The sequence below is a fragment of the Microbacterium hibisci genome, from assembly GCF_015278255.1.
GTDB classification, from domain to species: Bacteria; Actinomycetota; Actinomycetes; order Actinomycetales; family Microbacteriaceae; genus Microbacterium; species Microbacterium hibisci.
Window position 1 is genome coordinate 1 of sequence record NZ_JADIJC010000007.1, and the last position, 56,742, is coordinate 56,742.

The 56,742-nt window shown below is 72.4% G+C and carries 48 protein-coding genes and 3 pseudogenes (1 of these 51 only partly in view); 34 read left to right on the forward strand and 17 right to left on the reverse strand.

Going from position 1 to position 56,742, the window contains the following annotated elements:
• Positions 1–339 (forward strand): annotated as a pseudogene (locus tag IM770_RS13380) (cation-transporting ATPase); the annotation flags it as partial.
• 68 nt (positions 340–407) lie between these two features.
• Here the strand turns inward: IM770_RS13380 and IM770_RS13385 are convergent.
• Complete coding sequence (locus IM770_RS13385) at positions 408–1,409, reverse strand: hydroxyacid dehydrogenase (protein ID WP_239066226.1); 1,002 nt, start codon at positions 1,407–1,409, stop codon at positions 408–410.
• On the reverse strand, positions 1,406–3,391 hold the full coding sequence (locus IM770_RS13390) for a DUF2264 domain-containing protein (protein WP_203581807.1): 1,986 nt from the start codon (positions 3,389–3,391) through the stop codon (positions 1,406–1,408). The genes IM770_RS13385 and IM770_RS13390 overlap by 4 nt, the downstream gene beginning before the upstream one ends.
• Before the next feature lie 108 nt (positions 3,392–3,499).
• On the opposite strand from IM770_RS13390, the gene IM770_RS13395 reads away from it, so the two are divergent.
• The 8 genes from IM770_RS13395 (at position 3,500) to IM770_RS13430 (ending at position 12,190) form a co-directional block, all read left to right on the forward strand.
• Positions 3,500–4,576 (forward strand): LacI family DNA-binding transcriptional regulator, encoded by a 1,077-nt coding sequence (locus IM770_RS13395; RefSeq protein WP_203581660.1) that lies wholly within the window; start codon positions 3,500–3,502, stop codon positions 4,574–4,576.
• Positions 4,577–4,693: 117 nt separating this feature from the next.
• Positions 4,694–6,022 carry an ABC transporter substrate-binding protein gene (locus IM770_RS13400; RefSeq protein ID WP_203581661.1) on the forward strand — a complete coding sequence of 443 codons (1,329 nt, stop codon included), beginning with the start codon at positions 4,694–4,696 and terminating at the stop codon, positions 6,020–6,022.
• A gap of 61 nt (positions 6,023–6,083) precedes the next feature.
• Positions 6,084–7,046 carry a carbohydrate ABC transporter permease gene (locus IM770_RS13405; protein ID WP_203581662.1) on the forward strand — a complete coding sequence of 321 codons (963 nt, stop codon included), beginning with the start codon at positions 6,084–6,086 and terminating at the stop codon, positions 7,044–7,046.
• Entirely contained in the window at positions 7,043–7,942 is a 900-nt protein-coding gene (locus IM770_RS13410) for a carbohydrate ABC transporter permease (RefSeq protein ID WP_203581663.1), read from the forward strand. Before IM770_RS13405 ends, IM770_RS13410 begins: the two co-directional genes overlap by 4 nt.
• 4 nt (positions 7,943–7,946) lie before the next feature.
• Entirely contained in the window at positions 7,947–8,576 is a 630-nt protein-coding gene (locus IM770_RS13415; RefSeq protein ID WP_203581664.1) for a hypothetical protein, read from the forward strand.
• Positions 8,551–9,162 (forward strand): LacI family DNA-binding transcriptional regulator, encoded by a 612-nt coding sequence (locus IM770_RS13420; protein ID WP_203581665.1) that lies wholly within the window; start codon positions 8,551–8,553, stop codon positions 9,160–9,162. The genes IM770_RS13415 and IM770_RS13420 overlap by 26 nt, the downstream gene beginning before the upstream one ends.
• 83 nt (positions 9,163–9,245) lie before the next feature.
• Positions 9,246–11,990 (forward strand): exo-rhamnogalacturonan lyase family protein, encoded by a 2,745-nt coding sequence (locus IM770_RS13425; protein WP_239066227.1) that lies wholly within the window; start codon positions 9,246–9,248, stop codon positions 11,988–11,990.
• An 11-nt stretch (positions 11,991–12,001) separates the two neighbouring features.
• Complete coding sequence (locus IM770_RS13430) at positions 12,002–12,190, forward strand: twin-arginine translocase TatA/TatE family subunit (RefSeq protein WP_203581666.1); 189 nt, start codon at positions 12,002–12,004, stop codon at positions 12,188–12,190.
• A 136-nt stretch (positions 12,191–12,326) separates the two neighbouring features.
• Here the strand turns inward: IM770_RS13430 and IM770_RS13435 are convergent, their stop codons facing one another.
• Together IM770_RS13435 and IM770_RS13440 are read right to left on the reverse strand one after the other, a co-directional pair.
• Positions 12,327–13,454 carry a Gfo/Idh/MocA family protein gene (locus tag IM770_RS13435; RefSeq protein WP_203581667.1) on the reverse strand — a complete coding sequence of 376 codons (1,128 nt, stop codon included), beginning with the start codon at positions 13,452–13,454 and terminating at the stop codon, positions 12,327–12,329.
• The gene (locus IM770_RS13440) at positions 13,454–14,275 is read right to left on the reverse strand and encodes a sugar phosphate isomerase/epimerase family protein (RefSeq protein WP_203581668.1); all 822 of its coding nucleotides are present in this window, start codon (positions 14,273–14,275) and stop codon (positions 13,454–13,456) included. Before IM770_RS13440 ends, IM770_RS13435 begins: the two co-directional genes overlap by 1 nt.
• Positions 14,276–14,400: 125 nt before the next feature.
• On the opposite strand from IM770_RS13440, the gene IM770_RS13445 reads away from it, so the two are divergent.
• Positions 14,401–15,024 (forward strand): TetR/AcrR family transcriptional regulator, encoded by a 624-nt coding sequence (locus IM770_RS13445; protein ID WP_203581669.1) that lies wholly within the window; start codon positions 14,401–14,403, stop codon positions 15,022–15,024.
• Positions 15,025–15,093: 69 nt separating this feature from the next.
• Here IM770_RS13445 and IM770_RS13450 read toward each other — a convergent pair whose 3' ends face one another.
• From IM770_RS13450 to IM770_RS13465, 4 genes are all read right to left on the reverse strand, one after another.
• The gene (locus tag IM770_RS13450) at positions 15,094–15,417 is read right to left on the reverse strand and encodes a hypothetical protein (RefSeq protein ID WP_203581670.1); all 324 of its coding nucleotides are present in this window, start codon (positions 15,415–15,417) and stop codon (positions 15,094–15,096) included.
• Between the two features lie 60 nt (positions 15,418–15,477).
• On the reverse strand, positions 15,478–16,230 hold the full coding sequence (locus IM770_RS13455; protein ID WP_203581671.1) for a YidC/Oxa1 family membrane protein insertase: 753 nt from the start codon (positions 16,228–16,230) through the stop codon (positions 15,478–15,480).
• Between the two features lie 87 nt (positions 16,231–16,317).
• The gene (locus IM770_RS13460; RefSeq protein ID WP_203581672.1) at positions 16,318–16,680 is read right to left on the reverse strand and encodes a DUF6412 domain-containing protein; all 363 of its coding nucleotides are present in this window, start codon (positions 16,678–16,680) and stop codon (positions 16,318–16,320) included.
• A gap of 85 nt (positions 16,681–16,765) precedes the next feature.
• Positions 16,766–17,443 carry a hypothetical protein gene (locus IM770_RS13465; protein WP_203581673.1) on the reverse strand — a complete coding sequence of 226 codons (678 nt, stop codon included), beginning with the start codon at positions 17,441–17,443 and terminating at the stop codon, positions 16,766–16,768.
• Positions 17,444–17,598: 155 nt separating this feature from the next.
• On the opposite strand from IM770_RS13465, the gene IM770_RS13470 reads away from it, so the two are divergent.
• Positions 17,599–19,740, forward strand: coding sequence for a RecQ family ATP-dependent DNA helicase (locus IM770_RS13470; protein ID WP_203581674.1), 2,142 nt, complete (start codon positions 17,599–17,601; stop codon positions 19,738–19,740).
• A 28-nt stretch (positions 19,741–19,768) separates the two neighbouring features.
• Here the strand turns inward: IM770_RS13470 and IM770_RS13475 are convergent, their stop codons facing one another.
• Complete coding sequence (locus tag IM770_RS13475; RefSeq protein ID WP_203581675.1) at positions 19,769–20,386, reverse strand: hypothetical protein; 618 nt, start codon at positions 20,384–20,386, stop codon at positions 19,769–19,771.
• Between the two features lie 219 nt (positions 20,387–20,605).
• Here IM770_RS13475 and IM770_RS13480 point away from each other — a divergent pair, with 219 nt between their 5' ends.
• The 13 genes and pseudogenes from IM770_RS13480 to IM770_RS13540 all read left to right on the forward strand — a co-directional run bounded on the left by IM770_RS13480 (position 20,606) and on the right by IM770_RS13540 (position 35,236).
• Positions 20,606–21,466 (forward strand): sulfurtransferase, encoded by an 861-nt coding sequence (locus IM770_RS13480; RefSeq protein WP_203581676.1) that lies wholly within the window; start codon positions 20,606–20,608, stop codon positions 21,464–21,466.
• On the forward strand, positions 21,463–22,884 hold the full coding sequence (locus IM770_RS13485; protein WP_203581677.1) for an NtaA/DmoA family FMN-dependent monooxygenase: 1,422 nt from the start codon (positions 21,463–21,465) through the stop codon (positions 22,882–22,884). The genes IM770_RS13480 and IM770_RS13485 overlap by 4 nt, the downstream gene beginning before the upstream one ends.
• 165 nt (positions 22,885–23,049) lie before the next feature.
• Positions 23,050–24,690, forward strand: coding sequence for a TIGR04028 family ABC transporter substrate-binding protein (locus IM770_RS13490; protein WP_203581678.1), 1,641 nt, complete (start codon positions 23,050–23,052; stop codon positions 24,688–24,690).
• 19 nt (positions 24,691–24,709) lie between these two features.
• The gene (locus tag IM770_RS13495) at positions 24,710–25,687 is read left to right on the forward strand and encodes an ABC transporter permease (protein WP_203581679.1); all 978 of its coding nucleotides are present in this window, start codon (positions 24,710–24,712) and stop codon (positions 25,685–25,687) included.
• A complete protein-coding gene (locus tag IM770_RS13500) occupies positions 25,684–26,685 on the forward strand; it encodes an ABC transporter permease (RefSeq protein WP_239066228.1) in 1,002 nt (333 codons plus the stop codon). The genes IM770_RS13495 and IM770_RS13500 overlap by 4 nt, the downstream gene beginning before the upstream one ends.
• A complete protein-coding gene (locus IM770_RS13505; protein ID WP_203581680.1) occupies positions 26,682–28,319 on the forward strand; it encodes a dipeptide ABC transporter ATP-binding protein in 1,638 nt (545 codons plus the stop codon). The genes IM770_RS13500 and IM770_RS13505 overlap by 4 nt, the downstream gene beginning before the upstream one ends.
• Positions 28,316–29,398, forward strand: coding sequence for a putative FMN-dependent luciferase-like monooxygenase (locus IM770_RS13510; RefSeq protein ID WP_203581681.1), 1,083 nt, complete (start codon positions 28,316–28,318; stop codon positions 29,396–29,398). Before IM770_RS13505 ends, IM770_RS13510 begins: the two co-directional genes overlap by 4 nt.
• The gene (locus tag IM770_RS13515) at positions 29,395–30,003 is read left to right on the forward strand and encodes a CMD domain protein (protein ID WP_203581682.1); all 609 of its coding nucleotides are present in this window, start codon (positions 29,395–29,397) and stop codon (positions 30,001–30,003) included. The genes IM770_RS13510 and IM770_RS13515 overlap by 4 nt, the downstream gene beginning before the upstream one ends.
• Positions 30,000–30,629 (forward strand): alkylhydroperoxidase domain protein, encoded by a 630-nt coding sequence (locus tag IM770_RS13520; RefSeq protein ID WP_203581683.1) that lies wholly within the window; start codon positions 30,000–30,002, stop codon positions 30,627–30,629. The genes IM770_RS13515 and IM770_RS13520 overlap by 4 nt, the downstream gene beginning before the upstream one ends.
• On the forward strand, positions 30,626–31,201 hold the full coding sequence (gene msuE, locus IM770_RS13525; protein ID WP_203581684.1) for an FMN reductase: 576 nt from the start codon (positions 30,626–30,628) through the stop codon (positions 31,199–31,201). The genes IM770_RS13520 and msuE overlap by 4 nt, the downstream gene beginning before the upstream one ends.
• A 210-nt stretch (positions 31,202–31,411) precedes the next feature.
• A pseudogene (locus IM770_RS13530) lies at positions 31,412–32,428 on the forward strand (pyridoxal-phosphate dependent enzyme); the annotation flags it as partial.
• A gap of 41 nt (positions 32,429–32,469) precedes the next feature.
• Positions 32,470–33,630, forward strand: a complete 1,161-nt coding sequence (locus IM770_RS13535) for a cystathionine gamma-synthase (RefSeq protein ID WP_203581685.1) — start codon at positions 32,470–32,472, stop codon at positions 33,628–33,630.
• A 46-nt stretch (positions 33,631–33,676) separates the two neighbouring features.
• Positions 33,677–35,236, forward strand: a complete 1,560-nt coding sequence (locus IM770_RS13540; RefSeq protein WP_203581686.1) for an SLC13 family permease — start codon at positions 33,677–33,679, stop codon at positions 35,234–35,236.
• A gap of 146 nt (positions 35,237–35,382) precedes the next feature.
• Here the strand turns inward: IM770_RS13540 and IM770_RS13545 are convergent, their stop codons facing one another.
• Positions 35,383–36,423, reverse strand: a complete 1,041-nt coding sequence (locus IM770_RS13545) for an SDR family NAD(P)-dependent oxidoreductase (protein ID WP_203581687.1) — start codon at positions 36,421–36,423, stop codon at positions 35,383–35,385.
• A 127-nt stretch (positions 36,424–36,550) separates the two neighbouring features.
• Here IM770_RS13545 and IM770_RS13550 point away from each other — a divergent pair, with 127 nt between their 5' ends.
• Positions 36,551–37,126 carry a TetR family transcriptional regulator gene (locus IM770_RS13550; protein ID WP_203581688.1) on the forward strand — a complete coding sequence of 192 codons (576 nt, stop codon included), beginning with the start codon at positions 36,551–36,553 and terminating at the stop codon, positions 37,124–37,126.
• Between the two features lie 20 nt (positions 37,127–37,146).
• A complete protein-coding gene (locus IM770_RS13555) occupies positions 37,147–37,473 on the forward strand; it encodes a DUF7882 family protein (protein ID WP_203581689.1) in 327 nt (108 codons plus the stop codon).
• A 133-nt stretch (positions 37,474–37,606) separates the two neighbouring features.
• Here IM770_RS13555 and IM770_RS13560 read toward each other — a convergent pair.
• From IM770_RS13560 to IM770_RS13570, 3 genes and pseudogenes are all read right to left on the reverse strand, one after another.
• Positions 37,607–37,909, reverse strand: a pseudogene (locus IM770_RS13560) (DUF7882 family protein); the annotation flags it as partial.
• A gap of 37 nt (positions 37,910–37,946) precedes the next feature.
• Positions 37,947–39,362 (reverse strand): aspartate aminotransferase family protein, encoded by a 1,416-nt coding sequence (locus IM770_RS13565; RefSeq protein ID WP_203581690.1) that lies wholly within the window; start codon positions 39,360–39,362, stop codon positions 37,947–37,949.
• A gap of 151 nt (positions 39,363–39,513) precedes the next feature.
• Positions 39,514–40,512, reverse strand: a complete 999-nt coding sequence (locus IM770_RS13570; protein WP_307785464.1) for a LacI family DNA-binding transcriptional regulator — start codon at positions 40,510–40,512, stop codon at positions 39,514–39,516.
• Between the two features lie 74 nt (positions 40,513–40,586).
• Here IM770_RS13570 and IM770_RS13575 point away from each other — a divergent pair, with 74 nt between their 5' ends.
• The 3 genes from IM770_RS13575 to IM770_RS13585 are packed head-to-tail and all read left to right on the forward strand — an operon-like array spanning position 40,587 to position 43,620.
• Entirely contained in the window at positions 40,587–41,828 is a 1,242-nt protein-coding gene (locus IM770_RS13575; RefSeq protein WP_203581692.1) for a Gfo/Idh/MocA family protein, read from the forward strand.
• Positions 41,825–42,517 (forward strand): ThuA domain-containing protein, encoded by a 693-nt coding sequence (locus IM770_RS13580; RefSeq protein ID WP_203581693.1) that lies wholly within the window; start codon positions 41,825–41,827, stop codon positions 42,515–42,517. Before IM770_RS13575 ends, IM770_RS13580 begins: the two co-directional genes overlap by 4 nt.
• Positions 42,514–43,620, forward strand: coding sequence for a Gfo/Idh/MocA family protein (locus tag IM770_RS13585; RefSeq protein ID WP_203581694.1), 1,107 nt, complete (start codon positions 42,514–42,516; stop codon positions 43,618–43,620). Before IM770_RS13580 ends, IM770_RS13585 begins: the two co-directional genes overlap by 4 nt.
• Before the next feature lie 140 nt (positions 43,621–43,760).
• Here the strand turns inward: IM770_RS13585 and IM770_RS13590 are convergent, their stop codons facing one another.
• Complete coding sequence (locus IM770_RS13590; protein ID WP_203581695.1) at positions 43,761–44,924, reverse strand: ROK family protein; 1,164 nt, start codon at positions 44,922–44,924, stop codon at positions 43,761–43,763.
• A 133-nt stretch (positions 44,925–45,057) separates the two neighbouring features.
• Between IM770_RS13590 and IM770_RS13595 the strand changes: the two genes are divergently transcribed.
• From IM770_RS13595 to IM770_RS13615, 5 genes are all read left to right on the forward strand, one after another.
• Complete coding sequence (locus tag IM770_RS13595; protein ID WP_203581696.1) at positions 45,058–46,353, forward strand: ABC transporter substrate-binding protein; 1,296 nt, start codon at positions 45,058–45,060, stop codon at positions 46,351–46,353.
• Positions 46,354–46,356: 3 nt separating this feature from the next.
• Positions 46,357–47,349, forward strand: coding sequence for a carbohydrate ABC transporter permease (locus IM770_RS13600; protein ID WP_203581697.1), 993 nt, complete (start codon positions 46,357–46,359; stop codon positions 47,347–47,349).
• A 1-nt stretch (position 47,350) separates the two neighbouring features.
• Positions 47,351–48,241, forward strand: coding sequence for a carbohydrate ABC transporter permease (locus tag IM770_RS13605; RefSeq protein ID WP_203581698.1), 891 nt, complete (start codon positions 47,351–47,353; stop codon positions 48,239–48,241).
• Positions 48,238–50,622: a beta-xylosidase/alpha-l-arabinosidase gene (locus IM770_RS13610; RefSeq protein WP_307785465.1), complete on the forward strand. Its 2,385-nt coding sequence runs from the start codon at positions 48,238–48,240 to the stop codon at positions 50,620–50,622. The genes IM770_RS13605 and IM770_RS13610 overlap by 4 nt, the downstream gene beginning before the upstream one ends.
• 94 nt (positions 50,623–50,716) lie before the next feature.
• A complete protein-coding gene (locus IM770_RS13615; RefSeq protein WP_203581699.1) occupies positions 50,717–54,103 on the forward strand; it encodes an endo-1,4-beta-xylanase in 3,387 nt (1,128 codons plus the stop codon).
• Between the two features lie 127 nt (positions 54,104–54,230).
• Here the strand turns inward: IM770_RS13615 and IM770_RS13620 are convergent, their stop codons facing one another.
• The 3 genes from IM770_RS13620 to manD all read right to left on the reverse strand — a co-directional run.
• Positions 54,231–54,548, reverse strand: coding sequence for a hypothetical protein (locus tag IM770_RS13620; protein ID WP_239066229.1), 318 nt, complete (start codon positions 54,546–54,548; stop codon positions 54,231–54,233).
• A 205-nt stretch (positions 54,549–54,753) separates the two neighbouring features.
• Positions 54,754–55,761: a LacI family DNA-binding transcriptional regulator gene (locus tag IM770_RS13625; RefSeq protein WP_203581700.1), complete on the reverse strand. Its 1,008-nt coding sequence runs from the start codon at positions 55,759–55,761 to the stop codon at positions 54,754–54,756.
• A 43-nt stretch (positions 55,762–55,804) separates the two neighbouring features.
• A protein-coding gene (gene manD, locus IM770_RS13630) for a D-mannonate dehydratase ManD (protein ID WP_203581701.1) crosses the window boundary here: on the reverse strand, positions 55,805–56,742 show its 3' portion. The gene runs 301 nt beyond the window's last position; 938 of the gene's 1,239 nt are visible here — the last part of the coding sequence; its start codon lies off the right edge, out of view; the stop codon is at positions 55,805–55,807.

Here is a 56,742-nt window from a genome sequence, read left to right on the forward strand (position 1 = left end):
GGGCGCCGCAGCGGCGGCGGCTCGGGCGGCGGACTGGGGCGCAGCGCCGCCCTCGTCGGCGCCGGCGGACTGCTGGGCGCGGTCGCCGGGGCGGCCGTCGTCACGACGGTGGCCGCGCCGATCCTCGGCCACGCGGTGGCCTCGGGCATCGACTTCGATGCGATCGCGGGCAGCGTCGACCTCGACGCGATCGCCGGGGGCGTCGACCTGGGTGCGGCGGGCGACGTCGTCACGGGCGCCGGCGAAGACCTGCTGTCGGGCGCGGGCGAGACCGTGTCGGGCTTCGGCGAGCAGCTGTCGAACTTCGAGATCCCGGGACTGGGCGACCTCTTCCGCTGACCGAAGCGGATGACGGATGCCGCGGGCCGCGGCATCCATCATCTCCCGCCGGTGCGAGACCGCCGCGCCTACGCGATGCGCGCGAGATCCGGCGAGGTGACCTCGTCGGCGAGCTCGCCGGTGCGCACGAATCGCTCCACCTCGGCGACGACGTGGTGGCCGATGCGGCGCAGCTCGTTGCCGATCGATCCCGCGATGTGCGGCGTCAGCGTGGCGCCGGGGAGCGAGAAGAGCGGATGCCCGGCCGGCAGCGGCTCGGGGTCGGTCACGTCGAGCACGGCCTGCAGCCGGTCGGCGCGCAGCTCGGCGACGAGCGCGTCGGTGTCGACGAGCGAGCCGCGCGCGGTGTTGATGAGCGTCGCGCCGTCGGCCATCAGCGCCAGTTCGTCGCGCCCGATCATGCGGTAGGTCTCGGGAAGGGCAGGGGCGTGGATCGTCACGACCTGCGAGCGGCGGAGGAGCTCGGGAAGAGAGACCAGCTCCGCGCCCAGCTCGGCCGCCTCGACTGCGCTGAGTGACGGGTCGAACAGCAGGCAGTCGATGTCGAACGGCCGCAGCAGCTCGATCACGCGGCGTCCGATCCGCGAGGCGCCGACGACGCCGACGGTGATGCCGAAGGCGCCGACGTCGCCGCGGGGCCGCGCGCCGACCATGTCGTGGGTGCGGCCGAAATCGCGGGCGGACCGCAACACGTCGTTGGCGCTGAGCAGGATCGTCGCGAGGGTGTACTCCGCGACCGGCACCGCGTTGGCGCCGGCGGCGCTCGAGACGCGGATGCCGCGCTCCCACACCGCGGGGGTCACGAGCCGCTTCACCGAACCGGCGGCGTGCACGACTGCGCGCAGCCGCGGCCAGTGGGAGAGCGTCGCTTCGTCCAGCCGCGGTGCGCCCCAGCCGGTGATGAGGATCTCGGTGTCGCGGGTCGCTGTCGGGACGGCGGGCGCGGAAGGCGTCAGGACGGTCTCGTAGACGGCCACGACGCGGTCGAGCTCGCGCCGCGCCCGGGTGCCGAACACGTCGGACGCCAGCTGAGCGGACTCCATCGCCAGCAGCGCAGGCGGCCGGGTCATGCGGTGACCTCGCCGCCGGTCGGCACCCGGTCGACTCTGCCGTCGGGCCAGCGCACCAGGACCGCCGCGTCGGCGATGTCGATGTCGGGGAGGAACGATACGTCGAGTCCGCCGTCGTCCGTTCCCAGCGCCACGACGGCGGCGACGAGCTCGCCGCGGGCGGCCGGCGAATCGCCCGCGGCCCACGGTGTGACCGAGCCGGCCGCGAAGGGGTCGCCGCCGATGCGGTGCGCGTGGCCGTGGCTCGCGAGGCCGCGGACTCCGCGCACGAGCGAGGTCACGCCGTCGTCGCGCGTGACGATCGAGTCACCGGTGGCGCGCCAGCAGCCCTCCGCCACGGGCAGCGCCCAGCCGCCGAGGCGGAACGACCAGGGCCCTTCGTCCTCGGGCCAGACGGCGTCGAGGTCGTCGACCGCCGACGGATGCTCGGGACGCGCCGGGGCGGTCCACCAGGCGAGGCGCAGCTCGTGGACCCCGTGCACGACCGACGCCACGGTCACCCGCGGTCCGCGGCGGACCCCGGCCCATCCCGCGACGTCGGTCGTGCGGCCAGTCTCCGGGGTGTCGAGCCAGTGCACCCGCGACCGCGACACCGCGACGCGGTCGTCCAGGTGCACGCGCTCGATGCGGTCCCGGTGCGACGGCGCTCCGGCGGCGTCGAGCAGCGCGACGTGCGACTCCAGCGGCTGCGCCGCGCCGCGCGCGGTCAGGTCCGGCGACGTCGCGGTCGAGTAGGCCAGCCGATGGTAGAAGGCGTTGTCGGCGCGCGCGCCGCCCGCGGCCCCGCGGAACCCGTCGGAGCCGTGGTTGAGCACACGCGAGATGCCGTCCGCCTCCGAGCGCACCACCAGCCAGCCGGGTGCCCGCAGCGAGCGGACGCGGACGGGCTCAGCCGGTTCGGCCGGCTCGGGAGCAGCGGCGGACCATTCGGGGTGGTCAGCCGGCAGGAGGAGACCCATCAGCCCCTTGCTCGCCCAGTAGGTGGACGACGAGCCGGTGTACGCCTGGCGCAGTCCGCGGAACTCGCGGTGCCAGCCGATCGACAGCAGCCCGCGGTCGTCGATCGCTCCCCGCTCGAGGAAGTGGTCCAGCGTCGCGTCGGCGAGCGCCCGGGTGGCTCCGGTCGGCAGCGGGGTCTCGCCGGCGATCGCCCCTGCCCAGAACGGCGCCAGGGTCGCGAAGCGGTACGTGAGCGACCGGCCCTGGAAGAGGGGAGCGCCGGCCGCGCCGACCAGGTCCTGCGCCTGAGCGAGGAACTCCCGCAGGCGAGAGCGGTGAACGTGATCGAGGTCGGCCCCCAGGATGCGCGCGTGAAGGAGCGGGTAGACGTGCCATGCCCAGCCGGCGTAGTGGTCGAAGTTCTGCTGTGAGCCGTCCGGCCCGGCGCCGTCGGAGTACCAGCCGTCGCCGCGGTAGAGGCTCTCCTGGATCTCGGCGTTGCGGTCGAGGTCGTCTTGGCGCCACGGACCGCCGACCGACTGCAGGAACGCCTCGATCACGTTCTGGAACCAGATCCAGTTGTTCGTGTAGCCGCTCGTGCCGACGACGCCGGCGAGCCACGAGATCGTGCGCTCCTGCGCGGCGGGGTCGAGCCGGTCCCACAGCCAGGGCCGTGTCTCCGACAGCAGGATCGCGACCGATGCGGCCTCGGGCACCGCCTGGCGCCGCTCGGCGATGGTGGGCCAGCGCTCGGTGTGGGAGGGATCCGTCCCGGCGGCGAGGCCGCGCGCGTACCGCTCGAGCGCACCGGCGGGGTCGGCGCCGTGGGCGCCGCGCACCCGGAACGCCGCGAGCAGGCCGACACGCGCGAAGCCCTCGAGGCCGTCGCTCCAGCGTCCGGACGCGCTCGCCGGACCGGGCAGGACGATGAGCGAACCGCTCGGCGACGCGTACGGCAGGGCGCTGTCGATCAATCGGTCGGCCAGCGCCTCCCAGCGGCCGCGGTCGGTCGTCGTCGCCATGTCGGCACCCCGGTACGTCATCGTCACGCGTCGATCGTGCATTACGATCCTGTAGCCATCCGCCCTTTCGGACAATTCCGATCACCGATCGGTCAATCGGATCAGACTGCGACGAACGGACTTCGCACCATGGCTGGACACAATTCGCTGCCGAGAACACGCCACGAGCACCTGCTGCGGCAGGTCGAGCTGCACGGCAGCGTGAGCGCGGCCGATGTCGCGGCGCAGCTCGGGGTGTCGCAGGTGACGGTCCGGCGCGACATCGTCGAGCTCGAGAAGGCCGGCAAGCTCGCCCGCGTCCACGGCGGCGCCATCGCCGTCGGCGCGCCCGTCGTGCCCCGGGCCGCCCGCTCGAACGTCGGCGTGGTGGTGCCCGGCTCGGTGAGCCACTACCCGCAGATCGTGCGGGGGATGGATGCCGCGTCCCACGGCGGCCGCACGCGCGTCGTGCTCGCCACCTCGCAGTACCGCGAGGACCTCGAGCAGCGGCAGGTGGAGCGCCTCGTGGAGATCGGCGTGGCGGGCATCGTCTTCGCGCCCACGATGCGCGATCGGACGGAGGCGGAGCTCGCCGAGTGGGTGCGCACGATCCCCGTTCCCGTCGTGTTCCTGGAGCGGCGGCTGGAGTCCACGGCTCTCGCCGCCTACGACAGCGCCCGGACCGACCACGAGCGCGGGGCGGAGCTCGCCGTCGAGCACCTGGCGGGCCTCGGGCACGACAGCGTCGCGCTCGCGCTCTTCGACCGCACGCCGACGGCACCGCTCGTCCGCGACGGCCATCGTGCGGCCACGACCCGGCTGGGACTCGCCGAGGCGCCGAGCGTGGCCCTCCCCAAGGGCGGCGACGGCGGGAGCGACGGGCTCGACGACGCGCTCCGCGCGTTCCTGGCCGCGTGCGCCGACGCCGGCACCCGGGCCGCGCTCGTTCACACCGACGTGCACGCCGCGCGGTTGGTCGAGCTCGCCACGGACCGCGGCATCCGGGTCCCCGACGACCTCGCCGTCGTCGCCTTCGACGACGACACCGCGGGCCTGGCGATGGTGCCGCTGACGAGCGTCACGCCGCCCGGACGCGACCTCGGGCAGGAGGCGATGCGGATCGTGACCGAGCGCATCGCGGCCGCCGAGGGCACGACGAGCGCCGCGCGGCACATCACGATGCTGCCGCGCCTGACGGTGCGCGAGTCCTGCGGCGCGGGCGTTTGATCGCTTTTGTCCGCTTGGCCACGACCGTCCGAACGACCGACCTACCCTGTCTCTGCACGGCCACCCGGCGCTCTTCTGCCGGGCGAGCGACGAGAGGCAACGAGCAAGGAGGCTCCGATGACATCCCGAGCAATCACCAGTGCCGCCAGGTCCACGCGGCGCGGCACACTCACCGCGGGGGCGCTCCTCGTGGCAGGAGGCCTCGCGCTCCTCACCGGCTGCGCCGGCGGCGGCGCCGAGCCGGCGGCCACGGCGGACCCCGACGAGGAGGTCACGCTCAACTTCGCGTGGTGGGGCGACGCCAGCCGCGCGGAGCGCTACGAGGCGGCGATCGACCTCTTCGAGGAGCAGCACCCGAACATCACGATCCAGACGAGCTTCGCGAGCTTCGGCGACTACTGGACCGCCCGCAACACCGAGGCGGCCAGCCGCACCCTCCCCGACGTCTTCCAGATGGACCTCGCCTACCTCGCCGAGTACGGCGGCTTCGGCCACGTGCTGGCGCTCGACGACTACCTGGGCGACGCGATCGCCACGGACGCGATCGACCCCTCGCTGGTCGAAGCCGGTGCCGTCGGCGACGAGATCTTCGGGCTGGCGTCCTCGAGCAGCACGCTCGCCACCCTCTACAACGGTCCGCTGCTCGAGCAGCTGGGTGTCGAGGTTCCCGAGGGACCGCTGACGTGGGACGAGTACGACGAGTTCCTCGCCGAGGTGTCGGCGGCGGGCGCGTCGAACGACCCCGTCGTGTACGGCTCGCTCGACTACACCCAGTACTTCTGGCTGTTCCAGATCTGGCTCGGCCAGCAGGGGCTGTCGTTCATCGAGGACGGCGAACTCGGCTTCGAGCAGAGCGACCTCGAGGACTGGTGGTCGCGCAGCGCCCCCATCCTCGAGTCGGGCGGCGCCATGCCGGCCGAGCGCCAGGCGCAGTTCGAAGGCGTGGACGCGCTGGGTGCCGGTGAGATCGGCAGCGACATCAGCTGGGCGAACTTCCTCGCGCGCTTCTCGGAGGGGCCGGCGGCGCCGGAGCTCTCGCTGGCGATCCCGCCGTACGACGACGAGGACAACACGGGCATGTTCCTCAAGCCCGGACTGATGCTCTCGATCGGAACGAACAGCGAGCACCCCGCGCAGGCGGCGCAGTTCATCGACTTCCTGGTGAACGACCCCGAGGTCGGAGCGATCTTCGGGATGTCGCGCGGCGTGCCCGCGTCGTCGACCGCCGCCGAGGGCATCGAGGCGAACGAGCTCGACGAGAAGATCCTCGCGTACCAGGAATCGGTGGCCGACCGTCTCGACGGCCAGGCGCCGCCCGCCGTCCAGGGACTGGGCACGCTCGAGCAGACCTTCGTGGCGATCAGCCAGGACGTCTCCTACGGCGCCGCCACCCCCGCCGAAGCGGCCGAGCGCTGGTTCGCCGAGGCCGAGAACGCACTGAAGTGATGGCGGCGCGGGCGGCGCGCAGCGATGCGCGCCGCCCGCGGCATCCCCGAGAGGCAATGTGATGACCACCCAGACACTCGCTCCGCCGGCGCCGCCGGAGGTGCAGACCCCGCCGCCGGCACCGCGCCGGCCCCGACGCCGGTGGGAGGACATCCGCGCGGGGTACGTCTTCCTCGCCCCGTGGCTGATCGGCTTCCTGCTCCTGACGGCGGGCCCGATGGTCGCGTCGCTGTACCTCGCCTTCACCGACTACAACCTGTTCAGCCCGCCGCAGTGGGTCGGCTTCGACAACTTCGTGCGGCTGTGGAACGACCCCGACTACCTGCAGGCGTGGAAGGTGACGGCGGTCTACGTCCTCGTCGGGACTCCGCTCAAGCTTGCGGCGGCGCTGGGCGTCGCGCTCATCCTCAACGCCGCCTTCCGCGGCAGCGGGTTCTACCGCTCGGCCTTCTACCTGCCCTCGCTCGTCGGCGCCTCGGTGTCGATCGCCGTGGTCTGGAAGGCGATGTTCATCGACGACGGTCCCGTCGACTCCATCCAGCAGTTCTTCGGCTTCCCGGCCGGCGGGTGGGTCGGCGATCCCGACAAGACCATGCCGATGCTCATCCTGCTCGCGGTCTGGCAGTTCGGCGCACCGATGGTCATCTTCCTCGCCGGGCTCAAGCAGGTTCCGCACGAGCTCTACGAAGCGGCATCCGTCGACGGCGCCGGGCCGGTCCGCAAGTTCCGCGCCATCACGATCCCGATGCTGTCGCCGGTGATCTTCTTCAATCTGCTCCTCGAGACCATCAACGCCTTCCAGGTCTTCGCGTCGGCGTTCATCATCTCGGGAGGCACCGGCGGCCCGGCCCGCTCGACCCTGTTCTACACGCTGTACCTCTACTTCCGCGGCTTCCGCGACTTCCAGATGGGGTACGCCTCGGCCATGGCCTGGATCCTGGTGCTCGTGATCGCCTTCATCACGGTGATCTTCTTCCGCAGCTCCAAGTTCTGGGTCCACTACGCAGGAGATGAAGGACGATGAGCGCCACGCAGCTGCTCGTGACCGCCGACCGCCGCACGCGGCGCCGCACCGGTGACCGTCGTCGGTGGACCGTCAAGGAGGTCGTCTTCCACGTCGTCGTGCTGGCGATCCTCGCGGTCATCCTCTATCCGGTCGCGTGGATGCTCCTGTCGACCTTCAAGCCCTCGTCGCAGATCGTCGGCAACGCACAGCTGCTGCCGCGCGAGGTCACGACGGAGAACTACGAGACGGCGCTCAGCGGTATCGGCGGTGTGTCGTTCTGGACCTTCTTCCAGAACTCGACGATCCTCGCGGTGCTGTCGGTCGTCGGGGTGGTGCTGTCGTCGGCGCTCGCCGCGTACGCCTTCGCGCGGATCAGCTTCCCAGGCCGCACGGCTTACTTCGGCATCATGATCGGGACGCTGCTGCTCCCCTTCCACGTCGTGATCATCCCGCAGTACATCATGTTCAACGCGTTCGGCATGGTGAACACCTTCACCCCGCTGCTGCTGGGCAAGTTCCTCGCGACCGAGGCCTTCTTCGTCTTCCTGATGGTGCAGTTCATGCGCGGCCTGCCGCGAGAGCTCGACGAGGCGGCGCGCATCGACGGCGCGGGCCACTACCGCACCTTCTGGTCGATCATGCTGCCGCTGCTCAAGCCCGCACTGGTGACGAGCGCCATCTTCACCTTCATCTGGACCTGGAACGACTTCTTCGGTCCGCTCCTGTACCTGAAGGATCCCGACCTCTACACCCTGCCGATCGCGCTCCGTCTGTTCGTCGACCAGAGCTCCGCGGCCGACTACGGCGGGCAGATGGCGATGGCGGTGCTGGCACTCGTCCCCGTGTTCCTCTTCTTCCTGATCTTCCAGCGCTACCTGGTCGACGGCGTGGCGACGCAGGGACTGAAGGGCTGACGCCGTGACCTCCACCGAGACCGCCCGCAGACCCGACTCCGGCAGGGTGCCGCCCGGTGCCGGCCGCGTCGCGCGGGTCATGTCGAGCCGCGGACTGGCGCTCTTCTCCGAGACGATCGTCGTCAGCCTCGCCGTCGCCGTGCTGTCGATCCCGGCCGTGACCGCGCTGCCGGCGCTCGCCGCGGGGAGCGCGCACCTCCGGCGTCACGTCGAGGGCGAATCGGATTCGCTCGCCGAACTCGGTCGCGACTTCCTGCGGGCGCTGCGCTCGGGATGGGTGTGGGGTGTCGGGGCGGCCGCTGCCTTCGCGGCGATCTCGGCCACGCTCACGAGTCCCCTTATCGCCGGGATGCCGGGCGGTGAGGTGTTCCGGTGGGTGTCGGCCGTGCTCGGCGCGGGCATCGCGGTGATCCTGCTCCGCGCCGCCGCCGACTGGACGCCGGCATGCCCGTCGTGGAGTGCGCTCATCCGCGGGGCCGCCGATCGGTCGCGGCGCGACCTCACCGGAACGCTGCTGCTTCTGCTCGCGCTCGGTCTCGCGGGGGTCGTCGTGTGGATGTTCGCGCCGCTCATGGTCCTGGTGCCCGGCATGCTCGTCCTCGCGGGCCGTGCGGTCGTCGGTCGCGCGCAGTGACGCCCCGGCCGCCGAGGCGGCCGTCGAGGTGACACTCGAAGACGTCGCCCGCTCGGCGGGCGTCTCGCAGTCGACCGCGTCGCGCGTGCTCAACGGGTCGGCGCGCCGGGTCCGCCCCGAGAACGAGGAGCGCGTGCGCACCGCCGCCGCGCGGCTCGGCTACGTCGTCGATCTGCGCGCGCAGGCCACGGCGGGCCGGCGCTCGAACGCCGTCGCCATCGTGGTGGGCTCGCTCCGGGATCCGGCCGCGATGCAGATCGCGGCCGGGATCCACGGCTGGGCGGACGCCCACGACTGCCTCGTCGCCGTGTCGGCCACCCGCCTCGACCGTGAGCGGGCGGCCGAACTCGTGCGGACGCTGCGCGGGCAGCGCCCGCGGGCGATCTTCGTCGTCGCGCGCGGAGCGGCGATCGCTCCCGGTGTCGGCCGCGAGCTCGCGCGCTACGCGGCGCACGGCGGCCGTCCCGTCGTGGTCGTCGCGGACGCCGGCTTCGACCAGGGTCGGCAGGCGGTCGCCGGCTTCGACCAGGGTTGGCAGGCGGCCGCCCGCGCCCTGGGCGGGGACTGTCCGATTTTGTCCGATTGATCAGCGGGATCCTCGCCCGCCCCTAGTTTCGGTGGCGGTCGGAGCCAGCGACGGCTCCGCGGATTCATCGAGGAGTCATCGCCATGGACATCAGTCGTCGAACACTGCTGCAGTCGACGGTCGCCGCCGGGGTCGCCGCGGCGTTCGTCTCGGGAGCGCCGTCCGCCGCCAGTGCGGCGCCGTCGGTTCGGGGAGCGTTCGGCCAGCCCGTCGCGGCGGCGCTGACCGGCCACGGCCCGGTGGCGCTCCGCTGGCTGGAGGGCGGCACACCCGCCCAGCTCGCGGCGGGGACGACGTGGGGCGTGCCGTGGCCGAAGGGCGCCCTCAGCCCTGAGCAGACCTTCGCGCTCGTCTCCGACACCGGGGAGTCGGTGCCGGTGCAGAGCTGGCCGACCGGGTGGTGGCCGGACGGCTCGGTGAAATGGACCGCCCACGCGGTGAGCGGCTCGTCAGGTCGGGCCGCCGGATACTCGTTGCAGCCGGGCACGCCGGCGGCACCGGCATCCGCCATCTCGGTCGACGAGAACCGGGGCCGCGTCGTCGTCGACACCGGCGTCATCCGGGTCGAGTTCCCCAAGAACGGCCCGAACCTCGTCTCGACGATCCGTCGGGGCGAGACCGTGATCGCCCAGGACGGCCGGCTCGTCGCCGCGCGCCAGGACCGGCCCGACACGGACGGCGCCGAGAAGATCGCGCGCGAGTGGTTCAAGAGCGAGGTCGGCGAGGTGAAGGTCGAGCAGAAGGGCCCGGTGCGCGCGGTCGTCCGGGTGACGGGCACGCACCGCAAGGGCAACCGCAGCTGGCTTCCCTTCGACGTGCGGTTCTACCTCTACGCCGGCTCGGACGGCGTCCGCGTCGTGCACAGCTTCGTGTTCGACGGCGATGAGAACGCCGACTTCATCACGGGCCTCGGCCTCAGCTTCTCGGTGCCGCTGTCGACCCAGCTGCACGACCGGCACGTCCGCTTCGCCGGGGAGGGCGCCGGCGTGCTCGGCGAGGCCGTCCGGGGAATCACGGGCCTGCGCCGCGATCCGGGAGCGGCGGCACGTGCCGCGCAGATCGCGGGCACCTGGACTCCCGACCCCGCCACGTGGGATCAGCGCGTGACCTCGCGGCTGCACTGGATCCCCGCGTGGGGCGACTACAGCCTCAGCCAGCTCACCGCGAACGGGTTCGAGATCCGCAAGCGCACGTCGGCCGGCCACTCGTGGATCCGCGTGGACTCGGGCCGTCGCGCGCGTGGCCTGGCCTACGTCGGCAGCCCGGCGGGCGGGCTGGCGTTCGGCATGCGCAACTTCTGGCAGCTCCACCCGACCGAGCTCGAGATCTCGGGCGCGGGCACCGACGTCGCGACGGCGACGACGTGGATGTGGTCGCCCAAGGCCGACGCGATGGACCTGCGGTTCTACCACGACGGCCTCGGGCAGGACACGTATCCCGAGCAGCTGGACGCCCTCGAGATCACCTACGAGGACTACGAGCCCGGGTTCGGCTCGCCGTACGGCACCGCACGCACGACCGAGCTCAGCTTCTGGGCGCTCGGCGCCACCCCGACGGCGGCGGACTTCAGCGCGCTCGCCGACGCCACCACGACCCCGCCGCTGCTGGTCAGCTCGCCCGAGCACAACCACGCGGCCGGCGTCTTCGGCTCGTGGGCGCCCGTCGACCGGTCCAACCTCGCGAAGGTCGCCGTCGAGGACAAGCTCGCCTTCATGCACCAGCACTACGTGCAGCAGGTCGATCAGCGTTCGTGGTACGGCTTCTGGGACTACGGCGACGTGATCCACGAGTACGACCGCGACCGGCACGTGTGGCGGTACGACATCGGCGGCTACGCGTGGGACAACTCCGAGCTCAGCACCGACATGTGGCTCTGGTACCACTATCTGCGCACCGGCGATGCCACGGCGTTCCGCTTCGCCGAGGCGATGACGCGCCACACCGGCGAGGTCGACGTCTACCACCTCGGCAAGTACCGCGACCTCGGCACGCGCCACGGCATCATGCACTGGGGTGACAGCGCGAAGCAGCAGCGCATCAGCAACGCCGGCTACCGTCGCTTCTACTACTTCCTCACCGCCGACGAGCGGGTGGGCGACCTGATGCGCGACCTGGTCGACGCCGACAAGACGTTCCTGGTGCTCGACCCCGTGCGCAAGATCCGCACGGACGAGTACACGCCGCAGCCCGACGCGCTGGGGGTCTCGAACACGACCGACTGGGGCGCCCTCGCGCTCGCGTGGCTGGCGGAGTGGGAGCGCAACGGCGATCCGATCGCCCAGACGAAGCTCGTCAACGGCGCGAAGACGATCGCCGCCATGCCCAACGGCTGGGCGCAGGGCGGGACGCTGCGGTACAACCTCGCCGACGGCACGTACGGCGAGGAGACCGAGCGCACCGTCGAGGTGGGCTCGCTCGACTCGGTGTTCGGCCTCATCGAGCTGATGACCGAGCTCATCGAGCTCATCGACGATCCCGAGGTCACCGCGAAGTGGGTCACGTACTGCCGCCTGTACAACGGCACCTCGGCCGAGCAGCGCGAGGCGACCGGCGTCTCGTGGGGCAGCCAGAACCTGCGGCAGGCCTACTCGCGCGCGACCGCCTACGCCGCGCACCAGCTCGGCGACGTCACCCTCGCCCAGCGCGCGTGGCGCGAGTTCCGCACCGGTCACGCCGGCTACCCCGAGGGCCTGGCCTTCGCCGCGACGCGCATCGACGGGCCCGCCGTGCTGAACCCGGTCGACGAGGCGCCGTTCAGCACCAACGCCAGCGCCCAGTACGGGCTCGCCGCCATCCAGTGCCTCGCCCTGGTGGGCGACCACATCTGAGGAGGCAGGCCATGCTCGCCAACATCAACGGCATGCACCTCATCCTGGTGCTCGTCGTCGTGCTCCTGCTCTTCGGTGCCGCGCGCCTCCCGGCGCTCGCGAAGGGCGTCGGCCAGTCGGTGCGGATCCTCAAGACCGAGACGAAGAGCTCGCCGGCCGAGCCGCCCTCTGCCGACGGCGCCTCCCGCGGCGAGACCTGACCGGAGCAGGCGGATGCCGCAGCCCCCGGCATCCGTGCTCCACCGGGTCTGAATCGCGAAAGGGTGGATCCCGCACAGCAGCTGTGCGGGATCCACCCTTCGGCGATTCCGGCCGTTCGGTCGAGCCGGGCGAGCTCTAGAGCGTCGCGGCCAGCGGGTCGAAGTCCGCGGGGAGCGAGCCGACCTCGCCGAGCGTGCTCTCGACGGTGACGTAGGCGTGGGACGCCGCCGCCTCTTCGATCGACAGCAGCGTGTCGAGCACGTGGTAGCCGAACTCGCCCGTGGCCACGTGCGGGCGGCCGGCGCGGATCGAGCGGGCCATGTCGAGCAGACCCAGGCCGCGGCCGGCGAGCACGCCCTCCTGCGGCACCTGGATGACCTCCTGCTCGCTGACCGACGCGTCGGTCATGGGGCGGGTGATCGTGATGTCGCCGCCGAACGTGTTCGGGTCGGGGATGACGATCGTGCCCTCGGTGCCGTTGATCTCGACGATGCCGTGGCGCCGCAGCGGCGAGTCGGTGCTGTACAGGCTCTGCGCCTGACCGCCCCGCTCGAAGTCCATGAGCACCGAGAGCGTCGAGGGGATCTCGACCGGGAACTCCTGGCCGGCGAGCTCGCCCGACTTCACCGTGCGGGTCGGGACGCCCTGCAGGCCGAGCGCGGCGACCGATGCCACCGGGCCGAACACGTGCAGCAGCGTCGACACGTAGTAGGGGCCCATGTCGAGCAGCGGGCCGGCGCCCTTGGCGTAGAGGAACGCCGGGTTCGGGTGCCAGAGCTCGGGACCCTGCCACTGGAACGTCGTCGTCGCGAACAGCGGGCGACCGATGTCGCCGCGCGCGATCGCGCGCTTGGCGGTCTGCACACCCGGGCCGAGCACGGTGTCGGGCGCGACGCCGACGCGCAGGCCCGCGGCATCCGCCGTCTTCAGCAGTCGCTGCGACTCCTCGCGGTCGATGCCGATCGGCTTCTCGGTCCACACGTGCTTGCCGGCGCCGATGATCGCCTCCGATACCTCGACGTGCACCGCCGGGATCGTGAGGTTCACGACGATGTCGATGTCGGGGTCGTTCAGCACGAGGTCGACGCCGCCCGCGCGGGGCACGCCGTACTTCTCGGCCTGCGCCTTGGCGCGGTCCTCGAGCAGGTCTCCGATCGCGATGACGCGCACATCGGGGAAGCTCGTCAGATGCGTGAGGTACTGGTCGCTGATGTTTCCCGCGCCGATGATGCCGACGCCGACGGCTGCGCTGGAGGCCGCCATCAGCGGGCGTCCTTCGCGGCGGCGAGCGTCTCGTCGAGGTAGACGCGGCTCTGCTCGACGGCGTCGAAGAGGTCGCCGCCGAAGTGGTCGAACTCCACGATGGCGACCTCGAGAGCCGGCGCGGCGGCGATCGCCTGCGCGAGCGGAACGACACCCTGACCGGCGGGCACCTGGTCTGCCGGCGGGTAGGCGGCGACGGCCTCGGGGTCGAGCGTGCCGTCCTTGACGTGCACCGCGATGACGCGGTCGCCGAGGGTCTTCAGCAGCGCGGGGGAGTCGACGCCGGCGCGGGCGACCCAGTACAGGTCGACCTCGAGCACGACGCGGGGGTCGAGCAGCTCGGCGAACAGCTCGAGACCGGTCTTGCCGTCGAAGGTCGACTCGAGCTCGTGCGCGTGGTTGTGGTAGCCGACGCGGATGCCGCGGGCGGCGCCGATCTCCGCCGCGGCGTTGAGCTGCCGGGCGATGTCGGCGATGTGCTCTTCGCTCTTCCACAGGGCGGGGTCGGTGTAGGGCTCGATCACCGTCGTCATGCCGAGAGCGTCAGCGGCGTCGAAGACCTCCTCGGCGGCGGGGACCGGACGGCTGGTCGTCGTGCCGTCGGGGTTGACGAACGAGGTCGACGCGAGGAACGCGTGACCCGTCGGCGCGGCGATGCCGTGGGCCTTCAGGGCGGCGGCGAGGGGCTCGGCACGGCGCACGAAGTCGTAGGGCTCGGCGGCGGTGAAGCCGCGCGAGGCGAGCTCGGCGAGGGTGCCCTCGAGGTCGGCCTCGAGCGCGTCCCTCACGGTGAACAGCTGGATGGATGTCTGGACCGGCATCGGTCGCACTCCTTCGTTGTCTGCTTCGACGGGGTCTGCGGTTCGTCGGCGGGCGGGCGGCCCGGCCGGCATCACGCTACCATGAAAACCTCCACGTGGAGGTTTTCATTCGCTAGCATGGTCGCATGACCGACGAAGAGCCCTCGTCCGCCCTGCGCGGGTCGTATGCGAAGGGCGTCGCGCGTCGGCAGGAGATCCTGGATCGAGCCATCGAGGTGTTCGCGCGACGGGGTTCGGACCGCACGAGCCTCCGCGCGATCGCCGAGGAGGTCGGCGTCACCCACGCCGCGCTGAAGCACTACTTCGGGTCGCTCGAGGAGCTGCTGGTGGCGGTGTACCGGCAGTCGGAGCATCGCGGCGACGACTGGGAGCCGGTGCCCCTCGACGTCACGCCGACCGAGCTGCTGCGCCGGTGGAGCGATGCCAACCACGAGGTGCAGGGGCTCGTGCAGCTGTACTCGTCGCTCGTCGCCTCGGCGCTCGAGGAAGGGCACCCGGCCGCGCGTGCATTCGCCACCGAACGCTTCGCCCGTGTGCGCGGCGAGATCGCCGACCGTGTGCGCTACAACCAGGCGGCGGGCCGCATCAGGGCCGACGTCGACCCCGTAGCGGTCGCGGCGCTCGTGATCGCGGCATCCGACGGTCTGCAGACCCAGTGGCTGCTCGACCCCGATGCGCCGCAGCACGCCGCGCTGGCGCTCCTCGACCAGCTGCTCTCGGTTCCGGATGCCGCGACCCGGCCGGCGTGACGCGAACCGGCCCGCGTGACGCGGTGGGCCGGCGGCGCCCCGCCGCGGCGCTGCACCGCGTGAGGCGGGTCAGCCCCGCAGGAGCAGGCCGAGGAAGGGCCCGATCGCGATGGCCGACGCGGCCGTGACGATCGCAAGGCCCAGCGCGAACCACCGCCAGTACCACGAGAGCATCAGCAGCACGGAGCCCGCGAGTACGACGAGGAACGGCAGCATCAGCACGAGCACGCCGCCGCTGCCGACCGTGATCCCGGAAGCGAGGGTGAGGAGCACGAACAGCACCACCAGGTCGAAGACCAGCAGACCGGCCCCGGCGAGCAGTCCCAGCCCGACCCCCGGCCTCCGACGCGCATCGGGCGGCCCGGCGAGCGGGTCACCGGCGCGCGAGGTCATGCGGCGAGGGTAGCGCCCGGGGTCGGCGCCGCGCGAGACGCGTGCTACACCCCGTGCGGATCAGCCCGCCGCGAGAGGGTAGCGCCGGCGCAGCAGCACCCGCTGCACCAGCGTCCACGCGACGGTCGTCGCGAGGTACAGTGCGGCGGCGAGCGGCACGAACAGCGCGAAGACGGCCGTCGTGAACTGCAGCACCCCCGCGAGCCTCGCCATGCCCGCACCGGCCAGTGGCGAAGCATCCGCCGAATCGTCGACGGGCGGCCGGAACGCGCGCCGGGTGATCTCGGCGACCACGACGATCACCGAGATCACCCCGGCGAACACCCCGAGGGTCGCGGCGGATGCGGCCCCCGACGAGATCGCGGCCACGAGACTCGTGCCCAGCCCCACGCCGAACAGTTCCTCGGAGAGGAGCGCGTTCGCGTGGCCGGCGATGGCGGTGTGGAGGAACAGCGCGTAGACGACCGCGACGACCGGCGCCTGGGCGAGCATCGGCAGACAGCCCGCGAACGGGGATGCCTTCTCGTCGGCGTAGAGCTTCATCGTCTCGCGCTGCAGGCGCTCGGGGTCGCGCTTGTGGCGCTGCTGCAGAGCCCTCAGCCTGGGCGCGAGGCGGCTGCGCATCTGCTCCGCTTTCGCCTGCGCGATGCCGGTCGGCACGAGCGCCGCGCGCACCAGCAGCGTGAGGAGGACGACGGATGCCGCGGCCGCGGCCGATCCGGCGACAGGCTCGAGCAGCGCCGCGAGCCACATGACGAGGGTGTAGGCCGCGTCGAGGATCGCGGCGATGGGCGGGAAGGCGTAGAGGTCCATGGGTTCGTCCGTTCGTCCGGTGTCTATTCGTGGCGTGCGGCCACGAAGGCACCGGCGGACGACCTCGTGCGGAGGACGGACGACGGGCTACGCGGCCGGGGCCGCGAGACCCGGTGCGCGTGGACGGGAGTGTCCCGGTGCGTCGGGGTGCGACGCGGTGAGACGCGTCGCGTCGGAGATCGCCCGGTGCGGGTGAGGCGCCGTGCCGACCTGCTGCGCGGGGGAGGCGAACATCGCGAGCGCCACCGCCAGCACCGCCAGCGACGCGAGCACGGCGGCTGCGACGACGAGCGCCCCGGCCTCCGCCGGAAGGACCACAGGGGCGAGCCCGGCGGCCACGGCCTGGATCAGCTCCACGACCGGGCGGAGAGCCGAGACGGCGATCTCGGCGACGAGGCGCACCAGCGTCACGATGTTCTCGATCATGCGCACCTCCTCCGTCGCCGCCACGGTAGCACCCCGAGCCGCGACGGGGCGGGGAGCGGCGACCCATCCGGGGGCGCGTCGCAACGCCGCCGCGTCAGCTGCCGCCGCGTCAGCTGTCGTCTTCGCTGACGGTGAAGGTCAGGGTGACCTCGGCCGCCGGCACGTCCACGGCGACCTCCGCGGACGCGAGCGCGCCGTTGTGCGGCACGGGCGCCAGCCGGCCCGAGTACTGCTGCCCGTCGCCCTCGTGCGCCGCGGCGGTCAGGTCGTCCTGCAGCAGCGCGAGGTCCGCCTCTGACCAGCCCCAGTGCTCGGCCACGCGCTGCAGGTGCGCGAACACCGCGAGCCAGTCGCCGTTGGCCTCGCGCACCAGCTGGACCGATTCCACGCGGCCGTTCGATGTGGTGACGGTGAAAGACCGGACCAGGTCGACGTGGAATGCCCCGTCGTCCGCGACCACGACCGCCTGGATCGGAGTGATCGGCTCGAAGCTCTGCGACGTGTTCGCGTCCAGCCCCAGCTCTTCGGCGGGGAGCGAGTCGGACCCCACCCGCACGCGGAGGACGCCCTCGCGGGTGAGGTAGTCCAGCCCCGCACCCGTGAGCATGGAGGTGCCGTCGGATGCCTGCTGATCCTCGCTGGCAGGGCGGTCGTCGTCGGTCCACCAGGAGTTCTGCATCTGGATCGCGGCCACCACGAAGCCGACGCAGAGGAGAGCGACGATCGAGATCGGGATCCACGACAGCAGCCGGCGTCTCGCTCGCCGCTTCGCCGGGCTCTCGGGCATGCGGACGCACCTCCTCGACATCACCGCACTCTGTCCATCGAACATAACAACCGCGGCTCCTCCCCAGGTGCGGTGGGCTGCGGCTGCGGAGGGCCGTCCCCCGGGGCGGCATCCCCACGGGCCCCCTGTCAGGGGCATGAGGCAGGGTGGAGGGCGTGACAGCGACGACCGACACCCGTGCCGAGGCCCTCGGCGTCCTGCGATCTCTCGTCGGCCGCGACGACGCCGACTTCCACGAGGGGCAGTTCGAGGCGATCGAGGCGCTCGTCGACGACCGTCGCCGGGCGCTCGTCGTACAGCGGACGGGCTGGGGCAAGTCGGCGGTCTACTTCGTCGCCACCCTGCTGCTGCGCCGTCGCGGCGCCGGCCCGACCGTGCTCGTGTCGCCGCTCCTGGCGCTCATGCGCGACCAGATCGCCGCGGCGGCGCGGGCGGGTGTCAGAGCGGTGAAGATCGACTCCACCAACGCGCACGAGTGGGGCGACGTGCTCGCGCAGCTCGACCGCGACGAGGTCGACGTGCTCCTGGTCTCGCCCGAGCGCCTCAACAACCCCTCGTTCCGCGACGATCAGCTTCCGCAGCTCGTGGCCCGCATCGGACTGCTGGTCGTCGACGAGGCCCACTGCATCAGCGACTGGGGGCACGACTTCCGCCCCGACTACCGGCGTCTGCGCGACCTGATCGCGAGGATGCCGGTCGGCATCCCGGTGCTCGCCACCACCGCGACCGCCAACAGCCGCGTCGTCGCGGATGTCGCCGAGCAGCTCGACGCCGGCAGCGCCGAGGGCGGCGCCGGTGACGACCAGGACGGCGCCGCACCCGGAGTCCTCACGATTCGCGGCCCGCTCGCGCGGGCGTCGCTGCGGCTGGGCGTGCTGCGCCTGCCGGACTCACCGAGCCGGCTCGCGTGGCTGATCAGCCACCTCGGCGACCTGCCCGGCTCCGGCATCATCTACACGCTCACCGTGGCCGCCGCGAACGACACGGCCCGGCTGCTGAGGGAGCGCGGCTACGACGTGCGCGCCTACACCGGCCAGACCGACGCCGACGAGCGCGAGGAGTCCGAGGCGCTTCTCAAAGACAACCGCGTCAAGGCGCTCGTCGCCACCAGCGCGCTCGGCATGGGCTTCGACAAGCCCGACCTCGGATTCGTCGTGCACCTGGGCGCGCCGTCGTCACCCGTGTCGTACTACCAGCAGGTCGGTCGCGCCGGTCGCGCCACCGACTCGGCCGACGTGCTGCTGCTGCCGGGCACGGAGGACCGCGAGATCTGGCACTACTTCGCCACCGCGTCGATGCCCGACCGCGAACGCGCAGAGCGGGTGCTGGTGGCGCTCGCCGAGGCGGGCGGTCCGATGTCGACGCCGGCGCTGGAGGCCGTGGTCGACATCCGCCGCACTCCGCTCGAGCTGCTGCTCAAGGTGCTCGACGTCGACGGCGCCGTCGGACGCGTGCGCGGCGGATGGATCGCGACGGGCGAGCCCTGGTCGTACGACGAGGACCGCTACCGCCGCATCGCGGCCGAGCGCGTCGCCGAGCAGCAGCACATGATCGACTACGAGGAGTCGCCGGGGTGCCGCATGGAGTTCCTGCAGCGCTCGCTCGACGACGACACCGCGGCGCCCTGCGGACGCTGCGACAACTGCGCCGGAGCGTGGTTCCCCGTCGAGATCGCGGCGGGGGCGACGGATGCCGCGTCCGCCTCCCTCGATCGCGTCGGCGTGCCGATCGAGCCGCGGCGGCAGTGGCCGACCGGGGCGGACCGGCTCGGCGTCCCGGTGAAGGGCCGCATCGCGGCGGACGAGCAGGCGGGCGAGGGGCGCGCGCTCGCGCGCCTCACCGACCTCGGCTGGGGCGGTGCGCTGCGCGACCTCTTCGCCGCCGGCGCGGCGGACGGTCCGGTGCCCGACAACGTGGTCGGGGCGTGCGTGCGCGTGCTCGCCGACTGGGGCTGGGAGAACCGTCCGGTCGCGGTCGTCGCGATGCCGTCGCGCACGAAGCCGCAGCTGGTGGACGCGCTCGCGCGGGGCATCGCCGGGATCGGCCGGCTGCCGTTCCTCGGCGCGATCGACCTCGTGGACGGCGGGCCCACCGGCCAGCCGGGAGGCAACAGCGCGTTCCGCGTGGCCGGGCTCTGGGAGCGCTTCTCCGCGGCGGGGCTCGACGTGCCGTCGGGTCCGATCCTCCTCGTCGACGACCGCGTCGACAGCGGCTGGACGCTCACGGTCGCGGCCCGCGAACTCCGTCGCGCCGGGGCCACAGAGGTGCTGCCCTTCGCCCTCGCCCTCCGCGGTTGACGCGCTCGGCGACGGGGCGCCGCGAGGCTCAGCTCCCGGTCGGGGGCTTCGGTCGCGGCCGGCGCACGATGAGGTAGACCACCGCGCCGATCACCAGCAGTCCCAGCAGGACGACCCACGGCACCCAGGTCAGCGGCGACGCGGCGGTGTCGCCCGCATCCGCGGTCGGAGACGGCGTGGGGCTCGCCGTCTCCGTCGGGCTCTGTGTCGGTGTCGGTGTCGCGGTCGGTGTCGGGGTGGCAGTCGGGACCGGGACGGCAGTCGGCTCCGGCGTGGGCGCGGGATCCACGGTCGGCTCGGGCTCGGGCTGCGGCAGCTCGGTCGGCAGGGGCGCCGGCCTCGTCGGATCCTGGGTGGGCTGGGGACCGAACGTCGGCGCGGAGGTCGGCTCGGGCGTCGGCTCCGCCGTCGGCGCGGGGGAGCGGGTCGGGAGGATCGGGGTCCGGGTCGGCTCGGGCGAGGCCGTCGGCTCGGGCGAGACGGTCCGCGTGGGCAGTCCCGTGGGCAGTCCGGTCGGCAGGTTCGTCGGAGTGGGGAGAGGGATGATGCCGCATCCGCCGAGCACGACGAGTCCCGCGAGCACCGCGATGCCGGCGAGGCCGCGCCTCGGGCGACGCCCCCGCCGCGCGCGGGGTGCGCGTGTCACACGGGGCTCCGGCATCCGTTCCTCCACTCATCGGCTGGCCGCATCGTACGACCGCGTGGGGGATGCGACGGGGATTCCCCGGAGGACACACCGAGGCGGGCGCGGCGAGGAGCGGGCATGGGCGACGTCCATGACCGCATATGACGTTTCGTGTCGCCGTGTCGCGACGTGTGTCGTCACAGCGTTTCCGCGAACGCGCGCGGCGACGAGCATGACGACATGCCTTCCCCACTCATCTCGCCGACCGAGCTCGCCGACCTGATCCGCAGCGGCACCCCGCCCCGGATCCTCGACGTGCGGTGGCGGCTCGACCGGCCCGAGGGCCGCCCGGACTATCTCGACGGACACCTGCCGGGCGCCGTGTACGTCGACCTCGACCACGAGCTCGCCCGGCGCGGCGACCCGCGCGAGGGCCGGCATCCGCTCCCGCCGCGCGAGCAGCTGCAGGCCGCCGCACGGCGCTGGGGCCTTCGCCCCGGCGACACGGTGGTCACGTACGACGACGTGCAGTCCGTCGCCGCGGCCCGCGCCTGGTGGGTGCTCACGCAGTCGGGCGTGGCCGACGTGCGCGTCCTCGACGGAGGTCTGCGCGGCTGGCTCGCGGAGCGCCTGCCGCTCGAGACGGGCGACGTGCTGCCGCGACCGCCGGGAGACATCGTGCTCGACGCGATCACCGACGGCGTCGCCGACATCGATGGCGTCGAGGAGTGGCCCGACCACGGCCTCCTGCTCGACGTGCGGGCGCCCGAGCGCTATCGCGGCGACAGCGAGCCGCTCGACCCCGTCGCGGGCCACATCCCGGGGGCGGTCAATCTCCCGACGACCGTGCACCTGACGGCGGGGCGGTTCCGGACCGCCGATGAGATCCGCGCGGAGTTCCACGCCGCAGGCGTGCGCGACGGGGTCGCGGTCGCCGCCTACTGCGGCTCGGGCATCGCCGCGACGCACACCGCCCTCGCCGGCGCGATCGCGGGCATCGATGTCGTGGTGTACCCGGGGTCGTGGAGCCAGTGGTCGCGCTCGCGCGGCCGGCTCGCCGCCGTCGGCCCGGCGCCCTCGCTGGACGTCGTGCCGGTATGACCGCACCGCTCATCGTCGGCGCCATGGTGCGCACGCTCGGCGCCTACCCGTCCGGCTGGCGATACCCGGGCGCGCATGCCGACCCGCGGACGGACGCCGCGGTGCTGCGCCGTGTCGCCCGCGTCGCCGAGGACGCCGACCTCGACTACCTGTTCTTCGGGGACTGGCTCGCGACCGGACCCGACCTCGAGTTCCGCGACCCGTACCTCCTGGCGCGCATCGATCCACTGAGCGCCGTGCTGTACCTCGCCGGCGTCACCGAGCGCATCGGACTCATCGCCACCGTGAACTCGACGTACGCCGATCCCTACGCGACCGCCCGGGCGACGGCATCCCTCGACCTGCTCACGGGCGGACGAGCGGGCGTCAACCTCGTCACGGGCGCCGAGCCGCGCGCGGCGGCCAACCACGGTCGCGACGCGCACGCCGACAACGAGGCGCGGTACGACCGCGCGGAGGAGTTCGTGCGGGCGCTGCGCCTGATGTGGGAGTCGTGGGATGCCGACGCGTGGGTCGCCGACACCGGCACGGGCGTCCTCATCGACGCCGACGGGCTGCGGCCGGCCGCTTTCGCCGGCGCGCACGTGCGCGTCGAGGGGCCGTTGAACGTCGCCCGCCCGCCGCAGTCGCATCCGCCGATCGTGCACGCCGGCACCTCGCCGCGGTCGCGCGCGCTCGCCGCGACCGAGGCAGACCTCGCGCTCATCGCCGCCGGCGATCCGGCGGTGGCCGCGGCCACCCGGGCCCAGCTGCGGGCGCTGGCCGAGGCATCCGGTCGCCGCCCCGACGATCTGAAGGTCATCGTGCCGGTCGTGCCGGTGGTGGCGGAGACGGATGCCGCGGCCCGCGCCATCGTCGACCGGCTCCTGCTGCTCGTGCCCATCGACGACGGTGCCGCAGGTCTCGCGGAGCGCACCGCGTTCCCGCCGAACCGGTCGATCGCGTCGTTCCTGGACGTCGCGGGGATCGATCCTGACGACCCGCTGCGCGAGGCATCCGTCGACGATCCCGTGACGACCGCGGCGGCCGCGCGCTTCCCGGAGGCGGCGGCTCACACGCTCGAGACGGTGCGCTCCCGGACGGGGCGCGACCTCCAGGGCGGGCATCGGGTCACCTGGCGCCACCTCATCGCCGCGCACGCCGTGCCGGCCAACTTCGTGGTCGGCGGCCCCCGGGCGATCGCGGACCACTTCGAGCTCTGGCGCGACGCCGGGGCGGCCGACGGCTTCAACGTGCTGTCGGCGTTCCAGCCCGCGCAGTTCGAGGCCTTCGCGTCTCTCGCTGTGCCCGAGCTTCGTCGTCGGGGGCTCGTGGGCCGCTCGGGCGAGACGCTGCGCGAGCGGCTGGGACTGGGCGCGCCGCGCCTTCTCCACGCCGCCGACCCGCTCCACGCCGAGCAGGCCGCCGCCGCGAGGTGAGCACCCGACCCGGTGACCCGGGGTCCGTGTTACCCCGTGTGAACGCCGGTGACCCCCGCTTGCGCCCGGTGAACGGACGTAACGGGCCGGCGGGCGGAGAACGGGGGCGTCTCCCTAGCGTGGGCGAGCACCTCATCACCACACCCGAAGCCCTCAGGAGAACCCATGCCCCGTCCTGCATCGCGAATCGTCGCCGGTGCCCTCGCCGCTCTCGTGGCCGCGGCATCGCTCACGGCATGCGCCTCGCAGCAGCCCGCGTCCGGCGGATCGACCGCGGAGGCCGGCGACCCGGTCACCGGCGGCGAGCTGACCTATCTCGAGCACCAGACGTACACGAACCTCTATCCGCCGCAGGCCGGCTTCTACCCCAACGGCGGTCTGGTCAACAACATCACGGCGCGCCTGACGTGGCAGAACCCCGAGTCGCTCGAGATCGAGCCCTGGGTCGCGACCGAGTGGACCGTGAACGCCGACGCCACCGAGTACACCTTCGACCTGCGCGAGGGCGTCACCTTCTCCGACGGCACGGCGCTCGACGCGGCGGCTGTGGCGAAGAACTTCGACACGTACGGTCTCGGCAACGCCGCGCTGGGGCTGACCGTGTCGGAGGCGATCAACAACTACTCCTCGAGCGAGGTCGTAGACGCCGACACGGTGACGTTCCGCTTCTCGGCGCCGGCTCCCGGCTTCCTGCAGGCGACGTCGACCATCAACTCCGGGCTGCTGTCGCCGGAGACCCTCGACCGCACGCTGGAGGAGCTCGGCGCCGGCAACGCGACCGACATCGTCGGCTCGGGGCCGTTCGTCATCACCGACGAGAAGCTCGGCACCGAGCTCACGCTCGAGGCCCGCGACGACTACGACTGGGCGCCGCCGAGCTTCGAACATCAGGGCCGTGCCTACCTCGACACGATCCACCTCATCGTCACCCCCGAGGACAGCGTCCGCATCGGCTCGCTCCTGTCGGGCCAGGCGGACTACATCCGCTACGTGCAGGCCTTCGACGAGTCCCGCGTGGAGTCGTCGGGCTTCGAGCTGTACGCGCCGCAGACCCGCGGCGTGAACAACGCGCTGAGCCTGCGGTTCACCAATCCGCTGCTGAGCGACATCAAGGTGCGACAGGCCCTCGTGGCCGGCGTCGACAGCCAGGAGGTCGTCGACACGATCTTCACCGCCAACTACCCGCGTGCGACCTCCGCGCTGAGCTCGTCCGCCCTCGGCTACAAGGACGAGTCCGACGCGTACGCCTTCGACCCTGAGAAGGCCGAGGAGCTGCTCGACGAGGCCGGCTGGGAGCCCGGTGCCGACGGCATCCGTGAGAAGGACGGCCAGCGGCTGTCGCTCGCCGTGTACGAAGCCAAGCCGCAGCCGCTCTCGAAGCAGACCCTCGAGCTCGTCTCGCAGCAGCTGAAGAAGATCGGCGTCGAGCTCAGCGTGAAGTCGGCGGATGCCGGCACCTACGCCGAAGACATCAAGGACCCGCTCAAGACGCCGCTCTACCACTCGATGGTCGGTCGCGCGGACCTCGACGTCATCAAGAGCCAGTACTACACGAAGAACCGCAACACGCTGCTGTCGGACGACGCCGAGCTCGACCGCCTGCTCGAGGCCGTGGCCTCCACGCCCGACCCCGACGCACGGATCGCGGCCTCCGAGGCCGTGCAGGACTACCTCGCCGAGCAGGCGTACGTGATCCCGCTGTTCGAGGAGCCGCAGGTCTACGGCGCCGCGCCGTACGTCCACGGCGTCGAGTTCGAGTCGGTCGCGCGCCCGCTGTTCTACGACGTGTGGCTCGACGAGCAGTAGGACCCGGAAGCCGACACCCATGAGCTACGCGTTCCGACGCGCCGGGCAGGCCGCGATCGTGCTGATCGCGGCCTTCACGGCCACCTTCATCCTGCTGCAGCTGCTGCCGGGCGACGCGATCCTGATCAAGTACGACAACCCCGAACTGGGGCTGACCCCCGAGCAGATCGAATCGATCCGGACCGCGTACGGCGCCGACTCGCCGTGGTGGGAGCAGTACTGGGTCACTCTGACCGGCTATGCGCAGGGCGACTTCGGATACTCCACGCAGTACGGCACCGGCGTGCTCCAGCTCATCGGCGAGGCGCTCCCGCCGACGGCGGCGCTCGCGACCCTCGGGTTCGCGCTCGCCGCGGTCATCGCCTTCGCGATCGCGTTCCTGTCGACGCTGAGCCCGTTCGCCTGGCTGCGGCAGGCGCTGCAGGCCCTGCCCGGGGTGTTCGTGGCGGTCCCGGTGTTCTGGCTCGGCATCCTGCTCATCCAGGTGTTCTCGTTCGGGCTCGGCTGGGTGCCGATCGTCGGGGCCGACCCGGTCGCGGGCCTGGTCCTGCCGGTCATCACGCTCGCCGTGCCGATCTCGGCGCCGCTGGCGCAGATCCTGGTGCGCAGCATCGACGAGGTGCAGCTGCAGCCGTTCGTGACGGTGGTGCGGGCGAAGGGCGCGTCGCCGTCGTGGGTGCTGTGGCGCTCGGTGGCGCGCAACGCGCTGCTGCCCACACTGACGATCGCCGGGGTGCTCTTCGGCGAGCTCATCGGCGGCGCCGTCGTCACCGAGACGGTGTTCGGGCGCCCGGGCATCGGCCGCGTGACCGAGCAGGCCGTCGCGAACCAGGACATCCCGGTGCTCCAGGGCATCGTCGTGCTGGCGGCGCTGACGTTCGTCGTCGTCAACCTCGTGGTGGATCTGCTCTACCCCGTGCTCGATCCCCGGCTGCGCGGCCCGCAGCGCGCCGCCCGCACCCCGTCCGCCGCCGCACTGCAGGAGGCCCCGGCATGACCACGCCCCTTCGACAGGCCCAGCGACCGACCGCGACCGGGCAGGGACCGGCCTGGGGAGCGGGAGTTCCGGATGCCGCGGCCGCCGCGATCGCGCGGGACGAGGCATCCGGAACCGTCGTCGACCCGGTCGCACGCGACGCCGGAGCCCCCGACGGGCTCCCCGAGCGCCGCTCATCGGCGGCGCGGCTGTTCGCCCGCGGGCGGCGCCCCTCGTGGACGCTCGTCGTCGCGATCGCGGTCATCGTCGTGGCGGTGCTGTGGGCGGTGGCACCGTGGCTGTTCACGTCGTACGACCCGCTCGTCGGGGTTCCGGCCGAGAAGCTGCTGCCGCCGAGCGCCGCGCACTGGTTCGGCACCGATGCGATCGGGCGCGACCTGTTCGCCCGCGTCGTCTACGGCGCCATCCATTCCCTGTCGGGCGCGCTCATCGCCGTCACCGTCGGGCTCGCGGCCGGCACGCTGATCGGCGTCCTGGCGGGGTCGATCGGCGGCTGGGTGGACGACGTGCTGATGCGCCTCGTCGACGTGCTGCTGTCGATCCCCGGCCTGCTGCTCATGCTGTCGGTCATCATCCTGCTGGGATTCGGCACGGTGAACGCGGCGATCGCCGTCGGCGTCGTGAGCGTCGCATCGTTCGCGCGGCTGTCGCGCTCGGAGGTCGTGCGGGTGCGCCGCACCGACTACGTCGAGGCCGCGTTCGGCAGCGGCGGCTCGTTCGCCTCGGTGCTGCGTCGGCACGTGCTGCCCAACTCGCTCACGGCGGTCGTGGGCCTGGCCGCCCTGCAGTTCGGCGCGGCGATCCTCGCCATCTCGACGCTCGGGTTCCTCGGCTACGGGGCGCCGCCTCCCACGCCCGAGTGGGGGCTGCTCATCGCCGAGGGACGCAACTACGTCGCGACCGCGTGGTGGCTGACCACGCTCCCGGGGCTCGTCGTGCTCGTGGTGGTGCTGAGCGCCAACCGCATCAGCCAGTCGATCGGAGGAGGAGCGCGATGAGTGTGCTCGAGGTGCAGGGCCTGCGCGTGTCGTACCAGACGCGCGCCGGGCGCCGTGAGGTCGTCCACGGCGTCGACGTCTCGGTCGGCGAGGGCGAGGTCGCCGCGCTCGTGGGCGAGTCGGGTTCGGGCAAGTCGACGACGGCGCACGCCCTGATCGGCCTTCTCCCCGACGGCGGTCGCGTCGACGGCGGGTCGATCGCGGTCGGGGGCGTCGACATCACGGGGTGGAGCCAGAAGCGGCTGCGCGCGGTGCGCGGCGCGCAGGTCGGGCTCGTCCCGCAGGATCCCGTGTCGTCACTCGATCCGGTGCGCCCGATCGGCGTGCAGGTGGGCGAAGTCCTGCGGCTGCACGGTGTGCGGGATGCCGCGACCCGTCGTGCGCGCGTGCTCGAGCTGCTCGACCGGGTCGGTCTCGACGACCCGGCGCTGCGCGCCCGGCAGTACCCGCACGAGCTGTCGGGCGGCATGCGTCAGCGGGTGCTCATCGCCACCGCGATCGCGCTGCGACCGCGGCTGATCATCGCGGATGAGCCGACGAGCGCGCTCGACGCCACCGTGCAGCGACGCATCCTCGATCTCATCGACGACCTGCGGCGCGAAGAGGGCACGTCGGTGCTCCTGGTCACGCACGATCTCGGCGTGGCGGCCGACCGCGCGCAGCAGATCGTCGTGCTGAACCAGGGCCGGGTCGTCGAGCAGGGCCCGAGCGCCGGCATCCTGTCGTCACCGGTCGATCCGTACACGCGGCAGCTGCTGACCGACGCACCGGCCCTCACGACGTACGACTTCCGCCGCCCGGCCGCGCCGCTCTTCCTCCGGGACGCCGCGGCCGCCGGCGCGGAGAAGCCCTACGCCATCGAGGCGGAGGGCATCGTCAAGGAGTTCGCCGTGCACGGCCGAGGGCGTGAGCCGTTCCGCGCGGTGGACGAGGTGTCGTTCCAGGTGCGGCGCGGAACGACGCACGCGCTCGTGGGGGAGTCGGGTTCGGGAAAGACCACGACCGCCCGGCTCGTCACGCGCTTCCTGCAGCCGGACGCCGGACGCATCGAACTCGACGGCGCCGACATCGCCGGGTTGAAGGGCGAGGGTCTCCGTCAGCTCCGCCGCCGGGTTCAGCTGGTGTACCAGAACCCGTACTCGTCGCTCGACCCGCGCCAGAGCGTCGCGCAGATCGTGGCCGAGCCGCTGCACAACTTCCGCGAGGGCGCGCGCGCCGACCGGAGGACGCGCGCCGCCGAGCTGATCGATCGCGTCTCGCTGCCGGCCGACGTGCTCGAGCGCTCGCCGCGCGAGCTGTCGGGCGGTCAGCGGCAGCGTGTCGCGATCGCCCGCGCGCTCGCGATCCGCCCCGACGTCGTGGTGCTCGACGAGGCGGTCTCGGCGCTCGACGTCACGGTGCAGGCGCGCATCCTCGAGCTGCTGGAGTCGCTCCAGCAGGAGCTCGGGCTCACGTACCTCTTCATCTCGCACGACCTGGCGGTGGTGCGCCGCATCAGCCACACGGTCTCGGTGATGCGGCGCGGCCGCGTCGTCGAGGCCGGCAGCACCGAGGACATCTTCACGTCTCCCGGCCATGACTACACGCGCGAGCTGCTGGCAGCCGTGCCCGGACGATCGGAGGTCACGGCATGACCGTGCCGTCTCTCGCCTTCTTCACCCGCCTGCTGGATGCCGCCCCGTCCGGTCGGACCGATGAAGCGCCCGCCGCGGAGCGGTATCGGCACGCCACCGACCAGATCCGGCACGCCGAACGATTCGGCATCGGCCGAGCGTGGGTCGCGCAGCACCACTTCCGCGGGGCGGAGGGCGGACTCCCGGCGCCGTTCGTGTTCCTCGCGCACGTCGCGGCCGCGACGACCGAGATCCGGCTGGGCACCGGCGTCATCACGCTGCCGCTGGAGGATCCCGTGCGCGTGGCCGAAGACGCCGTGGTCGCCGATCTGCTCTCGGGCGGCCGGATCGACCTCGGCCTCGGCAGCGGCGGAACCCCGTCGTCGTTCGTCCCGTTCGGCCAGGACGTCTCGGCGAAGGCAGCCGTCTACGACCAGAAGCTCGAGGTCCTGATCGACGCGCTGTCCGGGCGCGAGATCGGCGGGGGCAACACGCTGTACCCCGATGCCTCGACGGCGCCGGGAGCGCCGCTGCGCGACCGGGTCTGGCAGGCGACCTTCTCGCCGGCGGGCGGCACCCGGGCGGGCGTGCCGGGTCACGGCCTGCTGCTGTCGCGCACCCAGCCGCGCCCGGCGGACGCCCCCGGAGCGACGCTCGCGGAGCTGCAGCATCCGATCATCGACCGCTACCTCGACGCGCTCCCTGCGGGCGCCGCGCCGCGGGTGACGGCATCCCGCACCGTCTTCGTCGCCGACGACCGGGCCGATGCGCTGCGGTTCGCCGAGGTGGGGCTGCGTCGCGGCGCCGAGGGCCTCCGCCGCGCGGGGCAGCATATCCCCGACGACACGCTGGACGACCTCATCGCCGCGACCGACACCCACCTCGGCACCCCCGAAGAGGTGGCGGCGTCGCTGGCGGCCGACACGACGCTGTCGCGCGCCACCGAGATCGCCTTCCAGGTCCATTCGGTGGATGCGCCGCACGACTTCGTGCTGCGGTCCATCGAGCTGTTCGCCACCGAGGTGGCCCCGGCGCTCGGCTGGGGCGCGCGCGAACGCCCCCTCGAACCACTCGGCCGTCTCGGAAAGGAGACCCCATGACCACCGCGACCATCGACGTCGTCGACGAGCTCGTCGGCGTGCGAGCCGGCGACGCGCTCGACGCGCTGCGCCGCCGCCGCCCCGTCACGCGTGAGCAGCTGCAGGCCAGCTACGACGCCCTCTTCGCCCCCGTCGACGACACGGCGTTCCCGCTGACCGAGCGCCTGCTCGTCGCCGCCTTCGCGACCCGTTCGACCGCCGACGACGCCACCGCACGGTTCTACGCGGATGCCGCGCACGCCGCCGACGCCGAACGCGCGGCGATCGTCCTGGCCGAGGCATCCGCGACGGCGACCGCCGGCCCGTTCGGCGCGTACCGCGAGGAGGGACTGCGGGCAGAGAGCACAGACGGCCGCCGTTTCGAGCCCGGCACCTGTGCCCGCGAGGCGCTCGGCGCGCGGCTCACCGCGGCCCTCGCGCACGCGCACCTGCTCACCTTCCGGCCGCGCGAGGCGGACGGTGCCGACCAGGCGCGGCTGCTCGAGGCCGGCTGGAGCCCGGACGGCATCGTCACGCTGTCGCAGCTCGTGTCGTTCCTCGCCTTCCAGCAGCGCGTCGCCACCGGGCTGCGCGCGATCGCCGCCACCCAGGAGGTCTCCGCATGACCGGCACCGCGACCGAACCCACGGTTCTGACCCACGACGAGGCTCACCCGCGGGTGTTCACGCGCGCCGAGGTGGGCTGGCTGCCGTGGCTCGAACCGCTGCCCGTCGACGAGCTCACCGAGCGCCACTACGACGGCCTCGTCGATCGCCAACGGGCCTCGAGCGACTACTTCCGGCTGCTCGCGCGCGACCCTGAGATCCTCCGGGCCCGCACGCTCGTCGATAAGGACATCTTCTACAACACCGCCGAGGGTCTTCCGCGGGCGGAGCGCGAGCTCGCCGCGACCGCGGCCTCGCGGGTGAACGGCTGCGTCTTCTGCGCGTCGGTCCACGCGCGCTTCGCGGCCCACTACTCGAAGGAGCCCGATCTCGTCGACCGCCTGCTCGCCGAGGGCATCGGCGCGGAGCTCGGGGAGCGATGGGACGCGATCGTCGCCGCCGCGGCGGCGCTCACCGCCACGCCGCTCGCCTTCGACGGATCCCACGTCGAGCGACTCCGCGCCGCCGGCCTCGACGACCTCGAGATCGCGGACGTCGTGCACGGTGCGGCCTTCTTCAACTGGGCGAACCGGCTGATGCTGTCGATCGGGCGACCGGTCGCCCCGCCTGAGGAGGGCGGGCGATGAGCCGGGCGCTGAGAGTCGTCGGCGTCTCGGGCTCGCTGCACGAGCCGAGTCGCACGACCGCCCTCGTCCGCGCGATCGTCGCCGAGGTGGGATCGCACGTCGACATCGAGTCGACCGTGATCGAGGTGGCTGCGCTCGGGCCCGGCTTCGCCGGCGCGCTGCGCCGGGATCAGGTCTCGCCGGAGGTGGAGGAGGCCCTGCAGCTCATCGAGTCGGCCGACCTGCTCGTCGTGGGTTCACCGGTCTATCGCGCGTCGTTCACGGGGCTCTTCAAGCACCTCTTCGACTTCGTGGGGCAGTACGACCTGGTCGGCACCCCCGTGATCGTCGCGGCCACCGGCGGCGGCGAGCGGCACGCGCTCATCCTCGAGCACCAGCTGCGGCCGCTCTTCGGGTTCTTCCAGGCGCTGACGCTGCCTCTCGGGGTCTACGCCTCCGACTCCGACTTCGTCGACCACCGGCTCACGTCGCCCGACGTGCAGCGGCGGATCACGCAGACGGTGGGCCGCTCGCTCCCGATCGTCGAGCAGGCGCGATCGGTGAGCTCGTCGGAGTACGTCACCACCTGGTGACGGGAGAGCGGATGCCGCAGCCTGCGCGCGACGCGCCCGCGGGGGTCGCGGCATCCGTCTCTCGACGTCGTCCCCGTCCAGCGTCTAGACTCGTGCCCGTGTTGACCTGTCGGTGTTGTCGCCCTTGCTGTTGAAGCGCTCGCTTCACGAAGACCTCCGCGACCCCGACAGCCTTCCGCGCACCCGCGCGGCGACACACCAGGACACAACGTGCGTTACGCCCAGAGCGTGGCCGACCTCGTCGGCAACACCCCCCTCGTCCAGCTGACCCGCGTCACCGACGGCATCGCCGCGACGGTGCTCGCGAAGGTCGAGTACTTCAACCCCGGCAGCTCCGCGAAGGATCGCATCGCCCGCCGCATCATCGATCAGGCGGAACGCGACGGGCACCTGAAGCCCGGCGGCACGATCGTCGAGCCGACGAGCGGCAACACCGGCGTGGGACTCGCGCTGGTCGCCGTGCAGCGCGGCTACCGCATGATCTTCGTCGTGCCCGACAAGTTCGCCGGCGCCAAGGTTGACGTGCTGCGGGCCTACGGCGCGGAGGTCGTCGTGACCGACACCAGCGTTCCGCCGGAGGATCCGCGGTCGTACTACAGCGTGTCGGACCGCCTCGTCCGCGAGATCCCCGGGGCGTACAAGCCCAACCAGTTCGCCAACCCGAACGGGCCCCTCAGCCACTACGAGACGACCGGCCCGGAGATCTGGCGCGACACCGAGGGCCGGGTGACGCACTTCGTCGCCGGCATCGGCACGGGCGGCACTATCACGGGCACCGGGCGGTATCTGCACGAGGTGTCGAACGGCGCGGTGCGCGTGGTCGGGGCCGACCCCGAAGGCTCGATCTACTCCGGCGGCCCCATCCACGGCTACCTGGTCGAGGGGGCGGGCGAGGACTTCTGGCCCGACAGCTACGACGCGACCGTCCCCGACGAGATCCACCGCATCCCCGACGCCGAGACCTTCGCGATGACCCGGCGCCTCGCCCGCGAGGAAGGCCTGCTCGTCGGCGGCTCGAGCGGCATGGCCGTGGTCGCCGCACTGCGCACCGCGCGCGACCTGCCCGCCGACGCCGTCGTCGTGGTGCTGCTGCCCGACCACGGTCGCGGCTACCTCAACCGGTTCTACGACGACGGCTGGATGCGCGACCACGGCTTCGACGTCGCCGACCCCGCACCCGGCGCTGCGCCCGCGGCCACGGCTCACGACGCACCCGGCGCACACCCCGCGGGCGAGGCATCCGTCACCCCCACCGAAGGAGCACCCGCATGACCGAGCCCACGAGCGACCGCGGCTTCGAGACCCGGGCGGTGCACGCCGGGCAGGCGTTCGACCCCACGACCGGCGCGGTCATCCCGCCGGTGCACTTCTCGACGACGTACGCGCAGGACGGCATCGGCGGGCTGCGCGAAGGGTACGAGTACGGTCGCAGCGGCAACCCGACGCGCACCGCGCTCGAGACGCAGCTCGCGGCGCTCGAGGGCGGCGCGCACGCGCTGTCGTTCGCCTCCGGCCTCGCTGCCGAGGATGCACTGCTGCGTGCGGCGCTCAGCCCGGGCGAGGAGGTGCTGCTCGGCAGCGACGTCTACGGCGGCACCTACCGTCTCATCGCGCGCGTGCTGGGGGCATGGGGCATCGGCGTGCGAGTGGTCGACATGAGCGACCTCGACGCCGTGCGCGCGGCGCTCGAGGAGCGGCCGGCGCGCATCGTGTGGGTCGAGACCCCCAGCAACCCGCTGCTGCGCATCACCGACATCGCCGGTCTCGCCCGGCTCGGCCACGATGCCGGCGCCCTCGTCGTGGTGGACAACACCTTCGCCTCGCCCGCGCTGCAGCAGCCGCTCGCGCTCGGCGCCGACGTCGTGGTGCACTCCACCACCAAGTACCTGGGCGGCCACTCCGACGTCGTCGGCGGCGCCCTCGTGCTGAACGACGACGCCCTCTACGAGCAGGCGAAGTTCCTGCAGTTCGCCGTCGGCGCGGTCTCGGGCCCGCTCGACGCGTGGCTCACCACGCGGGGCATCAAGACGCTCGCCCTGCGCATGCAGCGGCACAGCGAGAACGCCCAGGCGGTCGCCGAGTTCCTCGACGGCCACGCGGCCGTCTCGCGCGTCTACTACCCCGGGCTCGCGTCGCACCCCGGTCACGCGCTCGCGGCCACGCAGATGAGCGGGTTCGGCGGCATCGTGTCGGTCGCACTGGCGGACGCGGCATCCGCCCGTCGCTTCGCCGAGTCCACGCGGCTGTTCCAGCTCGCCGAGTCGCTCGGCGGCGTCGAGTCGCTCATGAACTACCCCGACGCGATGACCCACGCGTCGGTGCGCGGCACCGAGCTCGCCGTCCCGCCGGAGGTCGTGCGCCTGTCGGTCGGCATCGAGTCCGCCGCCGACCTCATCGCCGACCTCGACGAGGCGCTCGCCGGGCTCTGACGCGCCCCCTGAACCGCCCGGGGAGGGCGGTGGCTACGCTGGGGCCGTGGAACCGGTCACGGCAACGCTCGTCATCCTGGTGCTCGCGGTGATCGCCTTCGTGAGCAATCGCGTGCCGATCGGGATCGTCGCGATCGGCGTCGCGCTCGCCCTCTTCTTCACCGGCGTGCTCACGCTGCCCGAGGCGCTCGCCGGGTTCGGCGATCCGACGGTGCTGTTCATCGCGGGCCTCTTCGTCATGAGCGAGGCGCTGGATGCGACCGGGGTGACCGCGTGGGCGGGACAGATGGTCATCGGGCGGGCGGGCACCAAGCCCGCGACGCTCCTCATCGTGATCTCGCTCCTCGTCGCGGGGCTGACCGCGCTCATCAGCATCAACGGCGCGGTCGCGGCGCTGCTGCCGCTCGTGGTCGTCGTGGCCGCGCGCGCCGGCATCGCGCCGTCGAAACTGCTCATGCCGCTCGCGTTCGCGGCATCCGCGGGCTCGCTGCTCCTCCTCACCGGCACGCCCGTGAACATCCTGGTGTCGGAGTTCGCCGCCGCGGCCGGCGGACGAGAGTTCGGGTACTTCGAGTTCGCGCTGGTCGGCGTGCCCCTCGTGCTCGGGACGATCGTCATCCTGCTCGTCGGCGGCCGGCTGGTGCCCGAGCGCCAGGGCGCGCTCATGCCCACCGACCTCGTGCGGCACGCGAGGGTGCTCCGGCAGCAGTACTCGCTCACGCTCGACACCGGCACCCTGCTCGGGCCGAACAGGGGCGTCACCGAGGTCGTCGTCGCGCCGCGGTCGCCGCTCATCGGCAAGCGCGTATGCGCGGGCATGACGACGCCCGACGGCGACCTCGTCGTGCTCGCGGCGCGTCGCGGCGACGAGCACCTCAAGGGCACCGAGTTCGTGGTGCAGGCCGGTGACGCGCTGCTGCTGCAGGGCACCTGGGACGACCTCTCGCGGCGCACCAGCGACCCGGCCGTGCTCGTGGTGGACGACCCCGCGCAGCTGCGCCGCTCGGTGCCGCTCGGGCGCGGTGCGAAGCGCGCGATCGGCATCCTGCTCGTGATGGTGGTGCTGCTAGCGACCGGTCTCGTGCCGCCGGCTGTGGCGGCCCTGCTGGCGGCGTGCGCCCTCGTGCTCACCCGCACGGTCACGGTGACTCAGGCCTACCACTCGATCTCGTGGACCACCATCGTGCTCATCGCCGGGATGATCCCGCTGTCGACCGCATTCACCGCCACAGGCACCGCCGACCTCGTGGCGGGGTGGATGCTGTCGCTCCTCGGCGACGCCGGGCCGCACGCCGCCCTGCTCGCCCTCTGCGGGCTGACGGTTGTGCTGGGTCAGCTCATCAGCAACACCGCGACGGTGCTCATCGTCGCGCCCATCGCGATCTCGGTCGCCCAGTCGCTCGATCTGTCGGTGCAGCCGTTCATGATGGCGCTGACCGTGGCCGGTGCGGCCGCCTTCCTGACGCCGATCGCGACGCCCGCGAACCTCATGGTCATGGAGCCGGGAGGCTACCGGTTCGGCGACTACTGGAAGCTCGGCCTGCCGCTGGTGGTGTTCTTCGTCGTCGTCGCCGTCTTCTACGTGCCGCTCGTCTGGCCCTTCTGACCCGAATCCCGGGCATCGGTTGCGGGCGGTGCCCGGACTGCGCACGTCGCGCGGGAGAAGGGGCGGGCCGGATGCCGCACCGCGCGCACGCGCGTCGCCCCGGCGGAGCGGATCCACCGGGGCGACGCGGAAGCCGACAGAGGGGCTCAGGCGGCGGACCAGCCGCCGTCGCTCGCGAGGTTCTGTCCGTTGACGTTCACGCCGTCATCGCTCAGCAGGAACGTGATCGACGCGGCCAGGCGGTCGGGCGTGACCGGCGGGACCATGACGGCCATGCCGGTGCGCACGCGGTCGGCGCCCAGCGGCGAGTTGAACTTCGCCTCGATGTTGGTGATCACGGCCCCGGGTGCCACCGCGTTCACCCGGATGCCGCTCGGACCGTACATGAAGGCGCTCGACTTGGTGAGGCCCACGACGGCGTGCTTGGAGGCCGTGTAGGCGGCGCCGGCCGCCGAGCCGCGGAGGGATGCCTCGGACGAGGTGTTGACGATCGAACCGCCGCCCTGCGCGAGCATGGCGGGGATGACGGCGCGCATGAGCTTCATCGTGCCGGTCACGTTGACGCGGAACACGCGGTCCCAGACGTCGTCGGTGACGTCGCCGACGGGCGTCATGTCGTCCATGATGCCGGCGATGTTCGCCAGGCCGTCGATGCGATCGCCGGCCGCCTCGATGATGCGGGCCACGCCGTCGTCGTCGGTGATGTCGGCCGTGAGTGCGACGACGTCGGCGCCGTCGTGCGCCGCGACGAACTCGTCGAGGCGGTCCTGGCTGACGTCGACCGCGATGACGCGGCCGCCTTCGCGCGCGACGCGCGACGCCGTGGCGCGGCCGATGCCGGAGCCGGCGCCGGTGACGATGACCGTCTGGCCGGTGAAGCGGCCCGCGGTGATCTTCTCGGCCCACTCCGACTTCGGGGTCGAGGCTCCCTCCGCGGCGGCACCGGTGTCGGTGGGCACGCCGTCCGGATTCACCTGGGCGACGAGCGCGTCGAGCGCCGCCTGGGGGAACGCGCCGCCGCTCATGGCGACGAGGTTGCTGATCGGCAGGGCGGCGATGGGGGCGAGTGCGTCCGCGCTCTGGCCGCCCTGCGCGAGCAGTCCGCGCAGCGCGGCACCGCCGGCCGCGTCGTCGAGCCAGGTCTGGATGGTGGATGCTCCGGTGAGAGGAGCGGTGTCGGTGCTCATGGGGTTCCCTTTCTCGTGCAGCGCGACAGTGCTCGCCTGATGACGGCGGCATGGGCAACGGGTCCGGGAACGGGGGTGCTTCGGGCAGCTCCTACCGGACAACTATGTCCGGTACTATGCTACACCCGTGCCCAGCACCGCATCCCCCCGTGCGAATCCCCGCCAGAACCGAGGCCCCGCCGCCGCCGCCGACAACCGCCGCGCCCTGATCGCGGCGGCTCGAGAGGTGTACGCCGAGGGCGGCCTCGGTGCGCCGTTCAGTGCCGTCGCCAAGCGCGCCGGCGTCGGCCAAGGCAGCCTGTATCGCCATTTCCCCGACCGCACCGCCCTGGCCGTCGCCGTCTTCGAAGACAACGTGCGCGACCTCGAGGACTACACCGCCGACGACGAGCGCACGATCGACGACCTGCTCGATCGCGTCGTCGACCAGGCGGTCGTCTCGACGGCCTTCATCGAGCTCATCACCGCCGACCTCTCGGACGCGAGGGTGTCAGCGATGGGGGCGCGCTTCCACGCGCTCGTCGACCGGCTCGTCGCGCGAGATCGCGCGGCCGGCCGCGTCGGATCGCACGTCGAGACCGAGGACGTGACGCTCGCCACGGGCATGCTCGCGACCGAGCTCGCGCGCGCCGACCCGGCGCAGCGTGCGGGGGTGGCGCGGCGCGCACGCGCGCTCTTCTCGGCGGCATTCGCTCCCCGCTGACCCGGCGTTATGCTCCTGCCATGGGCAGGTTCATTTACGACACGCACGCCAACGCGGTCGACATCGACGACCGTGCGCTGGCGCACCTTCGCATCGTGATGATGAACAAGCTGCGGCGCTCCGAGCCGTTCATGTTCGATGTCGAGATCGGCGACGGCAGCGGACGGCGCAGCTTCTGGATCCATCCGGCGGTTCCGCTGCAGTTCCACTTCTTCGGCAGCCGTCAGCCGCGCATCAACCGCAGCTGGGTCGAGGAGCTGATGCGCGCCGCCAGCGGTCCGAACGGCCTCGCGATCGTCCCCGAGCCCGAGGAGGAAGCCGAGCCGGAGGAGTCCGCTACGGCGTGATGTCCTGCGCCGTGACGTCCTCGCCCCCGACGGTGAGGCGGTCGACGTCGAGCGTCTCTACGTCCACCTTGCCGAGCGATACGTCCAGACCCTCCATGGTGCCCTGGGCGCCATCGGGGACCGGGATCGGACCGGTGTCGAAATGCTCGGCGACGAGCAGGATGCCGCCGGTCGAGCTCGCCGAGTTGGCGAGGTCCTCGATCCATCCGCGGCTCAGCTCGGTCGGCTCGGGGTCGTCGAAGACGAACCGCAGCGCGATCGAGGGGTGCAGCCAGATCGTGCTCCGGCCGCGCGGCTGATCGTCGGGATGCTTCCACGACACGGTGAAGCTCTCTCCGCGGCGCAGCTTCGTCGCGATGACGACCTTCAGGTGCGCGAGCGCCCGATCCTCGATGTGGATGGGCATCGCGCTGCCGCCGTAGTAGATCGTGCCCACGGGGCAACCATAACCCCGGTGGAGCCCGGCGCGGGGCTCAGAGTCGCGTCCACGCCTCGCTGAGCACGCCGCGCAGGATCTGCTCGATCTCGTCGAACTCCTTCGGGCCGATCGTGAGAGGCGGTGCGAGCTGGATGACGGGGTCGCCGCGATCGTCGGCGCGGCAGTACAGGCCGGCGTCGAAGAGGGCCTTCGACAGGAACCCGCGCAGCAGCCGCTCGGACTCGTCGTCGTCGAAGGTCTCCTTGGTCGCCTTGTCCTTCACGAGCTCGATGCCGAAGAAGTAGCCGTCGCCGCGCACGTCGCCGACGATCGGCAGATCGGTGAGCTTCTCGAGGGTCGAGCGGAACACCGGCGAGTACTCGCGCACCCGCTCGTTGAGGCCCTCCTCGTCGAAGATGTCGAGGTTCTCGAGGGCGACCGCCGCCGAGACCGGGTGCCCGCCGAAGGTGTAGCCGTGGTAGAACGCGCGGTCGCCGTGGGCGAAGGGCTCGTAGATGCGGTCGCTCACGATGGTGGCGCCGATCGGGGAGTAGCCGCTCGTCATCGCCTTGGCGCACGTGATCATGTCGGGCACGTACCCGTAGGCGTCGCACGCGAACATGTGGCCGATGCGCCCGAAGGCGCAGATGACCTCGTCCGAGACGAGGAGCACGTCGTACTTGTCGCAGATCTGGCGGACGCGCTGGAAGTATCCGGGCGGGGGCGGGAAGCAGCCGCCCGAGTTCTGCACGGGCTCGAGGAAGACGGCGGCGACGGTGTCGGGGCCCTCGAAGAGGATCATCTCCTCGATGCGGTCGGCCGCCCAGACGCCGAAGGCCTCGAGGTCGTCGGCGGGCGCGCCCATGTCGGCGGCGCGGTAGAAGTTGGTGTTCGGCACGCGGAAGCCGCCCGGCGTGACCGGTTCGAACATCGACTTCATGGCCGGGATGCCGGTGATCGCGAGCGCACCCTGCGGGGTGCCGTGGTACGCCACGGCGCGCGAGATGACCTTGTGCTTGGTGGGCTTGCCCTGGATCTTCCAGTAGTACTTCGCGAGCTTGAACGCCGTCTCGACGGCCTCGCCGCCGCCGGTGGAGAAGAACACCTTGTTGAGGTCGCCGGGCGCGTGCTCGGCGAGCCGATCGGCGAGCTCGATGGCGGCCGGGTGCGCGTACGACCAGATGGGGAAGAAGGCCAGCTGCTCGGCCTGCTTCGCGGCGACCTCGGCCAGGCGTCGACGCCCGTGCCCGGCGGCGACCACGAACAGCCCGGCGAGCCCGTCGATGTACTGCTTGCCCTGCGAGTCCCAGATGTGGTGGCCCTCGCCCTTGACGATGATCGGCACCCCGGGGCCCTCGGTCATGACCGACTGACGGGCGAAGTGCATCCAGAGGTGGTCCTTCGCCATCTGCTGCAGCTCGGCGTCGCTGCGGTCGGGGCGTCGGGTCACGGACTGCGCGGTGGTGGTCATGGAGAGCCTTCCGTCGGACGTGCTCCCACGCTACTCGCGCGGCTCGCGCGCCGGGAGGCGACGGTTCGTCCGGTTCGGGATGCCGCGGGCACCGGACCGTCCGGATGCCTCGCTGCGCGGCATCCGTTCCGCGGTGTGACTGGGCGTGGGGTCAGGTCGAGCCGCGCTCTATGAGCCGGGTCGGCAGGAGGATCGGTGAGGCCGGGAGCGCCGCGCCGGCGGCGGCGTCGGCCAGCGCGGCGACCGCAGCCGCGGCCATCTCGCGGATCGGCTGGCGGACCGTGGTGAGCGGCGGCGTGAGCCAGCGCGCCCCGCGGAGGTCGTCGAAGCCGACGACCAGCACGTCGTCGGGGATGCGGTGCCCGGTCGCCGCGGCCGCGGCATAGACCCCCGCCGCCATCTCGTCGGTGCACGCGAAGACGCCGAGCCGCTCGCCGGCGCGCAGGCCCCGGAGCAGCGGCACCGCCGCCTCGCGCGCGGCCGCCGCGTTCCAGCTGACCTGCAGTGCCACGAGGTCGGCACCCGGCCGGGCCAGGCGCAGCGCCTCGCGGAACCCCGCGTTGCGCGCCCGCCCGTACCGGTAGGGCGGCGAGCCCAGCACGATCGCGAACCGCGTCGCGCCGCGCTCGGCCAGGTGCAGCGCGGCGGCGAACCCGCCGTCGCGGTCGGTCGTGCGGACGCTGGCCAGGCCGCGGGAGTTCTCGGACTGCGGGTCCATCAGCACCACGGGGATCGCGGCATCCGTCAGGGCGGTCAGCTGCGACGCGGTCGGCGAGATGAGCCCCAGCACCACCCCGGCCGACCCCCGTCGCCGGATGCGCATCGGCCAGTCGTCGTCGGGGGCGTCGCGCTCCTCGGTGAGCACGAGGTCGTAGCCCGCCTCGGCGGCGGCGCTGCGGGCGCCGGCAGTCACCTCGTCGGAGTAGGCGTTGTGGTACCAGCCGAGCACGAGGTCGACGAGGCGGGCAGACCCCGGCGGGCGGCCGCCGGCCGCCGGATCCCGCGCGTAGCCGAGAGACCGGGCCGCGGCGAGCACGCGACGCCGCGTGGCGGGGGCGAGATCGCCGCGCCCGGAGAGGGCCCGGGAGGCCGTGGCGACGCTCACTCCCGCGGCGGCGGCGACGGCGGCAAGGGTCACGCGGGCAGGCACCCGACCAGTTTTGCGCAAGTTTCTCGACCGGCGCCAGCGGCGCTGGCATCGTCGGTGGCTGGAAAGGGCACCCGATGACGACGACGACATCGCCGCTGCGGATCGCGCTGATCGGCACCGGCTTCATGGGCCGCATGCACACGCAGGCGTGGCGCACGGCTCCCCGATTCTTCGATCTGCCGCGCACGCCGCAGCCCGTGCTGCTCGTCGGCCGCCGCCCCGACGCGACCGCCGACGCCGCCGCCCGGTGGGACTGGCCGGAGCACTCCGTCGACTGGCGCGAGGCCGTCGAGCGCGACGACATCGACGCGGTCGACATCTGCACGCCGGGCGACTCCCACGCCGACATCGCGCTCGCCGCGCTGGCGGCCGGCAAGCACGTGCTGTGCGAGAAGCCGCTCGCGAACACGGTCGCCGAAGCGCAGGAGATGACGGATGCCGCGGCCGCGGCATCCGCTCGGTCCGGCGCTGTCGCGATGTGCGGCTTCAGCTACCGCCGCACGCCGGCCCTCGCCCTCGCACGCCAGCTCGTCGCAGAGGGTCGCCTCGGCGAGATCCGGCACGTGCGCGCGCAGTACCTGCAGGATTGGCTGAGCGACGCCGACGCTCCGCACACGTGGCGGCTCGACCGCGATCGGGCGGGCTCCGGGGCTCTCGGCGACATCGGCGCGCACAGCATCGACACGGCGCAGTGGCTCAGCGGTCAAGCCATCGCCGCGGTCTCGGCCACCGTCCGCACCTTCGTCACGTCGCGGCCGCGCCGCTCGGCGGTGGAGGGGCTCGGCGGCGTCGCCGGCGACACGTCCGACCGACTGCCCGTCACCGTCGACGACGCCGCGGCATTCACCGCGCAGTTCGACGGCGGGGCCCTCGGCGTGTTCGAGGCGACCCGCATGGCGACGGGGCGCCGCAACGCCAACCGCATCGAGATCAACGGCGACCGCGGCGCGATCGCGTTCGACTTCGAGCGCATGAACGAGCTCGAGGTGTACGACGCCGCCGACGATGCGGCGCAGGGCTTCCGGCGCGTGCAGGTCACCGAGGCGCGGCATCCGTATGCCGGAGCGTGGTGGCCGGCGGGGCACGGGCTCGGCTACGAGCACCTGTTCACCCACCAGGCGGTCGACTTCGTGCGGGCCGTCGCCGGTGAGATCCCGGTGTCTCCGACCTTCGCCGCCGCGACGCAGGTGCAGCGCGTGCTCGCCGCGGTCGAGCAGAGCGCCGCGCACGACAGCATCCTCACGCCGGTCGCTCATCCGCTCGTTGAGCGAGCGAGGCACGAGCGAGACGAAACGCAAGAAGGGACCCCCGCATGACCCGCACCGCCCTCGTCGTCCGCGGCGGATGGGACGGCCACCATCCCATCGAGGCCACCGACCTGTTCATCCCGTTCCTGCGCGAGAGCGGCTTCGACGTCGCGATCGAGGACGACCCGCAGGTCTACGCAGACGCCGACCGCATGGCCGCGACGGATCTCGTGCTGCAGTCGGTCACGATGTCGCAGGCGTCCCACGAGGCCGTGAAGGGGCTGCGGGCGGCCGTCGCGGCGGGCACCGGGCTCGCCGGCTGGCACGGCGGCATCGCCGACTCGTTCCGTGCGAGCTCGGACTACCTGCAGCTGGTCGGCGGGCAGTTCGCCACGCACCCGTCGAAGCATCCCGACGAGGTGCACGGCGACCAGGCCGACAACTACCTCGACTACACGGTCGAGATCACCGAGCTCGGCCGCACGCACGACATCACCGCCGGCATCGACGACTTCGAACTGCGCACCGAGCAGTACTGGGTGCTGTACGACGACCTCATCGACGTGCTCGCGACCACCACGCACCCCGTGCAGCCGTACCACCCGTGGCACCGCCCGATCGTGTCGCCCGCGGTGTGGACGCGCGACTGGGGTCAGGGACGCGTCTTCGTCGCCACGCCGGGGCACAGTCTCGACGTGCTGCAGGACGACAACGTCCGCACGATCATCGAGCGCGGCCTGCTGTGGGCAGCGCGATGAGCGGGGGCAGGGTGACCGACGGCACGGTGACAGACGTCGGGATCGTCGGGCTCGGCGTCATCTCGCGCCAGTACCTCGACACCCTCGCCGGCGCGGCGAGCGTGCGGGTGGCGGCGGTGGCCGACCTCGACACCGCCCGTGCTGAGGCGGTCGCGGCGGAGCTGCCCGGCTGCCGTGCGCTGACGACCGACGAGCTGATGGCCGATCCGGCCATCGGTGCGGTGCTGAACCTCACGATCCCCGCCGCCCACGCCGAGGTGGCCCTGGCCGCGATCGCGCACGGCAAGGACGTGTTCGGCGAGAAGCCGCTCGCCGCGACGTTCGCGGATGCGGTGCGCGTGATGGATGCCGCCACCGCCGCGGGCGTCCGCGTCGGGTCTGCGCCCGACACGGTGCTGGGCACCGGGGTGCAGACCGCCCGCGCCGCCATCGACGAAGGCCTCATCGGCCGCCCGGTGTCGGCGTCGGCGACGTGGATCTCGGCAGGCCACGAGAGGTGGCACCCGCAGCCCGACTTCTACTACCGCGAGGGCGGCGGGCCGATGCTGGACATGGGGCCGTACTACGTCACCTCCCTCGTGCAACTGCTCGGGCCCGTCGACTCCGTGTCGGGAGCGGCCTCCCGGTCGCGCGACGAGCGCGTCATCGGGTCGGGCCCGCGGGCGGGGGAGAGCATCGGCGTCGACGTCGACACCCACGTCACCGGCATCCTGCACCACACCTCCGGTGCCCTGTCGACCGTGACGATGAGCTTCGACGGCGTGCGCTCGACCGCCGTGCCCATCGAGGTGCACGGCATCGACGGCTCGCTCGTCGTGCCCGACCCGAACAGCTTCGACGGCGACGTCCAGCTGCACCCGGCCGGCGGGGAGTGGCAGACGCTCGAGCCGGCGGCCGGCTACGCCGACGCCGGCCGCGGCGTCGGGCTGATCGACTTCGTCGGCGGTCCGTCGCGCGCGAGCGGTGCGGTCGCGCTGCACGTGCTCGAGATCATGACGGCGCTGGCTGCCTCGGCGGCGTCCGGCGTCCGCGAGCAGCTGACGACGACGGCCGAGCGTCCGTCTCTCGTTCCGCTGACGCCGGCGGAGGCCTGGCGCGGCTGACGCCGGCCCGGCCCCCGGCCGTTGAGCGAGCGAGGAACGAGCGAGACGAAACGCCCCGGCGTTCCAAGAAACGCGAGGCGTTTCGTCTACGTGCGCCAGGGCGCCCTCCGCTCAACCGTCGGGGGGCGACGGCGGACTGATCAGGCGGTCGGGCCGCGCAGGAGCTCGGCGAAGGCTGCTTCGGCGGCGCCGATGAGCAGGCGGTCCTCGGCCAGGGAGGCGACGCGGATCTCGAGGTCCTCGGCGTTGGCCGACATGGCCTGCGCGCGGACGAGCTCGGTCAACCCGGGCACGTCGGCAGCGGCGATCGTCGCGAGGAACCCGCCCAGCACCACGACGGCGGGATTGAGCGCGTTCACCGCATTGGCGAGCGCGGTGGCGAGGATGCGCCGCTGCCGGGCGACCTCGTCGGCCGCCTCCGACTCGACGCCGGCGTCGGCGAGCGCGGACGCGAGCACCGGCTCGTCGGCGGCGTGCAGGCCCACCGCCGCCAGCAGCCGCGCACGGCTGACCTCGTCCTCGAGCACGCCGTCGACCGCGCGGCGATCGGACTCGGCGGCGATGCCCGGACGGTTCTGCCCGAACTCGCCGGTGTAGCCGCCGGCGCCGAGGAGCGGCATCCCGTGCACGATCAGCCCGCCGCCGATGCCGCTCGCGCCGCCGTTGAGGTACACCACGTCGTCGAACCCGGCCGCCGCCCCGAACAGGTGCTCGGCGATCGCGCCGAGCGTCGCGTCGTTGCCGACGACGGTCGGCAGTCCGGTGGCGGTCTCGACGAGGTCGCGCAGCGGCACATCCGTCCATCGCAGGTGCGGTGCGTTGCGCACGAGCCCGTCGGCCGCCCGGACGAGGCCGGGCACCGCCAGCCCGACCGCGACCACCCGCGCGTCGGCGAGCTCGCCCGCGCGCCACTGCGCGAGTCGCTCGGCGATGAGGGCGGCCGTCTCGTCGGGGGTGAGCAGGTGGTCGAGCTCGATGCGCTCGCGCAGGGGGAGGCCGCGGTCGAGGCCCACCGCGGCGAGCGTCACGGCATCGACCTCGGGGTTCACAGCGATCGCGACCACGCGCGCGTCCGCCGCGACGACGGGCGACGGACGCCCGACGCGACGCGAAGGATCGGGGGCTCGCTCGACCACCAGTCCCTCACGCACGAGCTCGCCGACGAGGTCGGCGATCGTCGAGCGGTTCAGTCCCGTGGCGCCGGTGAGCCGGGCCCGCGACAGCGGCCCTTCGAGATGGACCAGGCGCAGGAGTCGCGCGAGGTTGCGCTGGCGCACGCCTTCGGCCGCTGAGGGATCGGTCACGCTCTCACCCTAGGGCCGACGCCGTTGCGCACCCGTTATTTGTTGCGCTTGACCGCAAATCACCTTTGTGCTTACTCTTTCCTCGTCCACATCACTTTCGACGTAGAAGTCGAAACTTTCGAGAGGTTCGAAGATGAACACACGCAGCACGATGCGCGTCTTCGCCGGACTCGCCGCGGCAGGTCTCGCCGCCGGCGCGCTCGCGGGCTGTGCCGGCGGCGGCGGCGACGAGGGCGACAGCGGCGACGAGGTGACCATCACCTGGTGGCACAACGCCACCTCCGGCCCCCTCCCCGCGGTCTGGGAAGAGGTCGCGGCCGAGTTCGAGGAGGCCCACCCGGGCGTCAAGGTCGAGCAGACCGGGTACCAGAACGAGGAGCTTCAGCGCACGCTGATCCCCAACGCGCTGGCCGCCGGCGACCCGCCGGACCTGTTCCAGGTGTGGCCGGGCGGTGAGCTGCGCGACCAGGTCGAGAACGGCTACCTGCAGCCGCTCGACGACGCGCTCGGCGACACGATCTCGAGCGTCGGCGCCACGATCAACCCGTGGCAGGTCGACGGCGTGACCTACGGCGTCCCGTTCACGTTCGGCATCGAGGGCTTCTGGTACAACACCGACCAGTTCGACGAGGCCGGGGTCGAGGTGCCCACCACGTTCGACCAGCTCGTCGACGCTGTCGGCGCGCTGCGCGAGGCGGGCTTCACGCCCATCGCCGTGGGCGCCGGCGACGGCTGGCCGGCCGCGCACTGGTGGTACCAGTTCGCTCTCAAGTCGTGCTCGCCCGAGGCGCTCGCGACGGCCGAGACCGAGTTCGACTTCAGCGACGAGTGCTTCGTCGAGGCGGGCGAGCAGCTGCAGGAGTTCCTCGGGATCGAGCCCTTCCAGGACGGCTTCCTCGGCACGCCCGCACAGCAGGGCGCCGGCAGCTCGGCCGGTCTCGTCGCGAACGGCCAGGCCTCGATGGAGCTCATGGGCCACTGGAACGCCGGTGTCATCGGCGGGCTCACGCCCGACGAGCAGGTGCCGCCGTTCCTCGGCTGGTTCCCGGTGCCCGGCATCGACGGCGCCGACGGCGACCCCACCGCGGCCCTCGGCGGCGGCGACGGGTTCGGCTGCTCGGCGGACGCGCCGCCGGAGTGCGCGGAGCTGCTCGAGTACATCATGAGCGAAGAGGTCCAGAAGAAGTTCGCGGCCAGCGGCTCGGGCATCCCGACGGTCGCGGCGGCTCAGGACTCGCTCGAGGACGCGAATCTGAAGATGGTCGCCGAGGGTCTCTCGCAGGCATCGTTCGTCCAGCTGTGGCTCGACACCGCGTTCGGCACCACGGTCGGCAACGCGATGAACGAGGGCATCGTCAACCTCTTCGCGGGCACCGGCACCCCCGAAGAGATCGTCCAGAAGATGCAGGACGCGGCGGCGACTCTGTAGATCATGGCGACACTCACCACCCCCGGGCCCGCGGTCACCGCGGGCCCGGGCCCCACCCCCGCGCGCCCGAAGCGGCGCGGCTCGCGGCGCAAGCGCCTCGAGATCCTGCTGTTCGTCTCGCCCGCGCTGATCCTCTTCGTGGGCTTCGTGATCCTGCCGGTGGTCCTGGCGGCGGTCTACAGCTTCTACAACCTCCCGCCCGCCTTCCGGTGGGAGAACCTGGCCGATTCCGGCCGCTTCGTGGGCTTCGACAACTACGTCCGGGCGCTCACCAGCCCCGAGTTCCAGAAGGCCATCGGCAACACCTTCTTCATCCTCGTGATGTCGCTGCTGGTGCAGGGCCCGATCGCGATCGCGGTGGCACTGCTGCTGAACCGCCCGCTGCGCGGGCGCGCTGTCTTCCGGCTGCTGATCTTCGTGCCGTACGTGCTCGCCGAGGTCATCGCCGGTCTGGCGTTCAAGCTGATCCTGCAGCCGAACGGCGCGGTCAACGCCGCCCTCGAGGCGATCGGCCTCGGGGCGCTCACCCAGAACTGGCTGGCCGACCCGGCCGTCGCCCTGTGGACGATCTTCTTCGTGCTCACCTGGAAGTACATCGGCTTCGCGATCCTGCTGTTCCTCGCGGGCCTCCAGGGCATTCCCGACGAGCTCGCCGAGGCGGCGCAGATCGACGGCGCCAGCTGGTGGCAGGTGCAGCGCCACATCACCATCCCGCTCCTCGGTCCGACGATCCGCATCTGGGCGTTCCTGTCGATCATCGGGTCGCTGCAGGTGTTCGACATGGTGTGGGTGACGGTCGCCCCCGCGGTGCGGCGCATCGCCACCGAGACGATGGCGACGTACATGGTCCAGCAGGGTCAGTTCGCCGGTCAGCCGGGCTACGGCAGCGCGATCGCCGTGATCCTCTTCGTCATCTCGCTCGTCATCGCCCTGATCTACCAGCGCTTCGCGCTGCGGCGCGACCTCAAGGGCGCCCTCACGAACGGAGCCCGCTGAGATGTCGGCCACCACCACCATCGTCACCGGCTCGCCGCGCACCGCCGAACCCGCCGGGCGCCGGTTCGACTGGGGCCAGCCCTTCGTCTACCTCGTGGCGCTCGTCGTCGCCGCCGTGGCCGTCGGCCCCGTGATCTATGTCTTCCTCGGCGGCTTCCGCACGACCGCCGACCTCAACGCGAACCCGGCCGGATTCCCCGACCCGTTCACGCTGAAGAACTGGGCCGCCGTGCTCGGCTCGCCGCGGTTCTGGGGCAATGTGTTCGCGAGCACCGTCCTCGCCGTCGCCACGACGGCGGGCGTCGTGATCGCGGGCATCATGGCCGCCTTCGTGCTGGCGCGCTACGACTTCAAGGGCCGCGAGGGGCTGTACACGCTCTTCGCCGCCGGCCTGATGTTCCCGCTCACGGTCGCGGCGCTGCCGCTCACGCTCCTGCTGCGCACGCTCGGCCTGCACGGCACCTACCTCGGCGTCATCATCCCGGGCATCGCGTTCGCGCTGCCGACGACGATCATCATCCTGGTGCCGTTCCTCCGCGCGATCCCCGACGAACTCGAGGAGGCGGCGATGATCGACGGAGCGACGCGCATCGGCTTCTTCTGGCGCATCCTGCTGCCGCTGGCGAAGCCCGGCCTGGTCACCGTCGGCATCCTGGCGTTCGTCGCGAGCTGGAACGGCTACCTCTTGCCGCTGCTCGTGATCTCGACCGGAACGCTCCCGCAGGAGCTGTGGCCGCTGCCGCTCGGGGTCACGCAGTTCTCCACGCAGTACTCGCAAGACACGGGCGCCGTGCTGGCGTACACGTCGCTGGCGATGATCCCCGCACTGGTGTTCTTCCTCCTCGCGGAGAAGCGCATCGTCGGCGGACTCACCGGGGCGGTGAAGGGATGACCATGGAAGAGCAGACGATGGATGCCGCGACGCTGCGTCTCTGGAACGATCCGGCGCTGCCGGCCGACGAGCGCGTCGAGGCCCTCATCGCCGAGATGACGGTGGCCGAGAAGGTCGCGCAGCTGTACGGCGTCTGGGTCGGGGCATCCGCCGACGGCGAGGACGTCGCGCCCCACCAGCACGACATGAGCGACGACATCGACCTGGACGCGCTGCTGCCGGACGGACTCGGTCAGCTCACGCGGCCGTTCGGCACCGCTCCGGTCGACCCGGCGACGGGCGCGCTGTCGCTGCAGCGTGCGCAGCAGCGCATCGTCGAGGCGAACCGCTTCGGCATCCCCGCGCTCGCGCACGAGGAGTGCCTGGCCGGCTTCGCGACGTGGGGTGCGACGGCGTACCCCGTGCCGCTCAGCTGGGGCGCGACGTTCGATCCCGCGCTCGTGCGCGAGATGGGCGAGCGCATCGGCGCCGACATGCGCTCGGTGGGCGTGCACCAGGGGCTGGCGCCCGTGCTCGACGTCGTCCGCGACGCCCGCTGGGGCCGCGTCGAAGAGACGATCGGCGAAGACCCCTACCTCGTCGGCACCGTCGCGACGGCCTACATCCAGGGCGTCGAGAGCACCGGCGTCGTGGCGACCCTCAAGCACTTCGTCGGGTATTCGGCGTCGAAGGGCGGCCGCAATCTCGCGCCGGTGTCGGTCGGAGCGCGCGAGCTCGCCGACGTGCTGCTGCCGCCGTTCGAGATGGCCCTGCGCGAGAGCGGCGTGCGCTCGGTGATGAACTCGTACACCGACCTCGACGGCGTGCCGACGGCCGCCGACGAGAGCCTGCTCACCGGGCTGCTGCGCGACGAGTGGGGCTTCGAGGGCACGGTCGTCGCCGACTACTTCTCGATCGCGTTCCTCAAGGATCTGCACGGCGTCGCCGACGGCTGGACGGATGCCGCGACCCGCGCGCTCGCCGCCGGGATCGACGTCGAGCTGCCCACAGTGAAGACGTTCGGCGCCGACTTCGCGCGGGCCGTCGAGGACGGGGTGGTGGACGAGGCGCTCGTGGATCGCGCGCTGCGCCGTGTGCTCCGCCAGAAGGCGGAACTCGGCCTCCTCGACGAGGGCTGGTCGGCGGTGCCGCCGGCGCTCGCCGCGGCGGGCGCCGACTCGATCGAGGCCGTGCGCGGCACGGTCGACCTCGACCCGCCGCGAAACCGGGCGCTCGCCCGCCGCATCGCCGAGGAGGCGATCGTGCTGCTCCGCAACGACGGCGTGCTGCCGCTCGGGCAGGGTCACGCGCCCCGGCGCATCGCCGTCGTCGGCCCGGTGGCCGACGACCCCTACGCCGTGCTCGGGTGCTATTCGTTCCCGTCGCACGTGGGGGTGCGGCATCCGGAATTCCCCCTCGGCATCGCCCTGCCGACGCTGCGCGAGTCGCTCGCGGCGGAGTTCCCGGCGGCCGAGATCTCCTACGCGGCAGGCACCACGATCGACGGCGGCGAGACCGACGGGTTCGCCGACGCCCTCGCGGTCGCGGCGGGCGCCGACGTCGTCGTGCTCGCGCTCGGCGACCGGGCGGGTCTGTTCGGCCGCGGCACGAGCGGGGAGGGCTGCGACGCGGCCGACCTCACGCTGCCCGGCGCGCAGCAGGCGCTCCTCGACGCGGTGCTCGAGACCGGGGTGCCGACCGTCGTGACGCTCCTCGCCGGGCGTCCGTATGCGCTCGGCGCGGCGCCCGAGCAGGCGGCGGCGATCGTGCAGAGCTTCTTCGCGGGCGAGGAGGGCACCGGCGCCATCGCCGGCGTGCTCAGCGGCCGCGTGAACCCCAGCGGACGCCTGCCGGTCAGCATCCCGCGCGACCCCGGTGCGCAGCCCTCGACCTACCTGGCGTCGAGGCTCGCCCGTCAGAACGACGTGTCGAACATCGACCCCACGCCGGCGTACCCGTTCGGGCACGGTCTCGGCTATGCGCCGGCGGTGTGGTCGGATGCCGAGTCGTCGGCCGCCGAGATGACCGCCGACGGCACCGTGACCGTGTCGATCCACGTCGGCAACGCCGGCGACCGCGACGGGGTCGAGGTGGTGCAGCTGTACCTCCACGACCCGGCGGCCTCGGTGGTGCGACCGGTGCAGCGGCTCATCGCCTACGCGCGCGTGCCGCTCGCAGCGGGGGAGCGGGCCCGCGTCTCGTTCGAGGTGCCCGCCGACCTCGCGTCCTTCACCGGGCGCGACGGCCGACGCATCGTCGAGCCGGGCGAGCTCGTGCTCGGTTTCGGACGCTCCAGCGGCGAGATCGTCGCGACCCGATCGGTGCGCGTCGTCGGCGATGCCCGCCACCTCGACCACACCCGCAGGCTGCACGCGTCGGTGGTCGTGACCCCCGACGCGTGAGCGCGGCGGCCGGGAACGCCCTCCGCGATCCCGGCCGCACCGCACCCGCCTCCCTCGCCACACCCCCATCCCCATACGCGCGAAGGAGCGCACCATGCAAAGACGCAGGACCCTGGGAACCCTCCTCGTGGCCGCGGCGACCGCCGCCGCCGCGACGATCGGACTCGCCGCGCCGGCGAGCGCCGCGCCGACCGTCGTCAGCGCGACGGACTTCGAAGACGGAACGACCGGGCCGTGGGGCGCGCGCGGCGGCGTGACGCTGACGGTGACGGATGCCGAGGCGCACAGCGGCACGCGATCGGTGGCGGTGACCGGTCGCACCGGTGACTGGCAAGGTCTCTCGGCGAGCTCGACGGGCCTCCTGACGGCGGGCACGACCTACGAGATCTCGGCCTGGGTCAAGCTGCCCGCCGGCACCGAGGGCACGAGCGGGCTCCACTTCACCGCGGAGCAGATCCCCACCTCGGGCTCGAACACGTACTCGTGGATCGGCGGCGCGATCGCCACGACGGCCGATTCGTGGGTGCAGATCGGCGGCACGTACACCGTTCCCGCCGGCCTCGCCTCGGTGAACGTGTACATCGAGGCCGCGCCGATCGCCGGGCAGCACCCGTCGTTCCTCGTCGACGACATCGTCATCACCACCGAGGACGCGGGCACCCCGCCGCCGGAGGAGCAGATCGTGATCGACAGCGACTTCGAATCCGGGCTCGACGGGTGGGCGCTGCGCTCGGGCAGCGGCTCGACCACGGCGACCGTCGCCCTGTCGACGGCCACCGCTCACGGGGGCGCGCAGTCGGCGGTCGTCACGGACCGCACCGGACAGGGCGACGGCATCGGGCACGACGTCACCGGCCTGCTCGACCCCGCCGTCACATACGAGCTCAGCGCGTGGGTGCGCTTCGGCGACGGCCAGCCGGTCGACGACGTGTGGCTGAGCCGCGCGAACACCGAGGGCGGCACGACCGCGTTCGCGACGATCGCCCAGTTCGACGGCGTGACGAACACCGGCTGGTCGCAGGTGACCGCGCGCTTCCAGGGCTCCGACGCGGCGCAGTCGCTGCTGTACTTCGAGACGCGGTGGGACAACGGCGCGGCGGGCAACACGAGCGACCTGTACGTCGACGACATCGTGCTGCGCGTGCCGGCCCCCGGCGTGATCGAAGACCTCACGGGCATCAAGGAGACGGTCGACTTCCCCGTCGGCGTCGCCATCGACAGCCGTGAGACGGCGGGTGCGGCATCCGAGCTCCTGCTTCGCCACTTCGATCAGGTGACTCCCGAGAACTTCATGAAGCCCGAGGCCTGGTACGACGCGAACGGCGACTTCGTCGCCGAGAACGCCGAGGCCGACGCGCTCATGGACTTCGCCCAGGAGAACGACCTCGGCGTGTACGGCCACGTGCTGGTCTGGCACAGCCAGACGCCGACCTGGTTCTTCCAGGACGACGCGGGGCAGCCTCTCGCCGCCGACGACGCCGGCAAGGCGCTCCTGCGCGAGCGCCTGCGCACGCATGTGTTCGACGTCGCCCAGTACCTGTCGGACCGGTACGGAGCATTCGGCAGCGCGACCAACCCGCTGCGTGCGATCGATGTGGTCAACGAGGTGGTGTCGGACGGGAGCGAGTTCGCCGACGGCCTGCGCCGCAGCGAGTGGTACCGCATCCTCGGCGAGGAGTTCATCGACCTCTCGTTCGCGTACGCCGACGAGGCGTTCAACGAGGTCCACGCCGCGGCCGGCGCCGACCGCCCGGTGACCCTGTTCATCAACGACTACAACACCGAACAGGGCGGCAAGCAGCAGCGCTACCTCGCCCTCGTCGAGCGCCTGCTGGCGCGCGGCGTGCCGGTCGACGGCGTGGGACACCAGTTCCACGTGAGCCTCGCGATGCCGGTGTCGGCGCTCGAGGCGGCGATCACCGCGTTCGAGCACCTCCCCGTCACCCAGGCCGTCACCGAGCTCGACGTGACGACCGGCACGCCCGTGACCGAGGCGAAGCTCGTCGACCAGGGCTACTACTACCGCGACGCGTTCCGCGTCTTCCGCGCCCACGCGGACGACCTGTTCTCGGTCACGGTGTGGGGTCTCACCGACGGACGCAGCTGGCGGGTCGACTCGGGGGCGCCGCTGCTCTTCGACGACGACCTGCAGGCCAAGCCCGCGTACTACGGTGCCGTCGACGGCGACCTGCCCGCCCCCCTGCGGACGGCGAACGTCTTCGCCGGCGACGTCGCGCTCGACGCCGCCGCGACCGCGTCGCCCGAGTGGCGCCGGCTGCCGCTGCACGCGATCGAGGGCGTGGCGTCGTTCCAGCTGCGCTGGGCCGCGGATCACCTCACGGTGTACGCGAGCGTCGACGATGCGACGACGGATGCCGCGGACGGCGTCGAGCTCGCGCTCGGCGACGCCGTGTACGGCGTGGCACGCGACGGCTCGGGTGACGTGCCGGCCGTCGTCACCGAGCGCGAGGGAGGGTACGACCTCGTCGCGCGCCTCCCGCTCGCCGCGGCGGCCGAGGGGCAGACGCTCGCCTTCGACGTGCGCGTCGACATCGGCACGGCGACCGTCGGCTGGAACGCCGAGGGAGAGCTGGGCACGCTGACGCTCATCGAGCCGCTGTCGTTCCTCGAGGTGGTGCAGGCGGATGCCGCACCCGTGGTGGACGGCACGATCGACGCCGTGTGGGCCGACGCCGCGTCGGTCACCACCGGCAAGGCGGTGCTGGGCGAGAACGGCGCGACCGCGACCGTGCGGACGCTCTGGTCGGGCTCGAGGCTGTACGTGCTCGCGGAGGTCGCCGACCCGGTCGTCGACGTCAGCGGCTCCGACCCGTGGATCCAGGACTCGGTGGAGGTGTACGTCGACCCGGGCAACGCCAAGAACGGCTCGTACCGCTACGACGACACGCAGATCCGCGTGAGCGCCGCCAACGCGGTGTCGTTCGGCACCGGCGACGAGGCGTTCCAGCGAGCCCGCGTGCAGACGGCCACCGCGCTCGTCGACGGCGGGTACGTCGTGGAGCTCGCGATCGACCTCGGCGACGCGGCGACGCTCGGCTCGTTCCACGGCCTGGACTTCCAGGTCAACGACGCGTCGGCCGGCCAGCGCACGGCGATCCGCAACTGGGCGGACCCGACCGGCGCCGGCTACCAGTCGACCGCGCGCTGGGGCGTCGGCGAGTTCGTCGGCCCCGCGGCACCTGCGGCCCCCGTCAACGTCGTCGCGCCGTCGATCGACGGGCAGGCCGCGGTGGGGTCCAAGCTCACGGCCGACCCGGGAGAGTGGGACACCGACGGGCTGACGTTCGGCTACCGCTGGCAGCGCGACGGGATCGACATCCCCGGCGCCACGCGCGCGATTCACGTGGTGCGAGGGGCCGACCGCGGTCACGAGCTGAGCGTGGTGGTCACGGCCGCGGCAGAGGGACTGCCGTCTGCGGCGGCCGAGTCAGAGCCTGTCGAGGTTCCGGCCAAGCGCTGAGCCGAAGGGGTGGGCGCGCCGCGCGGCGCGCCCACCCCTTCCGGCGGGGCGGTGGCATCCGTTCCCGCGGGTCTGCGGCTGTTCGTGCGGCGCGCTCGTCCGCGCCGTCGGCGGACGGGCGGCGGCCTCAGCGAGCCTCTGCCGCCGCGGGACGGATCGAGTCCACAGCGGCGGCGAAATCCAGGGTCTGCAGCACCTCGACGGCGCGGTCGTACCGCGGTCCCGCGAGGACGACGAAGACGGCGCCGACGACATCGATGAACCCGACGGTGACGCCGCAGGAGCGCACCTCGTAGCGATCGATGTCGACGAGCTCCCAGCGGACCGCCGAGTCCTCCGGGGCGGGCGGCTCAGGACGCCGAAGCGGCAGCTCTTTCAGCGCCGGCATGACGCGCGCACGCAGGACGTTGCGCCGTGCGGGCGAGGTCGGACTCTCGAGCACCATCGGGGAGCCTCCTCTCGTCGTGCAACGATCCTGGTCCCACGGCGTTTCCGGCGCACGGGGCTTGACGTCCTGAGCGAGTCGGGCTAGAGCGGTTCACCGTCTCCCCGGCGCGCCCGTGCGCCAGGCTCCTTTGTAGCGGTCTGGGATGAATGCGGTGCCACGCTCGTCTGAACGTCCGGTGCCGTCGCCGTGCGGCGGGCCCGGATCAGGCCGCGTAAGGAGCGGTGCTCCCGCGCACGACGAGGTGGGTGGCGAGATCCATCCGCAGGGTGTCGGGCTGGGCGCCCTCCGCCAGGCGGATCGCGAGGCGCGTGGCCTCCTCGCCCATGCGGCGCAACGGCTGGTGGACGGTCGTCAGCTGCGGGCTCATCCACCGCGACAGCGCGATGTCGTCATAGCCGACCACCGAAAGGTCGTCCGGCACGCGCAGGCCCGCGGCCGACCCGGCCGCGATCACTCCGAGCGCCTGCAGGTCGCTGCCCGCGAAGATCGCCGTGGGCGGGTCGGCCAGTGCCAGCAGTTCGCGGCCGGCGGCCTCGCCGCCGCCCGGGTGGAAGTCGCCGAACCGGATGAGCTGCGGGTCGATGGGCAGGCCCGCCGCGTTCATCGCCGAGCGGTAGCCGTCGACGCGGGCCAGCGAGCACATCATGTCTTCGGGGCCGGTGATCGCCGCGATGCGGTGGTGCCCCAGTTCGATGAGGTGCCGCGTGGCCATGAGTCCGCCCGACCAGTTGGCCGATCCCACCGACGGCACGTCGGGGGAGGGATCGCCCGCCGGATCCATGATGACGAAGGGGATGCCCTGGGCGCGCAGCTTGTCACGCAGTCGCGGCGCGATGTCGGAGAACACCAGCACCACGCCCACCGGCCGGCGGCGCAGCACGCCGTCGATCCAATCGGCGCCGGGCGTGTGCCGGTCGCCGCTCACCGTGAGCACGACCGAGAGCCCCGCGGCGTGTGCGGCGTCCTCCACGCCCTCGATGACCTCCATCGACCAGCTCGGCTCGAGCTCGTGGAACACCAGTTCGACGAACTCGCTGCGCTGCTTGGCGGATCGGCGGGTGTAGCCGTGACGCGCCAGCTCGGTCTCGAGGCGCGCCCGCGTAGCCGGAGCGACGTCGGTGCGGCCGTTGAGCACCTTCGACACGGTCGCGAGCGACACGCCGGCTTCCGCGGCGATCGCGGCGAGCGTGATGCGGGTGGTGTCGCTCATGGTGCGATCGTATTCCGAAACTTTTGAGATCCGCGCGAAACCGTCACCAGTCGTGCACCGTTCCGTCGCCGAGGCGGTTGAACGGCAGGTAGGCCTGCACGTAGGGATACTTCCCCGCCTCATCGACGTCGAGATCGACGCCGATCCCGGGCAGCTCGCCGGGGTGCAGCATCCCGTCCTCCCAGGTGAACGACTGCCGGAAGACCGCGTCGGTGCGCGCGCCGTGCTTCATGTACTCCTGGATGCCGAAGTTGTGGATCGCGAGACCGAGGTGCAGCGCGGCGGCCATGCCCACCGGAGAGATGTCGGTGGGGCCGTGCATGCCGGACTTGATCTGGTACTGCGAGGCGTAGTCGAGGACCTTCTTGAGGTGCGTGATGCCGCCGGTGTGCGTGACGGCGGAGCGCACGTAGTCGATCAGCTGCTCGCGGATGATCTGCTGGTAGTCCCACACGGTGTTGAAGATCTCGCCGATCGCGAGCGGCGTGGTGGTGTGCTGGCGCACCAGGCGGAGGGCCTCCTGGTTCTCGGCGGGCGTGCAGTCCTCGAGCCAGAACAGGTCGTAGGGCTCGAGCGACTTGCCCAGCTGCGCCGCCTGGACCGGCGTCATCCGGTGATGGCCGTCGTGGAGCAGCGGCAGCTCGGGGCCGAACTCGGCCCGGACCGCCTCGAAGACGGTCGGCACGTGCCGCAGGTACGAGCGGGTGTCCCAGTCCTCCTCGTTCGGCAGGGCCCCGCGCTGCGCGGGCTCGTGGTCGTAGCGCACGCCGGTGTTCGCCTCGTACGTCGCATTGGAGGCGATGCCGTAGATCGACTTCAGGCCGGGCACTCCCGTCTGTATCCGGATCGCGCGGTATCCCTGTGCCAGGTGGCTGCGCACGGAGTCGAAGAGCTCGGGCAGATCCCTGCCCGACGCGTGCCCGTAGGCGAGCAGCCCGGTCCGCGACGCGCCGCCGAGCAGCTGGTACAGCGGCATCCCCG

Excerpts from the sequence above, each read along its gene's own strand:
- IM770_RS13510 (WP_203581681.1), top strand. The coding sequence starts at position 28,316 with ATGACCGTGCCGTCTCTCGCCTTCTTCACCCGCCTGCTGGATGCCGCC.
- IM770_RS13485 (WP_203581677.1), top strand. The coding sequence starts at position 21,463 with ATGACCGCACCGCTCATCGTCGGCGCCATGGTGCGCACGCTCGGCGCC.
- IM770_RS13405 (WP_203581662.1), top strand. The coding sequence starts at position 6,084 with ATGACCACCCAGACACTCGCTCCGCCGGCGCCGCCGGAGGTGCAGACC.
- IM770_RS13435 (WP_203581667.1), bottom strand. The coding sequence starts at position 13,454 with ATGGCGGCCTCCAGCGCAGCCGTCGGCGTCGGCATCATCGGCGCGGGA.
- msuE (WP_203581684.1), top strand. The coding sequence starts at position 30,626 with ATGAGCCGGGCGCTGAGAGTCGTCGGCGTCTCGGGCTCGCTGCACGAG.
- IM770_RS13520 (WP_203581683.1), top strand. The coding sequence starts at position 30,000 with ATGACCGGCACCGCGACCGAACCCACGGTTCTGACCCACGACGAGGCT.
- IM770_RS13545 (WP_203581687.1), bottom strand. The coding sequence starts at position 36,423 with ATGAGCACCGACACCGCTCCTCTCACCGGAGCATCCACCATCCAGACC.
- IM770_RS13385 (WP_239066226.1), bottom strand. The coding sequence starts at position 1,409 with ATGACCCGGCCGCCTGCGCTGCTGGCGATGGAGTCCGCTCAGCTGGCG.
- IM770_RS13445 (WP_203581669.1), top strand. The coding sequence starts at position 14,401 with ATGACCGACGAAGAGCCCTCGTCCGCCCTGCGCGGGTCGTATGCGAAG.
- IM770_RS13625 (WP_203581700.1), bottom strand. The coding sequence starts at position 55,761 with ATGAGCGACACCACCCGCATCACGCTCGCCGCGATCGCCGCGGAAGCC.
- IM770_RS13605 (WP_203581698.1), top strand. The coding sequence starts at position 47,351 with ATGTCGGCCACCACCACCATCGTCACCGGCTCGCCGCGCACCGCCGAA.
- IM770_RS13480 (WP_203581676.1), top strand. The coding sequence starts at position 20,606 with ATGCCTTCCCCACTCATCTCGCCGACCGAGCTCGCCGACCTGATCCGC.
- IM770_RS13600 (WP_203581697.1), top strand. The coding sequence starts at position 46,357 with ATGGCGACACTCACCACCCCCGGGCCCGCGGTCACCGCGGGCCCGGGC.
- IM770_RS13500 (WP_239066228.1), top strand. The coding sequence starts at position 25,684 with ATGACCACGCCCCTTCGACAGGCCCAGCGACCGACCGCGACCGGGCAG.
- IM770_RS13430 (WP_203581666.1), top strand. The coding sequence starts at position 12,002 with ATGCTCGCCAACATCAACGGCATGCACCTCATCCTGGTGCTCGTCGTC.
- IM770_RS13495 (WP_203581679.1), top strand. The coding sequence starts at position 24,710 with ATGAGCTACGCGTTCCGACGCGCCGGGCAGGCCGCGATCGTGCTGATC.
- IM770_RS13440 (WP_203581668.1), bottom strand. The coding sequence starts at position 14,275 with ATGCCGGTCCAGACATCCATCCAGCTGTTCACCGTGAGGGACGCGCTC.
- IM770_RS13455 (WP_203581671.1), bottom strand. The coding sequence starts at position 16,230 with ATGGACCTCTACGCCTTCCCGCCCATCGCCGCGATCCTCGACGCGGCC.
- IM770_RS13595 (WP_203581696.1), top strand. The coding sequence starts at position 45,058 with ATGAACACACGCAGCACGATGCGCGTCTTCGCCGGACTCGCCGCGGCA.
- IM770_RS13515 (WP_203581682.1), top strand. The coding sequence starts at position 29,395 with ATGACCACCGCGACCATCGACGTCGTCGACGAGCTCGTCGGCGTGCGA.
- IM770_RS13465 (WP_203581673.1), bottom strand. The coding sequence starts at position 17,443 with ATGCCCGAGAGCCCGGCGAAGCGGCGAGCGAGACGCCGGCTGCTGTCG.
- IM770_RS13555 (WP_203581689.1), top strand. The coding sequence starts at position 37,147 with ATGGGCAGGTTCATTTACGACACGCACGCCAACGCGGTCGACATCGAC.
- IM770_RS13610 (WP_307785465.1), top strand. The coding sequence starts at position 48,238 with ATGACCATGGAAGAGCAGACGATGGATGCCGCGACGCTGCGTCTCTGG.
- IM770_RS13505 (WP_203581680.1), top strand. The coding sequence starts at position 26,682 with ATGAGTGTGCTCGAGGTGCAGGGCCTGCGCGTGTCGTACCAGACGCGC.
- IM770_RS13575 (WP_203581692.1), top strand. The coding sequence starts at position 40,587 with ATGACGACGACGACATCGCCGCTGCGGATCGCGCTGATCGGCACCGGC.
- IM770_RS13535 (WP_203581685.1), top strand. The coding sequence starts at position 32,470 with ATGACCGAGCCCACGAGCGACCGCGGCTTCGAGACCCGGGCGGTGCAC.
- IM770_RS13450 (WP_203581670.1), bottom strand. The coding sequence starts at position 15,417 with ATGACCTCGCGCGCCGGTGACCCGCTCGCCGGGCCGCCCGATGCGCGT.
- IM770_RS13620 (WP_239066229.1), bottom strand. The coding sequence starts at position 54,548 with ATGGTGCTCGAGAGTCCGACCTCGCCCGCACGGCGCAACGTCCTGCGT.
- IM770_RS13395 (WP_203581660.1), top strand. The coding sequence starts at position 3,500 with ATGGCTGGACACAATTCGCTGCCGAGAACACGCCACGAGCACCTGCTG.
- IM770_RS13585 (WP_203581694.1), top strand. The coding sequence starts at position 42,514 with ATGAGCGGGGGCAGGGTGACCGACGGCACGGTGACAGACGTCGGGATC.
- IM770_RS13565 (WP_203581690.1), bottom strand. The coding sequence starts at position 39,362 with ATGACCACCACCGCGCAGTCCGTGACCCGACGCCCCGACCGCAGCGAC.
- IM770_RS13490 (WP_203581678.1), top strand. The coding sequence starts at position 23,050 with ATGCCCCGTCCTGCATCGCGAATCGTCGCCGGTGCCCTCGCCGCTCTC.
- IM770_RS13580 (WP_203581693.1), top strand. The coding sequence starts at position 41,825 with ATGACCCGCACCGCCCTCGTCGTCCGCGGCGGATGGGACGGCCACCAT.
- IM770_RS13425 (WP_239066227.1), top strand. The coding sequence starts at position 9,246 with ATGGACATCAGTCGTCGAACACTGCTGCAGTCGACGGTCGCCGCCGGG.
- IM770_RS13410 (WP_203581663.1), top strand. The coding sequence starts at position 7,043 with ATGAGCGCCACGCAGCTGCTCGTGACCGCCGACCGCCGCACGCGGCGC.
- IM770_RS13390 (WP_203581807.1), bottom strand. The coding sequence starts at position 3,391 with ATGACGTACCGGGGTGCCGACATGGCGACGACGACCGACCGCGGCCGC.
- IM770_RS13400 (WP_203581661.1), top strand. The coding sequence starts at position 4,694 with ATGACATCCCGAGCAATCACCAGTGCCGCCAGGTCCACGCGGCGCGGC.
- IM770_RS13615 (WP_203581699.1), top strand. The coding sequence starts at position 50,717 with ATGCAAAGACGCAGGACCCTGGGAACCCTCCTCGTGGCCGCGGCGACC.